This window comes from Pseudomonas sp. 44 R 15 (genome assembly GCF_900004965.1).
GTDB lineage: Bacteria > Pseudomonadota > Gammaproteobacteria > Pseudomonadales > Pseudomonadaceae > Aquipseudomonas > Aquipseudomonas orientalis_A.
Genome location: NZ_CVTU01000064.1, coordinates 57,672 through 101,978, shown reverse-complemented (window position 1 = coordinate 101,978; position 44,307 = coordinate 57,672). Strand labels below are relative to the sequence as shown.

51 protein-coding genes and 1 riboswitch (1 of these 52 cut by a window edge) are annotated in these 44,307 nt (G+C 60.8%); of the genes, 31 read left to right on the top strand and 20 right to left on the bottom strand.

The window, feature by feature from the left end; all coding sequences use genetic code 11:
* Nucleotides 1-7 precede the first annotated feature (7 nt).
* The 6 genes from mreD (at nucleotide 8) to tldD (ending at nucleotide 8,920) form a co-directional block, all read left to right on the top strand.
* Nucleotides 8-496, top strand: a complete 489-nt coding sequence (gene mreD / locus BFP93_RS07755; protein WP_065885772.1) for a rod shape-determining protein MreD — start codon at nucleotides 8-10, stop codon at nucleotides 494-496.
* Nucleotides 497-546: 50 nt separating this feature from the next.
* Entirely contained in the window at nucleotides 547-1,143 is a 597-nt protein-coding gene (locus BFP93_RS07750; RefSeq protein ID WP_065892650.1) for a Maf family protein, read from the top strand.
* 71 nt (nucleotides 1,144-1,214) lie between these two features.
* Nucleotides 1,215-2,672, top strand: a complete 1,458-nt coding sequence (gene rng / locus BFP93_RS07745; RefSeq protein ID WP_065885774.1) for a ribonuclease G — start codon at nucleotides 1,215-1,217, stop codon at nucleotides 2,670-2,672.
* A 76-nt stretch (nucleotides 2,673-2,748) separates the two neighbouring features.
* Nucleotides 2,749-6,564 carry a YhdP family protein gene (locus tag BFP93_RS07740; protein ID WP_065892649.1) on the top strand — a complete coding sequence of 1,272 codons (3,816 nt, stop codon included), beginning with the start codon at nucleotides 2,749-2,751 and terminating at the stop codon, nucleotides 6,562-6,564.
* 48 nt (nucleotides 6,565-6,612) lie between these two features.
* Nucleotides 6,613-7,461, top strand: coding sequence for a carbon-nitrogen hydrolase family protein (locus BFP93_RS07735; RefSeq protein ID WP_065892648.1), 849 nt, complete (start codon nucleotides 6,613-6,615; stop codon nucleotides 7,459-7,461).
* Nucleotides 7,462-7,477: 16 nt separating this feature from the next.
* Nucleotides 7,478-8,920 carry a metalloprotease TldD gene (tldD, locus tag BFP93_RS07730; RefSeq protein ID WP_065892647.1) on the top strand — a complete coding sequence of 481 codons (1,443 nt, stop codon included), beginning with the start codon at nucleotides 7,478-7,480 and terminating at the stop codon, nucleotides 8,918-8,920.
* Between the two features lie 45 nt (nucleotides 8,921-8,965).
* On the opposite strand, the gene yjgA is transcribed toward tldD, so the two are convergent.
* Nucleotides 8,966-9,487 (bottom strand): ribosome biogenesis factor YjgA, encoded by a 522-nt coding sequence (yjgA, locus tag BFP93_RS07725; protein ID WP_065885777.1) that lies wholly within the window; start codon nucleotides 9,485-9,487, stop codon nucleotides 8,966-8,968.
* A 108-nt stretch (nucleotides 9,488-9,595) separates the two neighbouring features.
* Here yjgA and pmbA point away from each other — a divergent pair, with 108 nt between their 5' ends.
* The 6 genes from pmbA (at nucleotide 9,596) to BFP93_RS07695 (ending at nucleotide 14,848) form a co-directional block, all read left to right on the top strand.
* Nucleotides 9,596-10,942 (top strand): metalloprotease PmbA, encoded by a 1,347-nt coding sequence (gene pmbA / locus BFP93_RS07720; protein WP_065885778.1) that lies wholly within the window; start codon nucleotides 9,596-9,598, stop codon nucleotides 10,940-10,942.
* Nucleotides 10,943-11,088: 146 nt separating this feature from the next.
* Complete coding sequence (locus BFP93_RS07715; RefSeq protein ID WP_065892646.1) at nucleotides 11,089-11,484, top strand: FagA protein; 396 nt, start codon at nucleotides 11,089-11,091, stop codon at nucleotides 11,482-11,484.
* On the top strand, nucleotides 11,477-12,853 hold the full coding sequence (locus tag BFP93_RS07710; RefSeq protein ID WP_065892645.1) for a class II fumarate hydratase: 1,377 nt from the start codon (nucleotides 11,477-11,479) through the stop codon (nucleotides 12,851-12,853). Before BFP93_RS07715 ends, BFP93_RS07710 begins: the two co-directional genes overlap by 8 nt.
* A 27-nt stretch (nucleotides 12,854-12,880) precedes the next feature.
* The gene (locus BFP93_RS07705; RefSeq protein ID WP_065892644.1) at nucleotides 12,881-13,309 is read left to right on the top strand and encodes a hypothetical protein; all 429 of its coding nucleotides are present in this window, start codon (nucleotides 12,881-12,883) and stop codon (nucleotides 13,307-13,309) included.
* Between the two features lies 1 nt (nucleotide 13,310).
* The gene (locus tag BFP93_RS07700) at nucleotides 13,311-13,922 is read left to right on the top strand and encodes a superoxide dismutase (protein ID WP_065892643.1); all 612 of its coding nucleotides are present in this window, start codon (nucleotides 13,311-13,313) and stop codon (nucleotides 13,920-13,922) included.
* A gap of 32 nt (nucleotides 13,923-13,954) precedes the next feature.
* Nucleotides 13,955-14,848: a ZIP family metal transporter gene (locus BFP93_RS07695; RefSeq protein ID WP_065892642.1), complete on the top strand. Its 894-nt coding sequence runs from the start codon at nucleotides 13,955-13,957 to the stop codon at nucleotides 14,846-14,848.
* Between the two features lie 37 nt (nucleotides 14,849-14,885).
* Here the strand turns inward: BFP93_RS07695 and BFP93_RS07690 are convergent, their stop codons facing one another.
* From BFP93_RS07690 to BFP93_RS07645, 10 genes are all read right to left on the bottom strand, one after another.
* Nucleotides 14,886-15,158 carry an HPr family phosphocarrier protein gene (locus BFP93_RS07690; RefSeq protein WP_065892641.1) on the bottom strand — a complete coding sequence of 91 codons (273 nt, stop codon included), beginning with the start codon at nucleotides 15,156-15,158 and terminating at the stop codon, nucleotides 14,886-14,888.
* A gap of 16 nt (nucleotides 15,159-15,174) precedes the next feature.
* Complete coding sequence (gene rapZ, locus BFP93_RS07685) at nucleotides 15,175-16,032, bottom strand: RNase adapter RapZ (RefSeq protein ID WP_065885785.1); 858 nt, start codon at nucleotides 16,030-16,032, stop codon at nucleotides 15,175-15,177.
* A 2-nt stretch (nucleotides 16,033-16,034) separates the two neighbouring features.
* Nucleotides 16,035-16,499 carry a PTS IIA-like nitrogen regulatory protein PtsN gene (gene ptsN, locus BFP93_RS07680; RefSeq protein WP_065885786.1) on the bottom strand — a complete coding sequence of 155 codons (465 nt, stop codon included), beginning with the start codon at nucleotides 16,497-16,499 and terminating at the stop codon, nucleotides 16,035-16,037.
* 9 nt (nucleotides 16,500-16,508) lie between these two features.
* Entirely contained in the window at nucleotides 16,509-16,814 is a 306-nt protein-coding gene (gene hpf, locus BFP93_RS07675) for a ribosome hibernation-promoting factor, HPF/YfiA family (protein ID WP_065885787.1), read from the bottom strand.
* Nucleotides 16,815-16,890: 76 nt separating this feature from the next.
* Nucleotides 16,891-18,384: an RNA polymerase factor sigma-54 gene (locus tag BFP93_RS07670; RefSeq protein WP_057724573.1), complete on the bottom strand. Its 1,494-nt coding sequence runs from the start codon at nucleotides 18,382-18,384 to the stop codon at nucleotides 16,891-16,893.
* Between the two features lie 184 nt (nucleotides 18,385-18,568).
* Nucleotides 18,569-19,294: an LPS export ABC transporter ATP-binding protein gene (gene lptB / locus BFP93_RS07665; protein WP_004372092.1), complete on the bottom strand. Its 726-nt coding sequence runs from the start codon at nucleotides 19,292-19,294 to the stop codon at nucleotides 18,569-18,571.
* Nucleotides 19,294-19,827: a lipopolysaccharide transport periplasmic protein LptA gene (gene lptA / locus BFP93_RS07660; RefSeq protein WP_065892640.1), complete on the bottom strand. Its 534-nt coding sequence runs from the start codon at nucleotides 19,825-19,827 to the stop codon at nucleotides 19,294-19,296. Before lptA ends, lptB begins: the two co-directional genes overlap by 1 nt.
* The gene (lptC, locus tag BFP93_RS07655) at nucleotides 19,814-20,386 is read right to left on the bottom strand and encodes an LPS export ABC transporter periplasmic protein LptC (protein WP_065885790.1); all 573 of its coding nucleotides are present in this window, start codon (nucleotides 20,384-20,386) and stop codon (nucleotides 19,814-19,816) included. The genes lptA and lptC overlap by 14 nt, the downstream gene beginning before the upstream one ends.
* An 8-nt stretch (nucleotides 20,387-20,394) precedes the next feature.
* Nucleotides 20,395-20,919, bottom strand: coding sequence for a KdsC family phosphatase (locus tag BFP93_RS07650; protein WP_003171809.1), 525 nt, complete (start codon nucleotides 20,917-20,919; stop codon nucleotides 20,395-20,397).
* Nucleotides 20,920-21,894, bottom strand: coding sequence for a KpsF/GutQ family sugar-phosphate isomerase (locus BFP93_RS07645; protein ID WP_065892639.1), 975 nt, complete (start codon nucleotides 21,892-21,894; stop codon nucleotides 20,920-20,922). It abuts the gene before it with no gap.
* Nucleotides 21,895-22,204: 310 nt separating this feature from the next.
* Between BFP93_RS07645 and BFP93_RS07640 the strand changes: the two genes are divergently transcribed.
* The 10 genes from BFP93_RS07640 to hisC all read left to right on the top strand — a co-directional run bounded on the left by BFP93_RS07640 (nucleotide 22,205) and on the right by hisC (nucleotide 30,236).
* Nucleotides 22,205-23,014 (top strand): ATP-binding cassette domain-containing protein, encoded by an 810-nt coding sequence (locus tag BFP93_RS07640; RefSeq protein ID WP_057724577.1) that lies wholly within the window; start codon nucleotides 22,205-22,207, stop codon nucleotides 23,012-23,014.
* The gene (gene mlaE, locus BFP93_RS07635) at nucleotides 23,014-23,811 is read left to right on the top strand and encodes a lipid asymmetry maintenance ABC transporter permease subunit MlaE (RefSeq protein WP_057724578.1); all 798 of its coding nucleotides are present in this window, start codon (nucleotides 23,014-23,016) and stop codon (nucleotides 23,809-23,811) included. The genes BFP93_RS07640 and mlaE overlap by 1 nt, the downstream gene beginning before the upstream one ends.
* Nucleotides 23,811-24,278: an outer membrane lipid asymmetry maintenance protein MlaD gene (gene mlaD, locus BFP93_RS07630; RefSeq protein WP_065885792.1), complete on the top strand. Its 468-nt coding sequence runs from the start codon at nucleotides 23,811-23,813 to the stop codon at nucleotides 24,276-24,278. Before mlaE ends, mlaD begins: the two co-directional genes overlap by 1 nt.
* An 11-nt stretch (nucleotides 24,279-24,289) precedes the next feature.
* Nucleotides 24,290-24,937 carry an MlaC/ttg2D family ABC transporter substrate-binding protein gene (locus tag BFP93_RS07625; RefSeq protein WP_065892638.1) on the top strand — a complete coding sequence of 216 codons (648 nt, stop codon included), beginning with the start codon at nucleotides 24,290-24,292 and terminating at the stop codon, nucleotides 24,935-24,937.
* A complete protein-coding gene (locus BFP93_RS07620; protein WP_065892637.1) occupies nucleotides 24,934-25,239 on the top strand; it encodes an STAS domain-containing protein in 306 nt (101 codons plus the stop codon). Before BFP93_RS07625 ends, BFP93_RS07620 begins: the two co-directional genes overlap by 4 nt.
* A gap of 114 nt (nucleotides 25,240-25,353) precedes the next feature.
* Nucleotides 25,354-25,593 (top strand): BolA family protein, encoded by a 240-nt coding sequence (locus tag BFP93_RS07615; RefSeq protein WP_003188597.1) that lies wholly within the window; start codon nucleotides 25,354-25,356, stop codon nucleotides 25,591-25,593.
* Nucleotides 25,594-25,616: 23 nt separating this feature from the next.
* Nucleotides 25,617-26,882, top strand: a complete 1,266-nt coding sequence (gene murA / locus BFP93_RS07610) for a UDP-N-acetylglucosamine 1-carboxyvinyltransferase (RefSeq protein ID WP_065892636.1) — start codon at nucleotides 25,617-25,619, stop codon at nucleotides 26,880-26,882.
* A 215-nt stretch (nucleotides 26,883-27,097) separates the two neighbouring features.
* Nucleotides 27,098-27,733 (top strand): ATP phosphoribosyltransferase, encoded by a 636-nt coding sequence (gene hisG / locus BFP93_RS07605; protein ID WP_003188599.1) that lies wholly within the window; start codon nucleotides 27,098-27,100, stop codon nucleotides 27,731-27,733.
* Nucleotides 27,734-27,860: 127 nt separating this feature from the next.
* Nucleotides 27,861-29,180, top strand: a complete 1,320-nt coding sequence (gene hisD / locus BFP93_RS07600) for a histidinol dehydrogenase (protein WP_065892635.1) — start codon at nucleotides 27,861-27,863, stop codon at nucleotides 29,178-29,180.
* Between the two features lie 3 nt (nucleotides 29,181-29,183).
* Nucleotides 29,184-30,236, top strand: coding sequence for a histidinol-phosphate transaminase (gene hisC, locus BFP93_RS07595; RefSeq protein WP_065892634.1), 1,053 nt, complete (start codon nucleotides 29,184-29,186; stop codon nucleotides 30,234-30,236).
* Nucleotides 30,237-30,748: 512 nt separating this feature from the next.
* Here the strand turns inward: hisC and BFP93_RS07590 are convergent.
* Together BFP93_RS07590 and upp are read right to left on the bottom strand one after the other, a co-directional pair.
* Complete coding sequence (locus BFP93_RS07590) at nucleotides 30,749-32,023, bottom strand: uracil-xanthine permease family protein (protein ID WP_065885798.1); 1,275 nt, start codon at nucleotides 32,021-32,023, stop codon at nucleotides 30,749-30,751.
* A 2-nt stretch (nucleotides 32,024-32,025) separates the two neighbouring features.
* Nucleotides 32,026-32,664 (bottom strand): uracil phosphoribosyltransferase, encoded by a 639-nt coding sequence (upp, locus tag BFP93_RS07585; protein WP_003188608.1) that lies wholly within the window; start codon nucleotides 32,662-32,664, stop codon nucleotides 32,026-32,028.
* 163 nt (nucleotides 32,665-32,827) lie between these two features.
* Between upp and BFP93_RS07580 the strand changes: the two genes are divergently transcribed.
* From BFP93_RS07580 to BFP93_RS07570, 3 genes are all read left to right on the top strand, one after another.
* Nucleotides 32,828-33,385 (top strand): hypoxanthine-guanine phosphoribosyltransferase, encoded by a 558-nt coding sequence (locus BFP93_RS07580; RefSeq protein ID WP_065885799.1) that lies wholly within the window; start codon nucleotides 32,828-32,830, stop codon nucleotides 33,383-33,385.
* 3 nt (nucleotides 33,386-33,388) lie between these two features.
* Nucleotides 33,389-33,856, top strand: coding sequence for a WbuC family cupin fold metalloprotein (locus tag BFP93_RS07575; RefSeq protein ID WP_065892633.1), 468 nt, complete (start codon nucleotides 33,389-33,391; stop codon nucleotides 33,854-33,856).
* A 107-nt stretch (nucleotides 33,857-33,963) separates the two neighbouring features.
* A complete protein-coding gene (locus BFP93_RS07570; protein ID WP_065892632.1) occupies nucleotides 33,964-34,251 on the top strand; it encodes a PA4642 family protein in 288 nt (95 codons plus the stop codon).
* 103 nt (nucleotides 34,252-34,354) lie between these two features.
* Here BFP93_RS07570 and mqo read toward each other — a convergent pair whose 3' ends face one another.
* Nucleotides 34,355-35,893 (bottom strand): malate dehydrogenase (quinone), encoded by a 1,539-nt coding sequence (mqo, locus tag BFP93_RS07565; RefSeq protein ID WP_065885802.1) that lies wholly within the window; start codon nucleotides 35,891-35,893, stop codon nucleotides 34,355-34,357.
* 702 nt (nucleotides 35,894-36,595) lie between these two features.
* Nucleotides 36,596-36,829, bottom strand: coding sequence for a hypothetical protein (locus BFP93_RS07560; RefSeq protein WP_065885803.1), 234 nt, complete (start codon nucleotides 36,827-36,829; stop codon nucleotides 36,596-36,598).
* 182 nt (nucleotides 36,830-37,011) lie between these two features.
* On the opposite strand from BFP93_RS07560, the gene BFP93_RS07555 reads away from it, so the two are divergent.
* Complete coding sequence (locus BFP93_RS07555; RefSeq protein ID WP_057724591.1) at nucleotides 37,012-37,596, top strand: YajG family lipoprotein; 585 nt, start codon at nucleotides 37,012-37,014, stop codon at nucleotides 37,594-37,596.
* Nucleotides 37,597-37,653: 57 nt separating this feature from the next.
* Here the strand turns inward: BFP93_RS07555 and BFP93_RS07550 are convergent, their stop codons facing one another.
* Nucleotides 37,654-37,863: a hypothetical protein gene (locus tag BFP93_RS07550; protein WP_065885804.1), complete on the bottom strand. Its 210-nt coding sequence runs from the start codon at nucleotides 37,861-37,863 to the stop codon at nucleotides 37,654-37,656.
* A gap of 184 nt (nucleotides 37,864-38,047) precedes the next feature.
* Between BFP93_RS07550 and BFP93_RS07545 the strand changes: the two genes are divergently transcribed.
* Nucleotides 38,048-38,296, top strand: coding sequence for a hypothetical protein (locus tag BFP93_RS07545; protein WP_065892631.1), 249 nt, complete (start codon nucleotides 38,048-38,050; stop codon nucleotides 38,294-38,296).
* Nucleotides 38,297-38,370: 74 nt separating this feature from the next.
* Here the strand turns inward: BFP93_RS07545 and BFP93_RS07540 are convergent, their stop codons facing one another.
* A complete protein-coding gene (locus BFP93_RS07540; RefSeq protein WP_170876029.1) occupies nucleotides 38,371-39,534 on the bottom strand; it encodes a 1-acyl-sn-glycerol-3-phosphate acyltransferase in 1,164 nt (387 codons plus the stop codon).
* A 132-nt stretch (nucleotides 39,535-39,666) separates the two neighbouring features.
* Here BFP93_RS07540 and BFP93_RS07535 point away from each other — a divergent pair, with 132 nt between their 5' ends.
* The 4 genes from BFP93_RS07535 (at nucleotide 39,667) to BFP93_RS07520 (ending at nucleotide 41,720) form a co-directional block, all read left to right on the top strand.
* A complete protein-coding gene (locus tag BFP93_RS07535; protein WP_065885807.1) occupies nucleotides 39,667-39,849 on the top strand; it encodes a CPXCG motif-containing cysteine-rich protein in 183 nt (60 codons plus the stop codon).
* Nucleotides 39,850-39,860: 11 nt separating this feature from the next.
* Nucleotides 39,861-40,121, top strand: a complete 261-nt coding sequence (locus BFP93_RS07530) for a putative signal transducing protein (protein ID WP_065885808.1) — start codon at nucleotides 39,861-39,863, stop codon at nucleotides 40,119-40,121.
* Nucleotides 40,122-40,158: 37 nt separating this feature from the next.
* Complete coding sequence (locus BFP93_RS07525; protein ID WP_065892629.1) at nucleotides 40,159-40,779, top strand: SOS response-associated peptidase; 621 nt, start codon at nucleotides 40,159-40,161, stop codon at nucleotides 40,777-40,779.
* Nucleotides 40,780-40,901: 122 nt separating this feature from the next.
* Nucleotides 40,902-41,720 (top strand): M48 family metallopeptidase, encoded by an 819-nt coding sequence (locus tag BFP93_RS07520; protein WP_065885810.1) that lies wholly within the window; start codon nucleotides 40,902-40,904, stop codon nucleotides 41,718-41,720.
* 157 nt (nucleotides 41,721-41,877) lie between these two features.
* Here BFP93_RS07520 and BFP93_RS07515 read toward each other — a convergent pair whose 3' ends face one another.
* From BFP93_RS07515 to BFP93_RS07505, 3 genes are all read right to left on the bottom strand, one after another.
* Nucleotides 41,878-42,462, bottom strand: coding sequence for a TMEM165/GDT1 family protein (locus tag BFP93_RS07515; protein ID WP_005784895.1), 585 nt, complete (start codon nucleotides 42,460-42,462; stop codon nucleotides 41,878-41,880).
* A gap of 89 nt (nucleotides 42,463-42,551) precedes the next feature.
* Nucleotides 42,552-42,671: riboswitch (yybP-ykoY riboswitch) on the bottom strand.
* Between the two features lie 51 nt (nucleotides 42,672-42,722).
* Nucleotides 42,723-43,721 carry a class I SAM-dependent methyltransferase gene (locus BFP93_RS07510; RefSeq protein WP_065892628.1) on the bottom strand — a complete coding sequence of 333 codons (999 nt, stop codon included), beginning with the start codon at nucleotides 43,719-43,721 and terminating at the stop codon, nucleotides 42,723-42,725.
* Nucleotides 43,722-43,751: 30 nt separating this feature from the next.
* Nucleotides 43,752-44,307 carry the 3' portion of a 2-hydroxyacid dehydrogenase gene (locus tag BFP93_RS07505; protein ID WP_065892627.1) on the bottom strand. 410 nt of this gene lie beyond the right edge of the window, so 556 of the gene's 966 nt are visible here — the last part of the coding sequence; the start codon falls outside the window, past its right edge; the stop codon is at nucleotides 43,752-43,754.

The following is a 44,307-nucleotide window of genomic DNA, read 5'->3' as shown; positions in this document are numbered from 1 at the left end:
AGGAATAATGGCCAGCACTCAATCGCGCAATGGCTGGATTGTCTGGCTGACCTTTGCCATCGGCTTGCTGCTCAGCGTTTCACCGCTGCCGCAATTCATGGAAATTCTGCGGCCGCTGTGGCTGGCCCTGCTGTTGGCGTTCTGGTCGTTGAACCTGCCGCACAAAGTGGGCATGGTCACGGCGATGTGCCTGGGCTTGGCGGAGGATGTGCTCTATGGCACCTTGCTGGGCCAGAATGCGCTGATCCTGACCCTGATTACGTTCCTGGTGCTGTCGTTGCAGCAGCGCTTGCGCATGTTCCCGATGTGGCAGCAGTGCCTGGTGATCCTGGTGATCTTCGGCCTGGCGCAGCTCGTTCAACTCTGGCTCAGTGCCTTGACCGGCAATCGCCAGCCCACCCTGGCACTGGTGTTGCCGGCGCTGGTCAGCGCATTGCTGTGGCCCTGGGTCAGTTTCGGCCTGCGTGGGTTACGTCGTCGCTATAAAATCAATTGATGGATTGCGAGGCTCTGCCTGGTTATCGAACCCTACAGGGAGAGTCTGCAGTGAATATGCTTTATCTGGCCTCGGGCTCCCCGCGGCGACGTGAGTTGTTGACCCAGATCGGTGTGCCTTTCACCGTGGTCAGCGCCGCCATCGATGAAACGCCTCTCACACACGAAACCCCTGTGGCTTATGTCGAGCGCCTGGCGCGAAGCAAGGGCGCGGCGGGTTTGGCTGCGCTCGAGCAAACCACAGGCATCTGCGTATTGGGCGCCGACACGGCGGTTATCGTCGATGGCAAGATCCTTGGCAAGCCGGTGGATCAGGCCGATGCCTTGGCCATGTTGATGGCCCTGGCAGGGCGTGAGCATGAAGTCCTCACGGCCGTTGCCCTGACCGACGGCCAGCGCTGTGAAACCCGGTGTGTCAGCAGCCGAGTCATTTTTCGCGACATTTCTGTCCAAGAAGCGACGGCCTACTGGCACAGCGGCGAACCCCGGGACAAGGCTGGCGGCTATGCTATCCAGGGGCTTGGCTCGGTGTTCGTGAGCGGGCTCAATGGCAGCTATTCCGCCGTGGTCGGCCTGCCGGTGTGCGAAACCGCGCAACTGCTGGGCCAATTCGGCATACCCTGTTGGCAAAACCTTAACGCGTGCTGAGCGCTTCTACTTTCGCGCCAAGCCATTAGCGGTCGGTCACTATTGTGAAAACGCCTGAACGAGACCCAGCCATGAGTGAAGAGATTCTGATCAATATCACGCCGATGGAATCGCGCGTGGCGGTGGTAGAGAACGGTGTTCTGCAAGAAGTGCATGTGGAACGTACCCAGAAGCGCGGGATCGTCGGCAATATCTATAAAGGCAAGGTGGTACGCGTATTACCGGGCATGCAGGCGGCCTTCGTCGACATCGGCCTGGACCGCGCCGCGTTTATCCATGCCTCGGAAATCTCCCTGCGCGAAGGCCCGGCGGTGGAAAGCATCAGCGCCCTGGTGCACGAAGGGCAGAGCCTGGTGGTGCAGGTCACCAAGGACCCCATCGGCTCCAAGGGCGCCCGGCTCACCACTCAACTGTCGATTCCTTCGCGGTACCTGGTGTATATGCCGCGTACCGCCCATGTGGGGATTTCCCTCAAAATCGAAGATGAAGCCGAGCGCGAGCGCCTGAAGAAGGTGGTCAGCGACTGCGTGGCCGCCGAAGGCATCAAGGAAGCCGGTGGTTTTATCCTGCGCACCGCCGCCGAAGGCGCGGGCGCCGATGAAATCCTGATGGATATCCGCTACCTGCGGCGGCTGTGGGACCAGATCGCGGCGCAGATCCAGACCATTGGCGCGCCCAGCGTGATCTATGAAGACCTCGGCCTGGCGTTGCGTACCTTGCGCGATCTGGTCAGCCCGAAGATCGAGAAAATTCGCATCGACTCGCGGGAAACCTTCCAGCGCACCACGCAATTTGTCGCCGAGCTGATGCCGGAAATTGCCGACCGCCTGGAGCACTATCCGGGCGAGCGGCCGATCTTCGACCTGTATGGCGTCGAAGACGAAATCCAGAAAGCCCTGGAGCGCAAGGTCCCGCTCAAATCCGGCGGTTATCTGGTGGTGGACCCGGCGGAAGCCATGACCACCATTGACGTCAACACCGGCGCGTTCGTGGGCCACCGTAACCTCGAAGAAACCATCTTCAAGACCAACCTCGAAGCGGCCACCGCGATTGCGCGCCAACTGCGCCTGCGCAACCTGGGCGGCATCATCATCATCGACTTCATCGACATGGAAGATGGCGAGCACCAGCGCCAGGTCCTGCGCACCCTCGAAAAGCAGCTGGAGCGCGACCACGCCAAGACCAACATCATTGGCATCACCGAGCTGGGCCTGGTGCAGATGACCCGCAAGCGCACCCGCGAAAGCCTTGAACAAGTGCTGTGCGAGCCCTGCAGCAGTTGCCAGGGCCGCGGCAAATTGAAGACCCCGGAAACGGTTTGCTACGAGATTTTCCGCGAAATTCTACGGGAAGCACGCGCCTACCAGGCCGAAGGTTATAGAGTGCTCGCCAACCAGAAAGTGGTAGACCGCCTGCTGGATGAAGAGTCGGGTAACGTCGCTGAACTGGAGGGCTTTATCGGGCGCACCATTCGTTTTCAGGTCGAAACCATGTACTCCCAGGAACAATACGACGTGGTGCTGCTCTGATCCCCATTCGCTTTCTCTTTTCGAGACCGACAGGCGCAGACCTGCGGTCCGACCACTGCCTTGAGGGTCGCCTGACATGGAGCGTCTGATACGCTTTTTTGCCGCTTTGACCCGTTGGGGACTGGGCCTGTGTGCGTTGCTGCTGGTAGTGGCGGCGGTGTACGTGAGCCTGGGCCGTGAATTGACCCCGCTGGTGGCCGAATACCGCGCTGAAGTCGAAGCCAAGGCCCAGGTTGCCGTACAGATGCCTGTGCATATTGGCAGCCTCGAAGGCCGCTGGAGCGGATTTGCGCCAATACTGCTGGCCCATGACGTGATGGTCGGGGAGGGCAGCAGTGCGTTGCGGCTGGACCAGGTTGAGGTGGTGCCCGACCTCTGGGCCAGCCTGATGGCCCGTGAAGTGCGCATCGCCCACCTGCAAGTCAGCGGCTTGCAGTTGAGCGTCAAGGAAGACAAGGACGGTCGCTGGGCGCTGCAAGGCTTGCCCATACAGGACGACCAGCCACTGGACCCGGAGCAACTGCTCACCCGCATGCAAATGGTCAAGCGCGTATCGGTGCTCGACAGCCAGGTGACGCTGCAACCGTTCGACCGCGCGCCGGTGACCGTGACGTATGTAGGCCTGAACCTGCACACCGGCACGACCCGGCAACGCGTGGACGCGCGCCTGACATTACCCGACGGCCAACCGCTGGCCTTGAGCCTGCGCAGCCGCATGCGCGCCAGCCAATGGAAAGACGCCGAGGTCGAGGCCTACCTGAGCCTGCCTCAAAGCGACTGGGCCAAGTGGATTCCGTCCCGGCTGACCCAGCAATGGAAGCTCACCCAGCTCAAGGCCGGCGGTGAGTTCTGGCTCAATTGGGCCAACGGCACCGTACAGAGCGCCGTGGTGCGCCTCGATTCACCGCAAGTCAAAGGCAGCTACGCCGAGCGTAAGCCGGTACACATCGAGAACCTCGCCCTGACCGCTTATGTGCAACGCAGCGACGGCGGCCTCAAGGTGCTGTTTGATTCGCTGGCGATGAATATCGGCGAAACCCGCTGGGAATCACGCCTGCAACTGCAGCAGAACCTGGCGACCGATAAAGATCAGGAAGTGTGGAAACTTCAGGCCGACCGGCTCGACCTGACCCCCATCACGCCCTTGCTCAATGCCCTGGCACCGCTGCCGGAAGGTTTCGCCAAGGCCGTCGAGCACCTCAAAGCCACCGGCCTGTTGCGCAATGTGCTCGTGGACTTCCGCCCACAGGACAGCACCGATCAGAAAGTCAGTTTTGCCGCCAACCTTGAGCGTGTCGGTTTTGACGCGTATTTCGGCGCACCGGCCGCGCGCAATGTGTCCGGCAGCATCAGCGGCGACCTGGGCCATGGCGAGTTGCGCATGGACAGCAAGGACTTTTCCCTGCATCTGTCGCCGATCTTCGCCAAGCCCTGGCAGTACATCCAGGCCAATGCGCGCCTGACCTGGACGCTGGACAAACAGGGCTTCACGCTCATCGCACCGTATATCAAGGTGCTGGGGGAGGAAGGCAAGGTCGCTGCGGACTTCCTGATTCGCCTGCATTTCGACCATAGCCAGGAGGACTACATGGACCTGCGGGTCGGCATGGTCGATGGCGATGGTCGTTTCACCCCCAAGTATCTGCCCGCCGTGTTGAGCCCGGCGCTGGATGAGTGGTTGCGCACGGCGATCCTCAAAGGCGCGGTAGACGAAGGATTCTTCCAGTACCAGGGCTCGCTGAGCCACAACGCGCTGCCGGCTTCACGCAATATCAGCCTGTTCTTCAAGGTGCACGATGCCGAGTTGGCGTTCCAGCCGGGCTGGCCCCATGTGAGCAAGGTCAAGGGTGAGGTATTTGTCGAGGAGAGCGGCGTGCGCATCCTGGCCAGCAAGGGTCAGTTGCTCGATACCCAGGTCAAGGACGTCTACGTCAATATCCCTCACGCGCCGGCCGGCCAAGACAGCCACCTGCTGCTCACCGGCGGATTCTCCGGTGGGTTGGGCGATGGTCTGAAAATCCTCCAGGAAGCCCCGATCGGCACCGCCTCCACCTTTGCGGGCTGGAAGGGCGAGGGCAACCTGCAAGGCAGCCTGGACCTGGATGTGCCGCTGGCCAAGGGCACCGAACCCAAAATCGTGGTCGACTTCAAGACCGACAAGGCGCGCCTGCAATTGGCGGAGCCCACCCTGGACCTGACCCAGCTCAAGGGCGATTTCCGTTTCGACAGCGCCAAAGGCTTGAGCGGCCAGAATATTTCGGCCCAGGCGTTTGACCGCCCGATCACCGCGCAGATTTTTGCCGAAGGCAAGCCCGGCGCCATCAGCACCCGCGTCACCGCCAAGGGGCAGGTCACGGTCAAGCGGCTCACGGACTGGCTGAAAATCAGCCAGCCGCTGCCGGTGTCCGGCGATATCCCGTACCAGTTGCAAGTCATCCTGGACGGCGCGGACAGTCAGCTGATGGTCGACTCCAATCTCAAGGGCGTTGCGGTTGATTTGCCGGCGCCATTCGGCATGCCGGCGAGCCAGGGCCGTGACAGTACGTTCCGCATGACCTTGCAGGGCGCTGAGCGGCGTTACTGGTTTGATTACGGTGAGCTGGCCAATTTCACCTTTGCGGCGCCGTCGGATAATTTCAATGATGGACGCGGCGAATTGTTCCTCGGCAATGGCGATGCGGTATTACCCGGCGCCAAGGGGCTGCGCGTTCGCGGGGTGCTCTCAGAACTGGATATCGACCCGTGGAAAAAACTCGCGAACCGTTACGCGGGTAACGATCCGGGCGGCAGTGCCAAGCAACTGCTCAGTGGCGCCGATTTCAAGGTGGGCAAGCTGACCGGCTTTGGTACTCAATTCGACCAGGTCAAACTGCAGCTGGATCGCAAGCCCGTGGCCTGGGGCCTGCAGTTCGACAGCCAGCAAGCCAAGGGCACGGTGAATCTGCCGGATGCCAAGGGCGCGCCCATTGCCGTCAACCTGCAATACGTGAAGCTGCCCGCCGTGGACCCTACCGTGCAGGCTGACGAGAACGCGCCGGACCCATTGGCCGATGTCGACCCCAAGGAAATTCCTGCGCTGGATATCGCCATCGACCAACTGTTCCAGGGCCCGGACCTGGTGGGCGCGTGGTCGCTGAAAATCCGCCCGACCGCCAGGGGCATGGCCTTCAACAACCTGAACCTGGGCCTCAAGGGCATGCAACTCAACGGGGCCGGTGGTTGGGAAGGCGCGCCGGGGGCCAGCAGCAGTTGGTACAAGGGACGACTGGACGGCAAGAACATTGCCGACGTGCTCAAGGGGTGGGGGTTTGCGCCCACGGTGACCAGCGAGGACTTTCATCTGGACGTGGATGGTCGCTGGCCGGGCTCGCCCGCCTGGGTCGGGCCCAAGCGGTTCTCCGGTAGCCTGGACGCAGCGTTCCGTAGAGGCCAGTTCGTGGAAGTGGAGGGTGGTGCCCAGGCGCTGCGGGTGTTCGGCCTGCTTAACTTCAATTCCATTGGCCGCCGTTTGCGCCTGGACTTCTCCGACTTGCTCGGCAAGGGCTTGAGCTATGACCGGGTCAAGGGTTTGCTGGCGGCCAGTGACGGTGTGTTCGTGACCCGTGAGCCCATCACCATGACCGGGCCGTCCACCAACCTGGAACTCAATGGCACCCTGGACCTGGTGGCGGATCGCGTCGATGCCAAGTTGCTGGTGACCCTGCCGGTCACCAACAACCTGCCCATTGCGGCGTTGATCGTCGGCGCGCCGGCCATTGGCGGTGCGTTGTTCCTGATCGACAAGTTGATCGGCGACCGGGTATCGCGCTTCGCCAGCGTGCAGTACACCGTGCAAGGCCCATGGAAAGACCCGAAAATCACCTTCGACAAGCCATTTGAAAAGCCAAACTGAGAGGCTGTGGAGTAGCATGGCCGCATGTCCTTTACGGAGTGTCGGCCCATGTCCTTTGCGGTAATTCAAATGGTCAGCCAGCGTGATGTGCCGGCTAACCTGGCCCAGGCACGCCGCCTGCTGGAACGCGCGGCGGCGGATGGCGCCAGGCTCGCGGTACTGCCGGAGAACTTTGCCGCCATGGGCCGCCGTGACATGGCCGATATCGGTCGCGCCGAGGCAATGGGTGAAGGTCCGATCCTGCCCTGGTTGAAACAGACCGCCCGCGACCTCACCTTATGGATAGTGGCGGGCACAATACCGTTGCCACCCAGGGATCAACCGGACGCCAAGCCCAACGCCTGCTCGCTGCTGATCGACGACCGCGGTGAAGTCGTCGCTCGTTACGACAAGCTGCACTTGTTCGACGTGGATGTAGCGGACGCCCGAGGTCGCTATCGCGAATCCGACGACTATGCTTTCGGAAGCAATGTGGTCGTGGCGGATACGCCCGTGGGGCGCCTGGGGCTGACGGTGTGTTACGACCTGCGCTTCCCCGAGTTGTACAGCGAGTTGCGTGCGGCGGGGGCTGAATTGATCAGTGCGCCGTCGGCGTTTACGGCGGTAACCGGCGCAGCGCATTGGGATGTGCTGATTCGCGCGCGGGCCATCGAGACCCAGTGTTATCTGCTGGCGGCCGCCCAGGGCGGTGTACACCCGGGGCCACGGGAAACCCATGGGCACGCGGCGATTATCGACCCTTGGGGGCGCGTGCTGGCCCGGCAGGATCAAGGCGAAGCGGTGCTGGTGGCCGCACGCGACAGCAGTGAACAGGCGTCGATACGGGCGCGCATGCCGGTGGTCAACCATCGGCGCTTTTTCTCGCAGGGCGCACAGCGACCTGCTTCAGAACGATGAATTTAAGGCCAAACCTATGAGCGAGTTGTTGTCCTCAGTCAGTGAACATCTCCTGGCACCCGGTGGCGTGACCATCGAAAATCTGCAAACCGTGCTGGGCGATCTGGCCGGGCCAGGGATCGACGCGGCCGACCTGTATTTCCAGGGGCAGATTTCCGAGTCCTGGGCGCTGGAAGACGGCATCGTCAAGGAAGGCAGTTTCAACCTTGACCAGGGTGTAGGGGTTCGCGCGCAATCGGGCGAAAAAACCGGTTTTGCCTACAGCAACGCGATTACCCTGGAGGCCCTGGGCCTGGCGGCGCGTGCGGCGCGTTCGATTTCCCGCGCAGGCCAGAACGGCACGGTGCAGGCGTTCAGTACCCAGGACGTGGCTCAGTTGTACGCGCCGGATAATCCGCTGGAAGTGATCAGCCGCGCGGAGAAGGTCGAGCTGCTCAAGCGTGTTGACGCGGCTACTCGTGCCCTCGACCCGCGTATCCAGCAGGTCACCGTGAGCATGGCCGGCGTGTGGGAGCGCATCCTTGTCGCGTCCACCGACGGCGGGCTGGCGGCGGATGTACGGCCACTGGTGCGTTTCAACGTCAGTGTGATCGTCGAGCAGAACGGTCGCCGCGAACGCGGTGGCCATGGCGGCGGCGGGCGTACCGACTACCGTTATTTCCTCGCTGAAGACCGCGCCATGGGTTACGCCCGTGAAGCGCTGCGCCAGGCACTGGTCAACCTGGAAGCGATTCCTGCGCCGGCCGGTACCTTGCCGGTGGTGCTGGGCTCGGGCTGGTCCGGTGTGTTGCTGCACGAAGCCGTAGGGCATGGGCTGGAAGGCGACTTCAACCGCAAGGGCAGTTCGGCCTATAGCGGGCGCATGGGCGAGATGGTCGCATCCAAGCTGTGCACCATTGTCGATGACGGCACCCTGGCCGGTCGCCGGGGTTCGTTAAGTGTGGATGACGAGGGCACGCCGACGGAGTGCACCACCCTGATCGAAAACGGCGTGCTCAAGGGCTACATGCAGGACAAGCTCAACGCCCGGCTGATGGGCGTGGCGCGCACCGGCAACGGTCGCCGCGAATCCTATGCCCACCTGCCGATGCCACGCATGACCAACACCTACATGCTCGGGGGTGAAAGCGATCCGGCAGAAATCATTGCCTCGGTGAAGCGCGGCATCTACTGCGCCAACCTCGGTGGCGGGCAGGTGGATATCACCAGCGGCAAGTTCGTGTTCTCCACCAGCGAGGCGTACTTGATCGAAGACGGCAAGATTACCGCACCGGTCAAGGGCGCTACATTGATCGGTAATGGGCCGGAGGCCATGAGCAAGGTGTCGATGGTGGGTAACGACCTGTCGCTGGACAGCGGCGTGGGCACGTGCGGGAAGGATGGGCAGTCGGTGCCGGTGGGCGTGGGCCAGCCAACCTTGAAAATCGATGCGATCACCGTGGGTGGCACGGGGTCGTAAGCCGTGGAGCTTCGGGTGGCGAAGGTCGCCACCCGGGGAAGAGGATCAGCGCAGACCGCGTTGAGTCTCGTCCAGCTCACGGATGTATTTGAAGATTTTACGGCTGGTGGCAGGCGCCTTGTTATGCGCCTGTTCGTGTTGGGCCTGACGGATCAGGGAGCGCAATTGCTGGCGGTCCGCTTCCGGATAGTCCAATACGAATTTTTCCAGCACGGCGTCATCGCCCGAGATCAGGCGGTCACGCCAGCGTTCCAGGTTATGGAAGCGTTCGTTGTACTGGCGAGTGGAGGCATCGGTTTGATCGAGCAAGGCCAGAATGGCGTCAGTGTCCTGATCGCGCATCAGCTTGCCGATAAACATGATGTGCCGTTTGCGCGCGATATTCGCGGTGTGCTTAGGCGCATCGGCCAAGGCCCGACGCATTTCGTCGGTCAGTGGCAGTTTGGCAATCAAGTCTTTCTTGAGCGTTGTAAGGCGCTCGCCAAGGTCAACCAGAGCATGCAGCTCGCGTTTGACCTGGGTTTTGCTTTTCTCCCCATCGAGGGAGTCGTCGTAAGAATCAACCATGGTGGCAGTCCGCAAAGAAACGCCGCCATGATAACCAGTCGGGGGCCGCTTGTCCGGCCCGGTCGCTCGACGGCCTTAACCGAGAGCAGAATTTGAGTGGAGAACACCATGAGTGCAGCCCAAAGCGTCGGTCCGCAAGCGTTACCGGCACTGCAGGAACAAGTCGAGCAGATCCTTGCCGAGGCCAAGCGCCAGGGGGCCAGCGCCTGTGAAGTAGCGGTGTCGCTGGAGCAGGGGCTGTCGACGTCGGTACGTCAGCGGGAAGTGGAAACCGTCGAATTCAACCGCGACCAGGGGTTCGGCATTACCTTGTACGTGGGCCAGCGCAAGGGCTCGGCCAGCACGTCGGCCAGCGGCCCGGAGGCGATTCGCGAGACCGTCGCCGCTGCTTTGGCAATCGCCAAGCACACCTCTGAGGATGAAAGCTCGGGCTTGGCCGACAAAGCGTTGATGGCCAAGGACTTGCAGGATTTCGATCTGTTCCACGCCTGGGACATCACGCCCGAGCAAGCCATCGAGCAGGCGCTGACCTGCGAAGCGGCAGCGTTCGACGCCGATGCTCGCATCAAGAACGCCGACGGCACCACGCTGAGCACCCATCAGGGTTGCCGTGTGTACGGCAACAGCCATGGTTTTATCGGGGGCTATGCGTCCACCCGTCACAGCCTGAGCTGCGTGATGATCGCTGAAGCCAATGGCCAGATGCAGCGGGATTACTGGTACGACGTGAATCGTCAGGGTGAGTTGCTGGCAGATCCGGTAAGCATTGGCCAGCGCGCTGCGCAGCGTGCAGCCAGTCGCCTGGGCGCCCGCCCGGTACCCACGTGCGAGGTGCCGGTGCTGTTTTCCGCCGAATTGGCCGGTGGCCTGTTCGGCAGTTTCCTCGGGGCGATTTCCGGCGGCAACCTCTATCGCAAGTCTTCGTTCCTGGAAGGCGCGATCGGCCAGCAGCTGTTCCCTGAATGGCTGACCATCGATGAGCGTCCGCACCTCATGCGCGCCATGGGCAGCGCCTCGTTCGACGGCGATGGCCTGGCCACTTACGCCAAGCCGTTCGTCGAGAAAGGCGAGTTGGTGTCTTATGTATTGGGCACCTACGCGGGCCGCAAGCTTGGCCTGCCCAGCACCGCCAACTCCGGCGGCGTCCATAACCTGTTCGTGACCCATGGCGATGAAGACCAGGCGGCCCTGTTGCGTCGCATGGGCCGCGGCCTGCTGGTGACCGAATTGATGGGCCACGGCCTGAACATGGTGACGGGTGACTATTCCCGTGGCGCGGCGGGATTCTGGGTGGAAAACGGCGAGATTCAGTTCGCCGTCCAGGAAGTGACCATCGCCGGCAACATGCGCGATATGTTCAAGCAGATCGTTGCCGTGGGTAACGATCTGGAGCTGCGCAGCAATATCCGCACCGGCTCCGTGTTGATTGAACGGATGACTGTCGCCGGCAGCTGACCTGCGACGCTTCACCAAAAAGGCGCGCCATCTCGATGATGGCGCGCCTTTTTTTGTGGCTCTGTGAGGCAGGATCGACCCACTGTTCTTGTTTTGATTCTCAATATCATTTAATAATGAATATCATTACTGGATGAGTGTGGATCATGAGTTCTGTCTTGCGTGAGGACCCGTACCTGGAAAGTTGGCGCTGGATGAGTCGGCAGATCCGCTGCGGGCTCGACCCCAATGAACCTCGCCTGATCGAACATTACCTCAATGAGGGGCGGTACCTGGCGTGTTGCACCGCAACGCACCCGTGGACAATCGCCGAAACCTCATTTCGCCTGCTCATCGACACCGCCAACGATGTCGCGCTGCCGTGGCATTGGCGCGCCCTGTGTCTGGACCAGGCCTGGCGCCCGCTGCGTGACCTGGAAAAACTCTCCCACTGCGCCTGCCGGCTCAAGCGCTGGCAGGCCTTTGCCTGGCAATTGGCGACCTGCCAATTGCTGCCATCCCTCTCTTTCTCCGACCTGGTGCAAGGATCAAATGATGAGTAACACCCGTATCGAACGCGACAGCATGGGCGAACTGCAAGTCCCCGCCGAAGCCCTGTACGGCGCGCAAACCCAGCGCGCGGTGAACAACTTTCCGATCAGCCATCAGCGCATGCCGGCGCAATTCGTTCGCGCGCTCATCCTGGCCAAAGCCGCCGCAGCCAGGGCCAACGTCGACCTCAAGCAAATCAGCGAAGGGCAGGGCAAGGCCATTGTCGATGCCGCCCAGGGTCTGTTGGAAGGCGACTACATGCAGCACTTCCCGGTGGATATTTTCCAGACCGGCTCCGGTACCAGTTCCAACATGAACGCCAACGAAGTGATCGCAACCCTGGCCAGTCGCTTGCTGGGCGAGGTGGTAAACCCCAACGACCACGTCAACTGCGGGCAAAGCAGTAACGACATCATTCCTACCACCATTCATGTCAGCGCCGCGCTGGTGCTGCACGAGCAGACGCTGCCGGCCTTGCTGCACCTGGTGCAGGTGATCGAGCAAAAAGCCGAAGCGGTTCACCCGTTCATCAAGACCGGGCGCACCCACTTGATGGATGCCATGCCTGTGCGCATGAGCCAGGTGCTCAATGGTTGGGCGCAGCAACTCAAGGCCAATATCGGCCACTTGCAGGACCTGCTGCCGGCGCTGCAGGCGCTGGCCCAGGGTGGCACGGCCGTAGGCACCGGCATCAACGCCCACCCTGAGTTTGCCGCACGCTTCAGCGGGCACCTGAGCCACCTGACCCAGGTGAAGTTCACGCCGGGCAAGAACCTGTTTGCGTTGATTGGCTCCCAGGACACCGCCGTCGCCGTCTCCGGCCAGTTGAAAGCCACTGCGGTGTCGCTGATGAAGATCGCCAATGACCTGCGCTGGATGAACTCCGGTCCACTGGCAGGCCTGGGCGAAATCGAACTGGAGGCGCTGCAGCCGGGTTCTTCGATCATGCCGGGCAAGGTCAATCCGGTAATCCCCGAGGCCACGGCCATGGTGGCCGCGCAAGTCATCGGCAACGATACGGTGATTACCGTGGCCGGCCAATCGGGCAACTTCGAACTGAACGTGATGCTGCCGATCATCGCCCAGAACCTGCTCAGCAGCCTGGAGCTGCTGGCCAACGCCAGCCGTTTGCTGGCAGACAAGGCCATCGCAAGCTTCAAGGTCAACGAAGCGAAGCTCAAGGAAGCATTGTCGCGCAACCCGATTCTGGTCACCGCCCTCAACCCGATCATTGGTTACCAAAAGGCCGCCGAAATCGCCAAGCAGGCTTATCAGCAGGGCCGTCCGGTGATCGATGTCGCCCTCGAACACACCGACTTGCCGCGCAGCCAACTGGAAGTCCTGCTGGACCCGGAAAAGCTCACGGCAGGCGGCGTGTGATCATCGACCCCGCTTTGGAGGTTCACCATGGAGCACTGGAAACGCACGATCGAACGGGCCAATCGCTGCTTTATGGCAGGCGAGCTGGTTGACGCCCGTGAGGCCTACCTGCAAGCCCTGGCCCTGGCCCAAGTGTTGTTCGAACGCTGGGCGGATGCCGACGAAGCGGTGGCGGCTTGCGTTATCTCCCACCACAACCTGGCAGACCTGCACCTGCGTCTCAACCAGCCTGAGGAAAGCGCGGAATACCTCTGCGCCATTCACCAACGGCTGCTGCAGACCATGCAGGACCCACGGCTCAGTCCGCAGTTGCGTGAGGCAGCGCTGCGCCAGAGCAGCAAAACCTATGTCGAACTGTTGAATTTCATCAGCGATCACGGCGAATACCCGCGCACCCATCGTTTGCTGGGCGGTGCTGCGACGCAACCGACCCCCTCTCAATATGGAGCACATTGATATGACCTACACCCTGCCGGCCCTGCCTTATGCCTTTGACGCCCTCGAACCCCATATCGATGCGCAAACCATGGAAATTCACTACACCAAGCATCACCAGACGTACATCAATAATCTCAATGCTGCGGTCGAGGGCACTGAGTTTGCGGGCTGGCCGGTGGAGAAGCTGGTGTCCAGCGTTGAAAAACTCCCGGAGAAACTGCGCACTGCCGTGGTCAACCAGGGAGGCGGCCATGCCAACCACTCGCTGTTCTGGGCGGTCATGTCGCCGACGGGTGGCGGAAAATCCGAGGGTGTTCTGGGCCGGGCCATCGACGAGCAGTTGGGGGGCTTCGACAGCTTCAAAGAGGCTTTTACCAAGGCGGCGTTGACCCGCTTCGGCAGCGGCTGGGCCTGGTTGAGTGTGACCCCGCAAAAGACCTTGGTGGTGGAAAGCAGCGGTAACCAGGATAGCCCGTTGATGAGCGGCAATACGCCGATCCTCGGCCTGGACGTCTGGGAACACGCCTACTACCTGCTGTATCAAAACCGACGACCGGAGTACATCAATGCATTCTATAGCGTCATCAACTGGCCCGAGGTTGCCGCACGCTACCAGGCTGCATTGGCCTGATATTCACTCCACAACAAGACCTAAGGCCGACCATGGGCACTGAAACACTGGCGATCAGCAGCGTGCGATTATTTCGCTACGCATTTGGCTCCCTGCTTCTATTAGTCGGTACGGCTTTGCTGGTGGCTCATGGCCTGGCCTGGCTCGACCTGGAGCCGCGCATCTTGCGAGCGCTGCAGGGCGGGGCGATCTGTGCGCTCGGTACTGCGCTGGGCGCGGTGCCGGTGCTGGTGATTCGCCGTATGCCGGCGGCGTTGAGCGATACCCTGCTGGGTTTTGGTGCGGGGGTCATGCTGGCGGCGACCGCCTTTTCGCTGGTGGTGCCGGGTATTGCCGCCGCAGAAAACCTCGGGCTCACGCCCTGGGGGGCGGGAGGCTTGATCAGCTTCGGCATCATGATGGGGGCGTTCGGGCTGTATCTTGTCGACCGCAAGGTCTCGGGCGCCAGCCCGGAAATGCTGGTGGGCACGCCGGATAAGCCGGTGATCCCGCCGCGTATCTGGCTCTTTGTGTTCGCCATCATTGCCCACAACATCCCGGAAGGCATGGCCGTGGGTGTTTCTGCCGGCGGCGGCATGGCGGATGCCGACAGCCTCGCCATGGGCATTGCCCTGCAGGACGTACCGGAAGGCCTGGTGATTGCGCTGGTATTGGCAGGGGCGGGGATGTCGCGGATAAAGGCGTTTCTGATTGGCGCCGCCTCGGGGTTGGTCGAGCCCGTCTTTGCCGTGTTATGCGCGTGGTTGGTGAGCCTTGCCGAAGTGCTGCTGCCCTTGGGCCTGGCACTCGCTGCGGGGGCGATGCTGCTGGTGGTGACCCATGAGGTCATCCCTGAGTCACGCCGCAACGGTCACGACAAGCTCGCCAGCCTGGGATTGTGCATCGGGTTTTGCTTGATGATGGTGATGGATACGGCGTTGGGATAGCAGGAGCGAGCCAGTTCGCTCCCGCAAGAGGAAGGCGTTATTCGCCCTCGTCGAAGTAGTTGTTGATCAGCGCGACTAACGCGTCCATCGCTTCCTGCTCTTGTTCACCCTCGGTTTTCAGATGGATTTTGGTGCCCTTGCCTGCGGCGAGCATCATCATTGCCATGATGCTCTTGCCGTCGACCATCGATTCAGGGTCACGCCCGGCGCGGATCTGGCAGGGGAACCGCCCGGCGACACCGACAAACTTGGCTGATGCGCGGGCGTGCAAGCCCAGCTTGTTGATGATTTCAATTTCCCGAGCCGGCATCGCAGTGGTGTTCCTTTCAGCTAAGGTCGCGGTGGCGAACCTGGACGTTCTTGAGGGTTTGTTGCAGCACCTGGCCCAGTCGCTCCGTCAGATAGACGGAACGGTGGTGGCCTCCGGTGCAGCCGATGGCAATGGTGACATAGGCGCGGTTGCTGGCAGCAAAGCGCGGCAACCATTTGAGCAGGTAGGTGGAGATATCCTGGAACATATCTTCCACATCCGGTTGTGCCGCCAGGTAGTCGATCACGGGTTGGTCAAGCCCGGACTGATCGCGCAACTCCGGTTTCCAATAGGGATTGGGCAGGCACCGCACGTCGAACACCAGGTCGGCGTCCACCGGCATGCCGCGCTTGAAGCCAAACGACTCGACCAGAAACGCCGTGCCAGGCTCCGGCTGGTTCAGCAATCGCAGCTTGATCGCATCGCGCAGTTGGTACAGGTTCAGGTTGGTGGTGTTGATCTTGAGGTCAGCCAGATCGATGATCGGCCCCAGCAGTTTGGTTTCGTCCTCGATGGCTTCGGCCAGGGAACGATTGGCGCTGCTGAGCGGGTGACGTCGACGGGTTTCGGAGAACCGCTTGAGCAGGGTTTCCTCGTCGGCGTCCAGGTACAGCACGTCGCAATGAATATGCTTGGCGCGCACCTCCTCAAGCAGTTCGGGGAACCGTGAGAGGTGGCTGGGCAGGTTACGGGCGTCGATCGACACAGCGACCAGCGGTTGCGCCAGTTCGGTGTGGATCAGGGCGCGTTCCGCCAATTCCGGCAGCAAGCCGGCGGGCAGGTTATCGATGCAATAGAAGCCGCTGTCTTCAAGAACGTTAAGCGCAGTGCTCTTACCCGAGCCGGAACGGCCGCTGACGATGATCAAACGCATGATTACTGCCCGCTTTGCTCATCCAGGACGACCTGATACAGCGCCTCGTTACTGCTGGCGCTGCGCAATTTGTCGCGCACTTCCTTACGGTCGAGCATGCTGGCGATCTGCCGGAGCAGCTCCAGGTGGGCATCGGTGGCGGCTTGTGGGACCAGCAGAACGAACAGCAGGTCGACCGGGGCGCCGTCGATGGCATCGAAATCGATAGGGTGATCCAGGTGCAGCAAAGCGCTGACCGGTGTTTCGCAGCCTTTGAGGCGGCAGTGGGGGATGGCGATGCCGTTGCCAAAACCGGTCGAACCGAGTTTTTCACGGGCAATCAGCGCCTCGAATACATCTTGCATCTCCAGTTCAGGCACTTGGCTGCTGATCAGATTGGCAATTTGCTCGAGGGCTTTCTTCTTGCTGCCGCCCGGCACGTTCACGAGGGAACGGCCGGGGGTCAGGATGGTTTGAAGTTGGATCATGGGGGAGGGTTAACGACCTGTACCTTGCATCAGGTGCAGATTCTTTTCCTTATGCTTTTTGAGTTGGCGGTCAAGCTTGTCGGTGAGCAAGTCGATCGATGCATACATGTCTTCATGCTCGGCATTAGCAACCACTTCGCCACCGGGTATCTGCAGGGTCGCTTCGATTTTCTGCTGAAGCTTGTCGACCTTCATGATGACCTGCACGTTGGTGATCTTGTCGAAATGTCCTTCAAGCTTCTTCAGCTTCAGTTCGACGTATTCGCGCATTGGAGGGGTGACTTCTACATGGTGTCCACTGATGTTGACTTGCATACAGCTTCTCCTTCGTTGCCAGTGCATAAAGCGGCAGGCGAAAAGCGCCTGCCACTGGAACGCTATGCCCCGCCCGTCACATCAAACGCTTACGCTCGCTGGAAGGCGCGATCCCGAGGGACTCGCGGTACTTGGCGACGGTTCGACGGGCGACCTGAATGCCTTGTGCCTCCAGTAAACCAGCGATCTTGCTGTCACTCAACGGCTTTTTCTGATTTTCCGCGGCAACCAGTTTTTTGATGATCGCGCGGATCGCCGTGGACGAGCATTCGCCGCCTTCGGAGGTGCTTACGTGGCTGGAGAAAAAGTATTTCAGCTCATATATGCCCCGCGGGGTATGCATGAATTTCTGCGTGGTCACCCGTGAAATCGTCGATTCATGCATGCCGACCGCCTCGGCGATGTCATGCAGCACCAGCGGTTTCATGGCTTCGTCACCATATTCCAGGAAGCCGCGCTGGTGCTCGACGATCTGGGTGGCGACTTTCATCAGGGTTTCGTTGCGGCTTTGCAGGCTCTTGATGAACCAGCGCGCTTCCTGCAGCTGGTTGCGCATGAAGGTGTTGTCGGCGCTGGTATCGGCGCGGCGCACGAAACCGGCGTATTGCGGGTTGACCCGCAGGCGTGGCACCGACTCCTGGTTCAACTCGACCAGCCAGCGCTCGTTGTCCTTGCGCACGATCACGTCAGGCACGACATATTCGGCTTCGCTGGACTCGATCTGCGAGCCCGGGCGCGGGTTGAGGCTCTGCACCAGCTCGATGACCTGGCGTAGCTCGTCTTCCTTGAGCTTCATGCGACGCATCAGCTGGCTGTAGTCGCGGCTACCCAGCAGGTCGATGTAGTCGCTGACCAGGCGCTTGGCTTCAGCCAGCCAGGGGGTCTTGGCCGGCAGTTGGCGCAGTTGCAGCAACAGGCACTCGCTGAGCGTACGGGCGCCAATCCCGGCGGGCTCGAATTGCTGGATGCGGTGCAGGACGGCTTCGATCTCGTCCAGCTCGATATCCAGCTCCGGGTCGAACGCCTCAAGAATTTCTTCCAGCGTCTCGTCCAGGTAGCCCTGGTTGTTGATGCAATCGATCAGGGTGACGGCGATCAGGCGATCGGTGTCGGACATCGGCGCCAGGTTCAGTTGCCACAACAGGTGACTCTGCAGGCTTTCGCCCACGGACGTACGGGTGGTGAAGTCCCATTCGTCATCATCATTGCTGGGCAGGCTGCTGGCGCTGGTCTGGTACACGTCTTCCCAGGCGGTATCCACGGGAAGCTCGTTGGGAATGCGTTCGTTCCATTCGCCGTCCTCGAGGTTATCCACCGTAGGGGCGGTTTCCTGATAGGACGGTTCCTGCACGTCGGGATTGGGCTTTTGCTCGATGTTGTCGGCCAAAGGGTCTGTGTTGTCGAAGTCGTCGCCTTCTTCCTGGCGTTCGAGCATCGGATTGGACTCCAGGGCCTCCTGGATTTCCTGTTGCAGGTCCAGGGTCGACAATTGGAGCAGGCGGATGGCCTGTTGCAGCTGCGGTGTCATCGTCAGCTGCTGGCCCATTCTCAGGACTAGCGATGGTTTCATGGCAGGGGCTTAACACCTTATTCGCCGGCGCAATGCGCCATCCACGACAGGGCGCGTGAGCGCCAAACATAAGCAAATTATATGCCTGAAATCAGGGCCTTTGCCTAGAGCGCGGTAACAATAAAAAAACCGAGGTTTTCATTGACTCGCTCGCACTCTTGCCAAAGGCCCGATATCACCGTGTCTACAGGCGGAACTCGTGACCCAGGTAAACTTCTTTCACCAGCTCGTTGGCCAGGATCGTCGCGGAATCACCTTCGGCGATCAGTTGCCCATCGTTGACGATGTAAGCGGTTTCGCAGATATCCAGGGTTTCACGCACGTTGTGGTCGGTGATCAACACACCAATGCCCTTGGCCTTGAGGTGATGGATGATCTGCTTGATATCGCCCACCGAGATCGGGTCGACACCGGCAAACGGTTCGTCCAGCAGGATGAATTTCGGCGCGGTTGCCAGGGCGCGGGCGATCTCCACACGACGACGCTCACCCCCGGACAGGCTCATGCCGAGGTTGTCGCGGATGTGGTTGATGTGGAATTCCTGCAGCAGGCTTTCCAGCTCCTGGCGGCGGCCATCGCGGTCGAGTTCCTTGCGGGTCTCGAGGATCGCCATGATGTTGTCGGCCACCGACAGTTTGCGGAAGATCGACGCCTCCTGGGGAAGATAGCCGATACCTGCACGCGCACGGCCGTGCATTGGCTGGTGGCTGACGTCCAGGTCGTCGATCAGTACGCGTCCCTGGTCCGCCTGGACCAGCCCGACGATCATATAGAAGCAGGTGGTCTTGCCGGCGCCGTTGGGGCCGAGCAAGCCGACGATCTGACCGCTGTCGATCGACAGGCTCACATCGCGTACCACCTGACGGCTTTTATAGGCCTTGGCCAGATGCTGGGCTTTCAGGGTTGCCATTACTCGGCCTTCTTCTTCGGCTGGATGACCATGTCGATCCGTGGGCGAGGTGTGCTGAGCTTGTTGCCAGTGGCGCGACCGGCCTGGGCGACCTGGGTCTTGGTGTTGTAGACGATTTTCTCGCCTTCGGTCGAGTTGCCGTCGGCACTGAGTACCTTGGCCTGGTCAATCAATACGATGCGATTTTGCTGGGCATGGTATTGAATGGTCTTGCCGTAGCCCTTCATCGGGCCTGGGTCTTCCGCCTTTTGCTGCTGCTCGAAGTAAGCCAGGTTGCCCACCGAGGTCACGACATCGATATCGCCGGCCTGGGTACGCGTCAGGGTCACCGTGTTGCCGGTGATCTTCATCGAGCCCTGGGTGATGATGACGCCACCTGTGTAGGTTGCGACGCCTTGTTTGTCATCCAGCTGCGCATCGTCAGCCGAGATGTGGATCGGTTGCTGGCTATCGTTCGGCAGAGCCCAGGCGCTCACGCTTCCCAGTGCTGCGCCCAGACCGAGCAAAATAGGGAGGGTTTTAACGAGCCTCATACTGTCCTCTTACGTTCGATAGCAGGTGTATCCTGCTTTCTTTCAAATACGCTTTCATTCCCTTGCCAGTCGATACACCGCCAGCGCCGTCGATTCTAACGTCTTGCTCGGTCTGCGCATATTGCTGTTGTGGGAATACCGTCATGCGACTGCTGGTAATGATGGTGTCACGCTTCTGCGCGTCTGTACGTGCGACGCGTACCGAGTCGATCAGTTCGATCTGGGTGCCGTCCGGATTGACCTCGCCACGCAGGCTGGTGACATGCCACGGCAGTTCGGTGCCACGGTAGAGGTTCAGGTCCGGATTGGTCAGCAGGCTGACTTCCGAGGCCTTCAAGCGCTCGACCTTGTCGGAGGCCAGCACGTACTGCACCTTGCCATCGGGCAGGAACTGCACGGTGTGGGTGTTGGTGGCGAAGTTATCGATGATGCTTTCATCAACCTGCACGACAGGTTTGTCGAGAAAGCGCTCCGGGCTGATATTCCAGTAGCCCACCGCGAGGAACAGCGCGGCGATGACCCCGAATAACAGAAAGTTGCGAATCTTTTTGCTCAGCATATAAGGCTCTATAAGTAGGCGGCGTGGGCCGCTTCAAGACTGCCCTGGGCACGCAGGATCAATTCGCAGAACTCGCGGGCGGCACCCTCGCCGCCACGGGCGGTGGTAATGCCATGGGCGTGTTCACGCACAAACGCTGCGGCATTGGCGACGGCCATGCCCAGGCCTACCCGGCGGATCACCGGCAGGTCAGGCAGGTCGTCACCCAGATAGGCGACCTGTTCATAGCTTAGGTTGAGTTGGCCAAGAAGCTCGTCCAGCACCACCAGTTTATCCTCGCGGCCCTGATACAGGTGAGCAATCCCCAGGTTTTGTGCGCGGCGTTCCACAACGGGGGTCTTTCGACCACTGATAATCGCGGTTTGCACGCCGGCGGCCATCAACATCTTGATGCCCTGGCCGTCGAGTGTATTGAATGTCTTGAATTCGCTGCCGTCTTCAAGGAAGTACAGGCGGCCATCGGTCAGCACGCCATCGACGTCGAATATCGCCAACTTGATGTGTTTACCGCGTTGCAACAGGTCGCTGGTCATTTACATCACTCCTGCACGCAACAAGTCGTGCATGTTCAGGGCGCCGATCGGGCGGTCATTGTCATCGACCACCACCAGCGCGCCGATCTTGTGGTCTTCCATGATCTTCAGGGCTTCGGCCGCCAGCATCTCGGGTCGGGCGGTCTTGCCGTGGGGCGTCATCACTTCATCGATGGTCGCGGTGTGGATGTCGATGGTGCGGTCCAGGGTACGACGCAAATCGCCGTCGGTGAACACGCCGGCCAGTCGCCCGTCGGCTTCCAGGATCACGGTCATGCCCAGGCCCTTGCGGGTCATTTCCATCAGCGCATCCTTGAGCAGGGTGCCGCGTTGTACATGGGGCAATTCATCGCCCGCATGCATGACGTTTTCCACTTTCAGCAGCAAGCGACGGCCCAGTGCGCCGCCGGGGTGGGAAAAAGCAAAATCTTCAGCCGTGAATCCGCGGGCTTCCAGCAAGGCCACCGCCAGGGCGTCGCCCATGACCAGCGCGGCGGTCGTGGAGGAGGTGGGCGCCAGGTTCAGTGGGCAGGCTTCATGGGCGACATGAACGTTCAGGTTCACTTCGGCGGCCTTGGCCAGCGTCGAGTCCGGGTTGCCGGTGACGCTGATCAGCGTGATGCCCAGGCGCTTGATCAGCGGCAGCAGGGTCACGATTTCGTTGGTGGTGCCCGAGTTGGACAGTGCCAGAATCACGTCATCCCGGGTGATCATGCCCATGTCGCCGTGGCTGGCCTCGGCCGGGTGCACGAAGAACGCCGTGGTGCCGGTGCTTGCCAGCGTCGCGGCGATCTTGTTGCCGATGTGGCCGGATTTGCCCATGCCAACCACGACAACGCGGCCTTTGCTGGCCAGAATCATCTCGCAGGCGCGTACGAAATCTGCGTCGATGTGGGCCAGCAAACCTTCTACGGCTTCCAGCTCGAGGCGGATGGTGCGTTGTGCGGATTGAATAAGGTCGCTGGATTGGCTCATGTCTGAAATCGTATAGCCTGACGAAAAGTCGGCGATTATAGCGGTAATGATCAATTCCCTCACGCAAGTTCGTCAGGCTTTATTCCGAAGGTCTCCCGGATTCGTCTCAATATCACAACCCGCTACGTTTTTTTCGCTGTCCTGAATCTGAACAAGCACTGTTCCGGCCTTGGGGGCGCTGTACCAGCAGTGATATAGTTCGCGGCCAGTTCGGTCCGCCCAACCCATGGCGCAAACATTTGCGCATCCGCGGTAAACGAAAGTCGCATACATGGTGTCTGAGTGAAAGGCTGCATCCCAAGGAGATTAGATGAGTGCCGATAACGCCTACGCGGTCGAGCTGAAGGGCCTTTCCTTCAAGCGCGGTACGCGCAGCATCTTCAATAACGTCGATATTCGCATTCCTCGCGGAAAAGTCACGGGCATCATGGGGCCTTCCGGTTGCGGCAAGACCACCTTGCTGCGCCTGATGGGCATGCAATTGCGCCCCAGTGCCGGCGAAGTGTGGGTCAACGGCCAGAACCTGCCGACCCTGTCGCGCAGCGATCTGTTCGATGCGCGCAAGCACATGGGGGTCCTGTTCCAGAGCGGCGCGCTGTTTACCGATCTCGATGTGTTCGAAAACGTTGCGTTCCCGCTGCGGGTGCACACCCAGCTGTCCGATGAGATGATTCGTGACATTGTGCTGCTCAAACTGCAGGCGGTAGGGCTTCGCGGGGCCATCGACCTGATGCCTGACGAATTGTCCGGCGGCATGAAGCGTCGCGTCGCCCTGGCGCGAGCCATCGCGCTGGACCCGCAGATCCTCATGTATGACGAGCCTTTCGTGGGCCAGGACCCGATCGCCATGGGCGTGCTGGTGCGCCTGATCCGCCTGCTCAACGACGCATTGGGGATCACCAGCATCGTGGTGTCCCACGACCTGGCCGAAACCGCGAGCATCGCCGACTACCTCTATGTCGTGGGGGATGGCCAGGTGCTGGGGCAGGGCACGCCGGAAGAGCTGATGAACGCCGATAACCCGCGCATTCGTCAATTCATGACCGGCGATCCCGATGGCCCGGTGCCTTTTCACTTTCCGGCAGCGGACTACCGCGCAGATCTCCTGGGGAAGCGCTGATGCGCAAAACATCTATTATCGAGAAGGTTCGCCTTTTCGGTCGCTCGGGCATCGACATCGTCGAAGTCCTCGGGCGTTCGACTATTTTTCTGTTCCACGCCCTGCTCGGTCGCGGCGGTATCGGTGGCGGCTTTGGCTTGCTGCTCAAGCAACTGCATGCGGTTGGCGTGATGTCCCTGGTGATCATCGTGGTCTCCGGGGTGTTCATCGGCATGGTGCTGGCGCTGCAAGGCTTCAACATTCTGTCCAGCTACGGTTCCGAGCAGGCGGTAGGGCAGATGGTCGCCCTGACGCTGTTGCGTGAACTGGGGCCGGTGGTCACCGCGTTGTTGTTCGCCGGGCGTGCCGGTTCGGCGCTGACCGCCGAAATCGGCAACATGAAGTCCACCGAGCAGCTGTCCAGCCTGGAAATGATCGGCGTGGACCCGCTCAAGTACATTGTTGCCCCGCGCCTGTGGGCCGGCTTCATTTCCCTGCCGTTGCTGGCGATGATCTTCAGCGTGGTCGGAATCTGGGGCGGTTCGTGGGTGGCGGTGGACTGGTTGGGCGTCTATGACGGTTCCTACTGGGCCAACATGCAAAACAGCGTGACCTTCACGGGCGACGTGCTCAACGGCATCATAAAGAGCATCGTCTTCGCCTTTGTAGTGACCTGGATCGCCGTATTCCAAGGCTATGACTGTGAACCCACTTCAGAAGGGATCAGTCGCGCCACCACCAAGACCGTTGTGTACGCCTCGCTGGCGGTACTGGGCCTTGACTTCATTTTGACTGCCTTGATGTTTGGAGATTTCTGATGCAAAACCGCACTGTGGAAATCGGTGTCGGCCTTTTCTTGCTGGCTGGCATCCTGGCTTTACTGTTGCTGGCCCTGCGGGTCAGTGGCCTGTCGGCCAGCCCCACCGCCGACACTTATAAACTTTACGCGTACTTCGACAATATCGCCGGTTTGACGGTCAGAGCTAAAGTGACCATGGCTGGCGTAACCGTCGGCAAGGTCACGGCAATCGATCTGGATCGCGACAGCTTCACCGGGCGAGTGACGATGCAAGTGGACAAGAAGGTGGACAATCTGCCGACGGACTCCACCGCATCCATCCTCACTGCGGGTCTGCTGGGCGAGAAGTACATCGGTCTCAGCGTTGGCGGGGAAACAGCCCTGCTCAAGGATGGTTCGACAATCCACGACACACAGTCGTCGTTGGTACTTGAAGACTTGATCGGTAAATTCCTGCTCAACACGGTCAATAAAGACGCCAAATGAGGAATCTGTTCATGATCTCTACCTTGCGACGCGGCCTTCTGGTGCTGCTTGCAGCGCTGCCGTTGATGGCCAACGCAGCCGGTTCCGCCCACGAACTGGTGCAGGACACCACCAACAAAATGCTGGCTGACCTGTCGGCCAACAAGGAAAAGTACAAACAGGACCCGAGCCTGTTCTACAACGCGCTCAACAGCATTGTCGGTCCTGTGGTCGATGCCGAAGGCATCTCCCGCAGCATCATGACCGTCAAGTATTCGCGCAAGGCCACGCCTGCGCAGATGCAGCGTTTCCAGGAAAACTTCAAGCGCGGGCTGTTCCAGTTCTACGGCAACGCCTTGCTTGAATACAACAACCAGGGCATTACCGTGGCTCCGGCCGGTGATGAGTCGGGTGATCGCACCAGCGTCAACATGAGCGTCAAGGGCAACAATGGCGCCGTGTACCCTGTGCAGTACACGCTGGAGAAGGTCAACGGCGAGTGGAAGCTGCGCAACGTGATCATCAATGGCATCAATATCGGCAAGCTGTTCCGTGATCAGTTCGCCGACGCGATGCAGCGCAATGGCAACGACCTGGACAAGACCATCGATGGTTGGGCTGGTGAAGTGGCCAAGGCCAAGGAAACTTCCGATAAGGAAGCCGGGAAGCCAGCGCAATGACCGAGTCGGCTGTTCGTATCGGCGACGCCGGCGAGCTGTTGCTCAGCGGCGTGCTCGATTACCGCACCGGGCCTGACCTGCGCAAGCAGGGCCAGGCTCTGATCAAGGCCAGCAGCGCGTCTGCGCTGGTGGTCGATTGCTCGGCGGTGACCAAGTCCAGCAGCGTCGGTCTGTCGCTGCTGCTGTGCTTTATGCGTGATGCCGAAGCGGCAAAAAAGCCACTCAGCATCCGTGCATTGCCTGAAGACATGCGCGAGATTGCCGAGGTTTCCGGCCTGACCGAGCTGTTGGCACACCCTTAATACACATTTATCAAAAAGCCCCCCGTCAGAGTCCTGCTATGCGGGGTTCGCAGGCGCGGGGCTTTTTTGTATGATGTGCGACCCGTGCGCACTGGGCGCCGATAGAGGTTGAGCATGCAGGCCCTAGAAGTTAAGAGCTTCCTTGAAGGAAAGCTGCCGGAAACGACTGTAGAAGTTGAAGGCGAAGGCTGCAATTTCCAGCTGAACGTGATTAGCGATGAACTGGCGGCATTGAGCCCGGTCAAGCGTCAGCAGCAGATCTATGCCCATTTGAACCCATGGATCACCGATGGCAGCATCCATGCGGTCACTATGAAATTTTTCAGCCGCGCGGCCTGGGCCGAGCGCACCTGAGCCCCCAAGGCGTCGAGATTCTTATGGATAAATTGATTATTACCGGTGGTGCCCGCCTTGATGGCGAAATCCGCATTTCCGGTGCGAAAAACTCTGCCTTGCCGATCCTGGCGGCGACCCTGCTGTGCGACGGCCCTGTGACTGTGGCCAACCTGCCGCACCTGCACGACATCACCACCATGATCGAGCTGTTCGGTCGCATGGGTATCGAGCCTGTGATCGACGAGAAATTGTCCGTCGAAATCGACCCTCGCACCATCAAGACCCTGATCGCGCCGTACGAACTGGTGAAAACCATGCGTGCGTCGATTCTGGTACTCGGCCCGATGGTCGCGCGTTTCGGTGAAGCCGAAGTGGCCCTGCCTGGCGGCTGCGCCATTGGCTCGCGTCCGGTCGACCTGCACATCCGTGGCCTGGAAGCCATGGGCGCGGTCATCGACGTCGAAGGCGGCTACATCAAGGCCAAGGCGCCGGAAGGCGGCCTGCGTGGCGCGAATTTCTTCTTTGATACCGTCAGCGTGACCGGTACCGAGAACATCATGATGGCCGCTGCCCTGGCCAATGGCCGCAGCGTCCTGCAAAACGCCGCGCGCGAGCCGGAGGTGGTCGACCTGGCCAACTTCCTCAACGCCATGGGCGCGAAGGTTTCCGGCGCCGGCACCGACACCATCACTATTGATGGTGTAAAGCGTCTGCACACCGCCACCTACAAAGTCATGCCTGACCGCATTGAGACCGGCACGTACCTGGTTGCCGCTGCCGTGACCGGTGGCCGCGTGAAGGTCAAGGACACCGATCCGACCATCCTCGAAGCCGTCCTGGAAAAACTCAAGGAAGCCGGCGCGGAAATCACCACCGGTGAAGACTGGATCGAGCTGAACATGCACGGCAAGCGGCCTAAAGCCGTCAATGTGCGCACAGCCCCGTACCCGGCATTCCCGACCGACATGCAGGCGCAGTTCATTTCCTTGAACGCGATCGCTGAAGGCACCGGCGCCGTGATCGAGACCATCTTCGAAAACCGCTTCATGCATGTGTACGAACTGCACCGCATGGGCGCCAAGATCCAGGTCGAGGGCAACACCGCCATCGTTACCGGCATCGACAAGCTCAAGGGTGCGCCAGTGATGGCCACCGACCTGCGTGCCTCGGCCAGCCTGGTGATTTCGGCACTGTGCGCTGACGGCGACACCCTGATCGACCGCATCTACCATATAGACCGTGGCTACGAGTGCATCGAAGAAAAGCTGCAGATGCTCGGCGCTAAAATCCGCCGCGTCCCGGGCTAGTCCCTGCTGCATTGTAGGAGCGAGCTTGCTCGCGAAAAACTCATGTACACCGCGTTGACTCTGAGTGAACGCGTTATCGTTGACGTTCTTCGCGAGCAAGCTCGCTCCTACACACACACTGGTTTGTTTCAAATCGAGGCTGTAACGGCCTCGATCTGTGTCTGGCGCCGTTTGCGACCGGACAGCAATAGCCTGATGAAGGACTGACATTTCCCATGTTGACCATCGCACTGTCCAAGGGCCGCATCCTTGACGACACGTTGCCGCTTCTGGCTGAAGCGGGCATCGTGCCGACCGAGAATCCGGACAAGAGCCGCAAGCTGATCATCCCCACGACCCAGGACGACGTGCGCCTGCTGATCGTGCGGGCTACCGACGTGCCGACCTATGTTGAACATGGCGCCGCCGACCTGGGTGTCGCCGGCAAGGATGTGCTGATGGAATACGGTGGCCAGGGGCTCTACGAGCCATTGGACCTGCGTATCGCCCTGTGCAAACTGATGACCGCCGGCCGTGTCGGCGATGTCGAACCCAAGGGCCGCCTGCGCGTGGCGACCAAGTTCGTCAACGTCGCCAAACGCTACTACGCCGAACAAGGCCGTCAAGTCGATATCATCAAGCTCTACGGCTCGATGGAGCTGGCGCCGCTGATCGGCCTGGCCGACAAGATCATCGACGTGGTCGACACCGGCAACACCCTGCGCGCCAACGGTCTCGAACCCCAGGATTTCATTGCCGACATCAGCTCGCGCCTGATCGTCAACAAAGCATCGATGAAGATGCAGCACGCCCGTATCCAGGCGTTGATCGACACCCTGCGCAAGGCAGTGGAGTCTCGACACCGCGGTTGACTCACCCGCGTAGCCCAAAGGCTGCGCCCGTCTATCCGCCTCATAGCCAGAATTCTCAGGTGCCCAAGCGGAGCGAACGGTAGTTTAGGGCGCCTGAGTTTTTTGCCAATCCTATGAGGCCCTCGCTATGACCACGTCCACTGCAATTGCCCGACTCAACGCTGCCGACCCGGATTTCGCCCATCATCTGGATCATCTGCTGAGCTGGGAAAGCGTGTCCGACGACTCGGTCAACCAGCGGGTGCTCGACATCATCAAGGCCGTGCGCGAGCGCGGCGATGCGGCACTGGTGGACTTCACCCGTCAGTTCGACGGCCTGGACGTCAAGTCCATGGCCGACCTGATCCTGCCCCGTGAACGCCTGGAACTGGCCCTGACGCGTATCACTGCGCCCCAGCGTGAAGCGCTGGAAGTGGCGGCGGCGCGGGTGCGCAGCTATCACGAAAAACAGAAGCAGGATTCCTGGAGCTACACCGAGGCCGATGGCACCGTGCTGGGCCAGAAGGTCACGCCGCTGGACCGCGCCGGCCTGTATGTGCCGGGCGGCAAAGCCTCGTACCCGTCGTCGGTGTTGATGAACGCGATCCCGGCCAAAGTGGCGGGGGTGACCGAGGTGGTCATGGTGGTGCCAACCCCGCGTGGCGAACTCAACGAACTGGTATTGGCCGCCGCCTGCATCGCCGGCGTCGACCGGGTGTTTACCATCGGCGGCGCCCAGGCAGTGGCTGCCCTGGCCTATGGCACTGAAAGCGTGCCGAAGGTCGACAAGGTGGTAGGGCCGGGCAATATCTACGTGGCCACCGCCAAGCGCCATGTATTCGGCCAGGTCGGTATCGACATGATCGCCGGGCCTTCGGAAATCCTCGTGGTGTGTGACGGCCAGACCGACCCGGACTGGATCGCCATGGACCTGTTCTCCCAGGCCGAGCACGACGAAGACGCCCAGGCGATCCTGGTCAGCCCCGACGCCGACTTCCTCGACCAGGTTGCCGCCAGCATCGACAAGCTGTTGCCGACCATGGAGCGCGCCGAGATCATCGAGAAATCGATCAATGGCCGCGGCGCGCTGATTCTGGTGAGCGACATGGAGCAAGCCATCGAAGTGGCCAACCGTATCGCGCCGGAGCACCTTGAGCTGTCCGTCGCGGATCCACAGGCCTGGCTGCCGTTGATTCGTCACGCCGGCGCGATCTTCATGGGGCGCCACACCAGTGAAGCCCTGGGCGACTACTGCGCAGGCCCGAACCACGTACTGCCGACCTCCGGCACCGCACGTTTTTCGTCGCCGCTGGGGGTGTATGACTTCCAGAAGCGCTCGTCGATCATCTTCTGTTCGCCCCAGGGCGCGTCCGAACTGGGCAAGACCGCGTCGGTGCTGGCCCGTGGCGAGTCGCTGAGCGCCCACGCGCGCAGTGCTGAATACCGCATTCTTGAAGAGGGGAAATAAGGCATGAGTAAATTCTGGAGCCCTTTCGTCAAGGATCTGGTGCCATACGTGCCCGGTGAACAGCCGAAGCTGACCAAACTGGTCAAGCTCAACACCAACGAAAACCCCTACGGCCCATCGCCCAAGGCGCTGGCGGCGATGCAGGCCGAGTTGAACGACAACTTGCGTCTGTACCCGGACCCCAACAGCGACCTGCTCAAGCAGGCCGTAGCCAGCCATTACGGGATCGATGCGGGCAAGGTCTTCCTCGGCAACGGTTCCGACGAAGTTCTGGCGCACATCTTTCACGGCTTGTTCCAGCACGACCTGCCGCTGCTGTTCCCGGATATCAGCTACAGCTTCTATCCAGTGTATTGCGGCCTGTATGGCATCACCTTCGACGCGGTGCCATTGGACGAGCAGTTCCAGATTCGCGTGGCCGACTATGCGCGGCCCAACGGCGGGATCATTTTCCCCAACCCGAACGCGCCGACCGGCTGCGTGCTGGCGCTGGACGCCGTGGAGCAGATCCTCAAGGCCAGCCCGGACTCGGTGGTGGTGGTCGATGAAGCCTATATCGACTTCGGCGGCGAGACGGCCATCAGCCTGGTGGATCGCTACCCCAACTTGCTGGTGACCCAGACCCTGTCCAAATCGCGCTCACTGGCCGGTTTGCGGGTGGGCCTGGCCGTGGGCCACCCGGACCTCATCGAGGCGCTTGAGCGGGTCAAGAACAGCTTCAACTCCTATCCGCTGGATCGGCTGGCGATTGCAGGCGCGGCGGCAGCGTTCGAGGACCGTGAGTACTTCGAGAAGACGTGCCAATGGGTGATCGACAGCCGCAACAAGGTGGTCGCACAACTGGAAGATAAAGGCTTCGAAGTGCTGCCGTCAGCGGCCAACTTCATCTTCGCTCGTCACCCGCGACACGACGCTGCCGGCCTGGCGGCCAGGTTGCGTGAGCAGGGTGTGATCGTGCGGCACTTCAAGCAGGAACGGATTGCCCAGTTCCTGCGGATCAGCATCGGAACGCCGGAGCAGAACCAGGCGCTGATTGATGGCCTGGGCGAGCTCTAAGCCACACTGGAGATAAAAATGTGGGAGGGGGCTTGCCCCCGATGGCGGCCTCTGTGCCGACCAGGATGTTGGATCAGATCGAGTACATATCCGTTTCTGCGGTAACGGCCACTTAGGGTTCCGCCCTGACGGCGGCTCACTTTGGAAAAGCCCCAAAGTAAGCAAAGGGCTCTTGCCCCACCACTCGGCACCTCGCTTAGGCTCGGTGTGCCCTCACTCCGGCTTGAATCCGTGGGCCGCCGCAATGGGCCATCCATGGCCCAGTGCGGCTAACCCGGCGTCCTGCCGGGTTACCCACGGATTCAAGCCTGCGTTCGGCCAGCGTGGTTTAACGGGGCGCCTGAGATCAAGATCAAAAGCAGATCAAGATCAAGAGCGACTCGCTGCGCATCGTGGTTACGGTTGAGCGTTACAGAGTTGTGTAGATACCTAGGCCCCGATGGCAGTGTGTCAGTCAATAGATGTATTGACTGACACACTGCCATCGGGGGCAAGCCCCCTCCCGCATTTAGTTAGAGCAGCGGTTCGTCAGGTTTCTTGTTCTTCCAGCCATCGTTGCCCGGCAGCAGCAGGTTCAAACCAATCGCCACCACCGCACACAGGGCGATGCCCTTGAGGCCGAAATCGTCCGGGCCGGTGCCGGTGCCTACCAGCACACCACCAATCCCGAACACCAGGGTCACCGACACAATCACCAGATTGCGCGCTTCACCCAGGTCGATCCTGTGGCGGATCAACGTATTCATCCCCACCGCCGCAATCGAGCCGAACAGCAGGCACAGAATCCCGCCCATCACCGGCACCGGAATGCTTTGCAGCAGCGCGCCGAACTTGCCGATGAACGCCAGGCTGATCGCGAATACGGCGGCCCAGGTCATGATTTTCGGGTTGTAGTTCTTGGTCAGCATCACCGCGCCCGTCACTTCGGCGTAGGTGGTATTGGGCGGGCCGCCAAACAGGCCGGCGGCCGTCGTGGCAATCCCGTCACCCAGCAAGGTGCGATGCAGGCCGGGCTTCTTCAGGTAGTCGCGACCGGTCACGCTGCCTACCGCAATCACGCCACCGATATGTTCGATCGCAGGGGCCAGGGCCACCGGCACGATAAACAGGATCGCCTGCCAGTTGAACTCTGGCGCGGTGAAGTGGGGCAGGGCGAACCACGGTGCGGCGGCGATCTTCGCCGTGTCGACCACGCCGAAGTAGAACGACATGGCAAAACCCACCAGCACGCCGGAGATGATCGGCACCAGGCGGAAAATGCCCTTGCCGAACACGGCCACGATCAAGGTGGTCAGCAGGGCGGGCATCGAGATCAGCATGGCCGTCTGGTAGTGGATCAACTCGGCGCCGTCGCCGGACTTGCCCATGGCCATATTGGCGGCAATCGGCGCCATGGCCAGGCCGATGGAAATGATCACCGGGCCGATGACGACCGGCGGCAGCAGTCGGTCGATGAAACCGGTGCCTTTGACCTTCACGGCAAGGCCCAGGAAGGTATAGACGAAACCCGCCGCCATCACCCCGCCCATGGTCGCCGCCAGGCCGAACTGGCCCTTGGCGAGAATGATCGGGGTGATGAACGCAAAGCTCGATGCCAGGAACACCGGCACCTGCCGTCCCGTCACCACCTGGAACAACAACGTGCCCAGGCCTGCGGTGAACAGTGCGACGTTTGGATCAAGACCTGTGATCAGCGGCATCAACACCAGCGCGCCAAATGCTACGAAGAGCATCTGTGCGCCAGACAGGATCTGGCGCCAAAGCGGGTCGTTGAATTCATCCTGCATGGTCACGCGTCCTTCTGCTTGGTGCCGAAGATCTTGTCACCGGCATCGCCCAGGCCCGGGATGATGTAGCCGTGTTCATTCAGGCGTTCGTCGATGGAGGCGGTGTAGATCTGCACGTCAGGGTGCGCTTTCTCGACGGCGGCGATGCCTTCGGGGGCGGCCACCAGCACCATGGCGCGAATGTCGCGGCAACCGGCTTTTTTCAGCAGGTCGATGGTGGCGACCATGGAACTGCCGGTGGCGAGCATCGGGTCGATGATCATGGCCAGGCGCTCGTTGATTTCCGGGACGAGTTTTTCCAGGTAGGTGTGGGCCTGCAAGGTTTCTTCATTGCGGGCCACGCCTACGGCGCTGACCTTGGCGCCCGGGATCAGGCTGAGTACGCCTTCGAGCATGCCGATACCGGCGCGCAGGATCGGGACCACGGTGATTTTCTTACCGGCGATTTTCTCCACTTGTACGGGACCGGCCCAACCGGGGATCTCGTAGGTCTCCAGGGGCAAATCCTTGGTGGCTTCATAAGTGAGCAGCGCTCCGACTTCCTGAGCAAGCTCACGGAAGTTCTTCGTGCTGATGTCGGCGCGGCGCATAAGGCCGAGTTTGTGTCGGATCAGCGGGTGGCGGATCTCGCGAGTGGGCATGGGAAAGGCTCCGGCGGCGGGCAAAAAAACCGGCCTAGATTAATCTATCCGAGGGTGTTGTCCTATAGACATCAAGTACGTTAGTCCATAAAGGCTTGATTGGAGCGCAGTAGAAGCGTACCTTCGCCCGCTTTTCTTGCCACAGCACCCCCTGGAGAGCGCCATGTCCGCTGATCTCGAGCATATCCGTCAAATCATGCACGAGGCTGACTGCCTGTACACCGAAGCGCAAGTCGAAGCAGCGATTGCCAAGGTCGGCGCGCACATCACCCGCGAAATGGCCGACACCAACCCAGTGGTTTTTTGCGTGATGAACGGTGGCCTGATCTTCGCCGGCAAATTGCTTACCCATCTGCAATTTCCGTTGGAAGCTTCTTACCTGCACGCCACCCGCTATCGCAACGAAACCAGTGGCGGCGATCTGTTCTGGAAAGCCAAGCCGGAAGTGTCGTTTATCGACCGTGACGTGCTGATCATCGACGACATCCTCGACGAAGGGCATACCCTGGGCGCGATCATCGACTTCTGCAAACATGCCGGCGCGCGTAAAGTGCACACCGCCGTGCTGATCGACAAAGACCACGATCGCAAGGCGCGCCCCGAGCTGAAAGCCGATTTCGTCGGGCTGCCGTGCATCGACCGCTATATCTTCGGTTATGGCATGGACTATAAGGGCTACTGGCGTAACGCCAATGGCATCTACGCCGTTAAAGGAATGTAATCGATGGCCCGTTTTCTTGATCAGACCTTATTTGCAGAGTTGGCCGAGAAAGCGGGCGACAGCCCCCGTGGCCGGCACCATCACAACTTCCACCAGATGGAAGAACCGTGTCATCGCCTCGCCGTGGCCCTGCAACCGAGTACCTATGTGCCGCCTCATCGGCACCTGAGCGCGGACAAGGCGGAAACCTTGCTGGTGCTCAAGGGCCGCTTGGGTTTGCTGATATTCAGCGAAACCGGTGAAGTCCTCGCCAAGCGCGTCATGCAGGCGGGCGGCGAGTGCGCGGGCGTCGACCTGCCGCCCGGCGTATTCCATGGCCTGGCGGTGCTGGAACCCGATACGGTGATGTTCGAATGCAAGGCCGGGCCTTATCGGCCGGTGGGTGAGGGTGAGCTGGCCACCTGGGCACCGCGCGAAGGCGATGCCGGTGTGGCCGACTACCAACGCTGGATGCTCGCGCAGTTCGATTGAACTGACCAAAATCCAAATGTGGGAGGGGGCTTTTCAACGCTTTCGAAGCCTGTGCACCACAGGTAGACTTCAAACCCCGTGTCAATGTCTGCAGGCTGGAGTCGGTAATGCGTAAAGATAAAATACAGGTGATCGGTGACGAGATCGGCGACGACCAGATCAAGTTGTTCCTGAACTTCGAGCCGGTCGATGCGACTTCTCCGTCCCTGCACAAACTGATCAAGGCCTATCGCGGCCTGCGTATCGACGACTTCGAGCGCTTCCTGGGGTTCTTCAAGGAAGCTGGCCTGGACCTGGACGGCAAGGACGAGCATGGCCAGACCTTTGTCGACCTGATCAAGGACCAGCGCCACGCCGCCGAGTACATCGCGCTGATCGACAACGCTCGCGGCTGATTAGCCGAAGCAATAAAAAACGCCCCGGCCTCATAAGAGTCCGGGGCGTTTCGCTTTTAACGGTAGGCGCGAGCTTGCTCGCGAAGAACCTGAGAGCGCCGCGTTAATCCACTTGCGCTGCGTTATCGTTGACGTTTTTCGCGAGCGAGCTCGCTCCTACAGGTTCCACCAGCTCAAGGCTGATGTTGTTCTGCGTATTGATCGTGCGATACAGCTCGGCATCCGTCTCCAGCACTTTTTCGCGCGCCGGGAAGATCTCGTGCAGCTTGGTCGCCCATTCACCGTTGGCTTTCTCCGGGAAGCAGCGCTCGATCAAATCCAGCATGATCGACACCGTCACTGAAGCGCCCGGCGAGGCGCCCAGCAGCGCCGCCAGCGAACCATCCGCGGCGGCAACCAGCTCGGTGCCGAATTGCAGCACGCCGCCTTTCTTCGGGTCCTTCTTGATGATCTGCACGCGTTGGCCGGCCACTTCCAGGCGCCAGTCTTCGGCTTTCGCTTCGGGGTAGAAGCGGCGCAGGGATTCCAGGCGCTGCTCCATGGACTGGCGCACTTCGCTGACCAGGTACTTGGTCAGGTCCATGTTGTCGCGAGCCACTGCCAGCATCGGGCCGATGTTGCCGGCGCGGATCGACATCGGCAGGTCCAGGAACGAGCCGTGCTTGAGGAACTTGGTGGTGAACCCCGCGTAGGGGCCGAACAACAGCGACTTCTGGCCATCCACCACGCGGGTGTCCAGGTGCGGCACGGACATCGGTGGCGAACCCACGGCCGCCTGGCTATAGACCTTGGCCTGGTGCTGCTTGACCACTTCCGGGTTATCGCAGCGCAGCCACTGGCCGCTGACCGGGAAACCGCCGAAGCCTTTGCTTTCTTCGATGCCCGAAGCCTGCAGCAGCGGCAGGGCCGCGCCACCGGCGCCGAGGAACACGAAGCGGGCATCCACTTCGCGGCTGTTGCCGCTGTTGACGTCCTTGATGCTGACGGTCCAGCCCGCACCATTGCGCTTGAGGTCGGTGACGCGCTTGCAGTACTTGACCTGAGCGTCCGGCGAACTGGTCAGGTGGTTGAGCAGTTGGTTGGTCAGGGCGCCAAAGTTGACGTCGGTGCCATTGATCACGCGGGTGGCGGCGATTTTTTCGTCGAGCGGGCGGCCCGGCATCATCAGCGGCATCCACTCGGCCATCTCGCTGCGGTCTTCGGTGTAGTGCATGTCCGAAAACGCATGGTGCTGGACGAGGGTTTCAAAACGCTTCTTGAGGAAGGCAACGCCGTTGTCGCCCTGCACGAAACTCAAGTGCGGGACCGGGCTGATAAAGGACTTGCACGAGCCAAAGGTGCCCTTTTTGGCCAGGTACGCCCAGAACTGCTTCGATACCTCGAACTGGGTGTTGATGTGCACGGCTTTCTTGATGTCGATGGAACCATCGGCGGCCTGCGGCGTGTAGTTCAGCTCACAGAGCCCGGCGTGGCCGGTACCGGCGTTGTTCCACGGGTTGGAACTCTCCGCGGCACCCGAGTCCATCAGCTCAACGACTTCCAGCTTGAGGCCGGGGTCGAGCTCCTTGAGCAGTACGGCCAGGGTGGCACTCATGATGCCGGCCCCTACCAGAACTACGTCGACTGCTTCGTTATGCGCCATTTAACGCGTCTCCAAAATCTGCAGCACCAAATTGACGGCATGGCTGCCAGGAGTGACGGGGCGGTTCACGTGTTGCCCCAGGTTACCCATGGCCAGGATCGCCATGTCCGTTTCGCAATTCTTTGCAACTTCAGCGCACGCTTCCTGCCCGGCTAATCTGCCTATGAACGCATTCATGGGCGCCTGTGGCAATTCGACTTATGGTCAAAGCGTGCGATTCGTGCAACCAATCCGTAGCGGACAGGCTCAAGCTCCGGTTATTGAGGAACGCTCGGTCCTGTGTTGGGCTGTTTCAGACGCTGATGGTGCTTGTACAAACGCCAAACTATTCATTTGCTCGCCACACTCTTGTGAAGTTGTGAAAACCCGTTTTTTTCACGCTCTTTTGAAGACGTGAACCTCAAAAAAGGGCTGCCCCAGCCTGGCACCTGGCCCGCAAAACGGGCAAACAACTCAAGTGGCCGAGCGCAATGGCAGCTCTGGCAGATTCGATAAAGACGGGTGGTTTGCACAGGAAACAGCAAGCACGCCAGCTTCACTCGATCTGTGTGGGCGGCTCTCTGTGGGCGATTTGGAGGTTAATGCCGAGGCAATAACGATGCTGCGGGGCCCGATCAGGAGACGTCCTTATAATCGGGGGGAGATTGTAGCGAAGAACGCCAGGGAAATGGGCGTGTTTTATGACTTTTATTAGTGCGCCGGTCAGGAGGCCAACGCTTGGTGCGATTGTGCGCGTACAAACTGAGGGCTGACCCTGGCACTGGCCGGCAGCGGGCGGTGCATCCAGCCCAGATGCGTCTCCGCGACTTCGACCCAGCCTTCACCGACGGGCGGCAGGCTGCATTGCTTGAACGCCAGGCAATGACCGTGGGCATCGAGCAGCGCAAAGTGGCGGTGGCGGCTGTGTGACAGGAACAGTGACTTGAGAAGGCGCATGGCTGTGTACCGGTTGCGTTACATGCTTGAAGGTTGTCAGTCTGGCATGACAGGGGAATGACGTTTTGATGGGAAATTGTAATTTGCCGATGTCTTCAGCTGCGGTTCAGGATCGCTGGTGGGTGATGCGCGTGCACCGTTATACTGGCGGCCTGTGTGCGCCTAGTCCTGGAGAAATGAGTATGTTGCAACGCCTGTTGTTCGGTTTGATCACTGTGACCAGTTTGGCTTTGGTTGGCTGCGCCAACAGCCCGCAACAACTCAGCCCGCAACCTAAAGTCACGGCGCAGTTGGCCCCGGTCGGTCACGGCCAGCCTGTATCGGTGCGTGTAGTGGACGGTCGCCCGTCACCGACCCTCGGTTCGCGTGGCGGCCTGTACCCGGAGACCGCGCTGATTTCGGTGACCGGCCAGGACGTGCTGCCCAAGCTGCAGGCCCAGGCTGAAGCCGCTGTGCGCCTGCTGGGCTTTACCCCGACCAATTCGCCCGGTGCGCCGCAACTGACCGTTACCCTGGCCGAACTGAAATACCAGTCGCCCAAGGAAGGCCTGTATGTGACCGAAGCGTCCATCGGCGCTACCTTCAAGTCCGACGTCAGCGCCGGTACCCGTCGCTACAGCGGCCGCTATGCCGCCTCCCTCAACCAGCGCTTCGGCATGTCGCCGAACCAGGAAACCAACACCAAGCTGGTCAGCGACGTGCTCAGCGATGCCTTGACCCGACTGTTCAAGGACCCAAGCATCGGCCAGTTGCTCAGTTCGCAATAAGCTGTTCACGCAAAACCGGGCTCATCGCTGAGCCCGGTTTTTTTATGCCTGTCGCTTTCAGGCGGCGGTATCGACGTAGAAATCCAGCATGCTCACGCCCGTGAGTAAATCCAGTTCCGGCAAGTCGGCATGCGGGTGCCCGGCGAGGGCGCAATACACCAGCCAATGGCGGTCCTGGACATTGAAGGCAAGGCCGCCGATCAGGGCTTCCTGTTCATCGCTCGGGGCGATCAGATACAGCCGGTCCTGGTTTTGCGCGTGCAGCATGACAAGCTCCTCAAGCGTCGAAGGGCAACAGAGTGGCCTGTTAAGGTGACGTTCAGGTGACGCTGTAAATTACTGGATACATTAAACCGTCAACGGGGAGGGAGCTTTAAAGGCGCAGGGAGCCACTATCGTTCAGGTTCGTATCTGGACCGATACCCGAATACTGTTTCGCCGAGGTTTTGCGATGGCGCTGCTGATCAATGCTGTTGCCCTGATGGTTGCCTGCTGCGGCGCCATACTGCTGTTCATCACTCGCCTGCGGGCGCAACGGGCGATGGCCGAACTCACCGCGCAAAGTGAAGAACGCGCCATTGACCAGCCGATGTTGTTTCTGGACACGCGCACCGAACGGGCGCATCGCCAGGCTTACCGTGTCGGCTTCGCTATGCTGGGGTGGGCGCTGGCCATTTCCTGGCTCAGTACCCACTTCTAGGAACACTTGGGATTCAAATGTGGGAGGGGCGGTGCGACGATTCGACTTGCCCCCTCCCACATTTTGATCGAAGTCTACAGAGGGATCCCGGCTTTGACCCGGTATTGATTGCGCACCGGCGTCGCGTATTGCGTCACCAGGTACGGACGATGCTCGGACGGGCATTCGTTCAGACGCCGTTCCCACTCGGCTTTCGCCTTGGCCAGCTCATCGGCCGGGAATACGTCTTCGGCCTTGGGCACGTCCAGTTGCGGGTCTGCATCGTTCCATTGGGCGTAAGCCAGGTAGTGCACCGGGAACAGCCGATAACCGCCCAGAATCTGCCGGTCCATTTCGACCGCCAGCAACTTGGTGTCCTCGAAGCGCTCGGTAATCGGTGGCGCGAAATTCACATGCACCCGGCCTTTGTAGCCGGTGATGCCCAGCGCAATGCTCACGTCATCCTCGCCCGGCGCCTTGCTGTAGGTGCCGGTGGTGGCGCGGATATACAACTCGCGGGCCTTGGCGGCGTCGCACGGATCATATTCATAGCTGATCGACACCGGCGTCAGGTTCAACGACTGGATGACTTCGGCGAACGGCTCGTCCTTACGGCTGACGTGGAACATCTTGAGGATCGCCGATTCGGTGCGATCATCCCCATCCTTGGCCCGGCCTTCCGCCTGGGCGATCCAGATCGACTGGCAGTCGTTGCGGATCGAATGGTTGATGTAGGCCGACAGCAACTGGTAGGCCGCCATCTTTTCCTTTCGCCCGGTGATCGAGCGGTGCACGATGAAGCTCTTGTTCAAGCGCATCAGGTCGCTGACAAACGGTTTCTGCAGCAGGTTGTCGCCGATGGCGATGCGCGGCGTCGGCAGGCCGGCATGGTAGACGGCGTAGTTGACGAAGGCCGGGTCCATCACGATGTCACGGTGGTTGGCCAGGAACAGGTAGGCGGTGCCGGACTTCAATTGCTCGACGCCGGTGTAGGTCACGCCGTCGGTCGCGCGGTCGATGGTATGGTCGACGTAATACTCGACTTTATCCTGCAGCGTCGCCACGGTGGTGACGCCGGCGAACTCACGGCGCAGTTTGCGCGCGATCATCGGCTTGAGCAGCCAGCCCAGCGCGCCGGCAAAGCGCGGGAAGCGAAAGTGAGTCAGGATGTCCAGAAAGGCCTTGTCACTGAACAGCCGGTCCAGTACTGCGGGGACTTCGCTGTCGTTGTAAGGTCGGATGGTATCGAATTCGCCCATCATGCTCTCTTGTTAGAAACGGCTAGGGTAAGTAAAGGAAATACCAGGGGCGGCGTGAGTAAACGGGCTCAGCCGGCAATAGCCCTGTCAATAGACCGGCGATTATACGCACAAGTCACCTGGGAGACTGCGATGCTGGAAACTGCGCTGTACGATTGTCCTTATTGTGGGGAAACGGTCGAAACGACGGTGGATTTGTCCGGCGGTGATCAGGTTTATATCGAGGACTGCCAGGTGTGTTGCCGACCGATCACCTTCGACCTGCAGGTCCATGGTGAAGAGTGGATGCTCGAAACCCGCAGCGAGAATGACTGACAGGTATATCCATGCAGCGAATCTACGAACCGGAAAACCTCATGGAAGGCGAGCTGCTGCAACAGATGCTTGCCAGCGAAGGCATCGAGGCGCACCTGGTGGGTCGCCATTTGCTCGGTGGCACGGGTGAGCTGCCGATCTTCGGCTTGCTGGGACTGGAGGTCGATAATGATCAAGCCGCTTGCGCACGCGAGCTCATAACCGCCTATAACGACGCGCAGCCCTTACCCTTTGATGACGCCGACAGCTTGCCCGACGTATTGGTCTGTTAGGCTGTCGGTCGGTTTACCCCAAGAGTCGTGTTGCCCCATGTGTGGACGTTATGCCCTGTTTCGCTGGAACCCCGCCTTTGCTGCCTTGCCGGGTTTCCCGGCCGACCAGCAGGCCCAGTGGAATATCTCCCCCAATGATTCGGTGCTGATCCAGCGTGCCATCGATGGCCAGCTCAGCCTGGCGCGTGCGCGCTGGGGGCTCACACCGCCGTGGCTCACCGACCTCTCCCGCACACCCGCCCACGCCCGCGCCGAAACCGTGGCCGAACAGCCGATGTTTCGCGAAGCGTTCCGCCAGCGCCGCTGCCTGCTGCCCGCCAACGGGTTTTACGAATGGCGCGGCACCCAGCGCAAGCGCCCATACTGGCTGACACCGGGGGAAGGCTCCACGCTGTTTTTTGCGGCGATCTGGGAAGCGTACCCGGTGCAGGAGCAGGTGTGGTTGAGCACGGCGGTCATCACTCAAGCGGCGCAGGCCCAGCGCCGACCGTTGATCCTGGACGAGGCGGGGCAGGCCGCCTGGCTGGACCCCGAGACGCCGCTGCATGTGCTGCAAAGTCTGCTGGCCGCTGAGCCTGCCGCGTTGCGCGAGCGGGTGCTGGCCAATATGGTCAACGATCCCAAGCTCAACGGGCCGGAGTGCCTGACCCCGGCTTGAGCCTGAGCTTATCGGCCGGCACGTGGGATCGATCCGAAATACACCCGTTAAACGTCTGATGTATCTGGCGCGGATACAAATGTCCGCCTACGATACGCGCCATGTTTCCAGGGAGCGTGTTCATGAAGAAGTCATTGGCGGTAAGTGGGTTGGTTGCAGCGATGCTGCTGGCCGGGTGTCAGTCGGTCAACACTACCAGCGGCGGCGCGGTGGGGGTTGAGCGCAAGCAGTACATGTTCAGCATGCTGTCGAGCCAGGAAGTCGACCAGATGTACGCCCAGTCCTACCAGCAGACCCTGGGCGAGGCCAGTGGCAAAGGGATTCTGGACAAGACCAGCGCCAACGCCAAGCGCGTGCAGGCCATTGCCAATCGCCTGATCGCCCAGGCACCGACCTTCCGCCCGGATGCGGCGCAATGGAAGTGGGAAGTGAACCTGATCAAGAGCGACGAGATGAACGCCAACTGCGGGCCGGGTGGCAAGATCCTGGTGTACAGCGCATTGATCGATAATCTCAAGCTCACCGATGATGAACTCGCCGCCGTGATGGGCCATGAAATCGCCCACGCCTTGCGCGAACACGGCCGCGAAGCCATGTCCAAGGCCTACGGTATCGAAATGGCCAAACAGGGCGCCGGTGCAATATTCGGGCTCGGCCAGGACAGCCTGGCGCTGGCCGATACCGTGGCCAACTACGGCATGACCTTGCCCAACAGCCGCAGCAATGAGAACGAAGCCGACCTGATCGGCCTCGAACTGGCCGCCCGCGCCGGTTACAACCCGAACGCGGCCATCACGCTGTGGAACAAGATGGCCAAGGCCTCGGAAGGCGCGCCGCCGGAGTTCATGAGCACTCACCCGGCATCGGACAGCCGCATTGCGTCATTGCAGGCGGCGATTCCGAAGGTCATGCCGCTGTACCAACAGGCCAAGAAATCCTGATATTCCAAGCCTGGTAAAGATCCAAATGTGGGAGGGGGCTTGCCCCCGATAGCGGTGGGTCAGCTGAGGAATGCTTAGCTGAAGCACCGCTATCGGGAGCAAGTCGAATCGTCGCACCGCCCCTCCCACATTGGGTTGGGTTTACAGCCCTGGTTCCTTAGATCCAGCCACTGCTCTGCATGGCCTTGTACACCGCCACAATCGCCAGTACAAAAAACGCCGTAGCCGCCAAACGCCGAATCAACGTCAACGGCAGCTTCTCCGCCGCAAAATTCCCCGCCAGCACCACCGGCACGTTAGCAATCAACATGCCCAGGGTGGTCCCGATAATCACCAGCCACAATTCCGGATACTGGGCCGCCAGCATCACCGTGGCGATCTGGGTCTTATCACCGATTTCCGCGAGGAAGAACGCAATCAGCGTGGTCAGGAACGGTCCGAACTTACGCGTGGTGCTGGCTTCGTCATCGTCGAGTTTGTCCGGCACCAGGGTCCACAGCGCCGTGGCGCAGAAGCTTGCCGCGAGAATCCAGTGCAGCACCGCGTCGGAGAAGAAACTTCCGAACCAGGCTCCCACTGCGCCGGCAGCCGCATGGTTGGCCAGGGTCGCGGCGACGATGCCGGCGATGATGGGCCAGGGCTTGCGAAAGCGGGCAGCGAGAATGAGTGCGAGCAGTTGCGTCTTGTCGCCGATTTCGGCCAGGGCAACGATTGCGGTAGGTACGAGCAATGAATCCAGCATCAGGTAGGTTTCCAGGGGCGGGTCGACACGGCTATGACACGTACAGCCTTCCCGCCCCGGGTAAGGTGTGCGTGTCATAGGTCTTGTCAGACCCCGGTCCGTCTGTGCGGACTCCTGGGTCGCATACGCCATGGTCTGCTGACCAAGTATGTTGACGTATGCCGGACGAGCATGGCGCTCGTGGGAGACTACTCCCCTAGGACGCTGCGGATTCTGCCTAGGCAAAACCCATTCGGCAAGCGTTCTTTTTCAAACGCCCGTCAGGGACGCTTGGCCCGGTAGATGCGAAAACCATTGCCCTCGGCCTTGATCGCGCAGATGCCCAGATGCTCTTCGATCAGCGGCTGGTATTTCAGGAAGCTATTGGCGACCAGGCGCAGTTCGCCGCCTTTTGCCAGATGTTTGCCTGCTTTTCGCAGCAGATTTTCCGTGGCGAAGTAATCCGTGTGCACCCCGACATGGAACGGCGGGTTGCTTAAAATCGCGTTCAAACCCATCGGTGCGGCGTCGATGCCATCACCGGTCAGTACTTCGGCTTCCAGGTCATTGGCAGCCAGGGTAAGGCGGCTGCTGGCGGCGGCGAAGGCGTCCACATCAAGCAGGGTCACGGTGTTGTGCGGGTAGCGACGTTTCACCGCTGCTCCCAATACGCCGGCGCCGCAGCCGAAGTCGAGCAAATGTCCGCTGGGCAGCTTGTCGAGGTGTTCCAGCAACAGCTCGGTGCCCCGGTCCAGGCGACCATGGCTGAACACGCCCGGCAGGCTCACCACCTTGAGCGGCCCGTCGACCAGCGGTACCTCGAAGGTCTGCGCCAGGCTATCCAGATCGGGCGCTTGCGGCGCGTTGCCCACCGTGACCTGCCAGAGCTGGCAGTGCCGCGCGTTATCCAGCTTGCGCGGCTTGCTGAAACGGGTCATCTGCTTGGCGGCGCTTTCGATGCCGGCCTTTTTTTCGCCCACCAGAAACAGCTCGGCGCCGGGCAGGCGCGCGGCCACGGCGTTGAGCAGGTAGTCGGTGAGGTCCTTGGACTTGGGCAGGAAAATCACCGCGGCCTCAAATGCGCGTTCGGGCACCTTCACGCCGAATTGGCTGCGCTCGGGAAAACGCGCCTCCAACGCCGCCTGATCGCCGGCGTGCCAGCTCCAGCCGTGGGCGTTGGGCAGGCGTCCGAGCAAATCGTCGGCAGGCAAACCGACCAGCAGCAGGTTGCCTTGAAAAAGTTCGGCCTGGCGAAGCAGTACTTCACTGCGCGGATCCATGGTCTGCTCCTTGAAAAGGGGCGCAGTTTATCAAGCGACGACGCGCAGCGGGGCACCGTTGAAAAAGCCCAAGGCGTTTTCGCGCAATTGCGCGACGATCCGCTGCCGCGCTTCACGGCTGCCCCAGGCATTATGGGGCGTGACGATCAGCCGAGGAATATCACCGGCCAGCAGCGGGTTGCCGTTTACCGGAGGCTCGACACTCAACACATCGGTGGCCGCACCACCCAGGTGGCCGTTGCGCAATGCATCCGCCAGGGCCTGTTCGTTGATCAAGCCGCCGCGTGCGGTGTTGACGATAAACGCGCCGGGCTTGAGCAAGGCCAGTTCGCGCGCCCCGATAAAGTCGCGGGTGTGCTCGTTGAGCGGGCAGTGCAAGGTCAGCGCGTCCACCTGACCCAGCAGTTCATCCAGCGGCATGCGGTCGGCGCGGGCAGGGCGCCCGGGAATCGCGCCCAGCACCACGCGCATGCCAAAGGCTTCGGCCAGACGTGCCACGGCACTGCCCAGTTCGCCATGGCCGAGCAGGCCCAGCGTCTTGCCTTCCAGCTCGACAATCGGGTAGTCCAGCAGGCAGAACTGCCTG

Excerpts from the sequence above, each read along its gene's own strand:
- hisG (WP_003188599.1), top strand. The coding sequence starts at position 27,098 with ATGTTGACCATCGCACTGTCCAAGGGCCGCATCCTTGACGACACGTTG.
- ptsN (WP_065885786.1), bottom strand. The coding sequence starts at position 16,499 with ATGATCCAACTTCAAACCATCCTGACCCCCGGCCGTTCCCTCGTGAAC.
- BFP93_RS07550 (WP_065885804.1), bottom strand. The coding sequence starts at position 37,863 with ATGCTGCACGCGCAAAACCAGGACCGGCTGTATCTGATCGCCCCGAGC.
- murA (WP_065892636.1), top strand. The coding sequence starts at position 25,617 with ATGGATAAATTGATTATTACCGGTGGTGCCCGCCTTGATGGCGAAATC.
- BFP93_RS07560 (WP_065885803.1), bottom strand. The coding sequence starts at position 36,829 with ATGCGCCTTCTCAAGTCACTGTTCCTGTCACACAGCCGCCACCGCCAC.
- BFP93_RS07580 (WP_065885799.1), top strand. The coding sequence starts at position 32,828 with ATGTCCGCTGATCTCGAGCATATCCGTCAAATCATGCACGAGGCTGAC.
- BFP93_RS07670 (WP_057724573.1), bottom strand. The coding sequence starts at position 18,384 with ATGAAACCATCGCTAGTCCTGAGAATGGGCCAGCAGCTGACGATGACA.
- lptB (WP_004372092.1), bottom strand. The coding sequence starts at position 19,294 with ATGGCAACCCTGAAAGCCCAGCATCTGGCCAAGGCCTATAAAAGCCGT.
- BFP93_RS07700 (WP_065892643.1), top strand. The coding sequence starts at position 13,311 with ATGACCTACACCCTGCCGGCCCTGCCTTATGCCTTTGACGCCCTCGAA.
- lptA (WP_065892640.1), bottom strand. The coding sequence starts at position 19,827 with ATGAGGCTCGTTAAAACCCTCCCTATTTTGCTCGGTCTGGGCGCAGCA.
- BFP93_RS07535 (WP_065885807.1), top strand. The coding sequence starts at position 39,667 with ATGCTGGAAACTGCGCTGTACGATTGTCCTTATTGTGGGGAAACGGTC.
- BFP93_RS07735 (WP_065892648.1), top strand. The coding sequence starts at position 6,613 with ATGTCCTTTGCGGTAATTCAAATGGTCAGCCAGCGTGATGTGCCGGCT.
- upp (WP_003188608.1), bottom strand. The coding sequence starts at position 32,664 with ATGCCCACTCGCGAGATCCGCCACCCGCTGATCCGACACAAACTCGGC.
- BFP93_RS07575 (WP_065892633.1), top strand. The coding sequence starts at position 33,389 with ATGGCCCGTTTTCTTGATCAGACCTTATTTGCAGAGTTGGCCGAGAAA.
- yjgA (WP_065885777.1), bottom strand. The coding sequence starts at position 9,487 with ATGGTTGATTCTTACGACGACTCCCTCGATGGGGAGAAAAGCAAAACC.
- BFP93_RS07695 (WP_065892642.1), top strand. The coding sequence starts at position 13,955 with ATGGGCACTGAAACACTGGCGATCAGCAGCGTGCGATTATTTCGCTAC.
- BFP93_RS07690 (WP_065892641.1), bottom strand. The coding sequence starts at position 15,158 with ATGCCGGCTCGGGAAATTGAAATCATCAACAAGCTGGGCTTGCACGCC.
- BFP93_RS07590 (WP_065885798.1), bottom strand. The coding sequence starts at position 32,023 with ATGCAGGATGAATTCAACGACCCGCTTTGGCGCCAGATCCTGTCTGGC.
- BFP93_RS07515 (WP_005784895.1), bottom strand. The coding sequence starts at position 42,462 with ATGCTGGATTCATTGCTCGTACCTACCGCAATCGTTGCCCTGGCCGAA.
- BFP93_RS07540 (WP_170876029.1), bottom strand. The coding sequence starts at position 39,534 with ATGGGCGAATTCGATACCATCCGACCTTACAACGACAGCGAAGTCCCC.
- BFP93_RS07620 (WP_065892637.1), top strand. The coding sequence starts at position 24,934 with ATGACCGAGTCGGCTGTTCGTATCGGCGACGCCGGCGAGCTGTTGCTC.
- BFP93_RS07705 (WP_065892644.1), top strand. The coding sequence starts at position 12,881 with ATGGAGCACTGGAAACGCACGATCGAACGGGCCAATCGCTGCTTTATG.
- mreD (WP_065885772.1), top strand. The coding sequence starts at position 8 with ATGGCCAGCACTCAATCGCGCAATGGCTGGATTGTCTGGCTGACCTTT.
- BFP93_RS07570 (WP_065892632.1), top strand. The coding sequence starts at position 33,964 with ATGCGTAAAGATAAAATACAGGTGATCGGTGACGAGATCGGCGACGAC.
- BFP93_RS07525 (WP_065892629.1), top strand. The coding sequence starts at position 40,159 with ATGTGTGGACGTTATGCCCTGTTTCGCTGGAACCCCGCCTTTGCTGCC.
- BFP93_RS07530 (WP_065885808.1), top strand. The coding sequence starts at position 39,861 with ATGCAGCGAATCTACGAACCGGAAAACCTCATGGAAGGCGAGCTGCTG.
- BFP93_RS07645 (WP_065892639.1), bottom strand. The coding sequence starts at position 21,894 with ATGAGCCAATCCAGCGACCTTATTCAATCCGCACAACGCACCATCCGC.
- BFP93_RS07710 (WP_065892645.1), top strand. The coding sequence starts at position 11,477 with ATGAGTAACACCCGTATCGAACGCGACAGCATGGGCGAACTGCAAGTC.
- BFP93_RS07715 (WP_065892646.1), top strand. The coding sequence starts at position 11,089 with ATGAGTTCTGTCTTGCGTGAGGACCCGTACCTGGAAAGTTGGCGCTGG.
- rng (WP_065885774.1), top strand. The coding sequence starts at position 1,215 with ATGAGTGAAGAGATTCTGATCAATATCACGCCGATGGAATCGCGCGTG.
- hpf (WP_065885787.1), bottom strand. The coding sequence starts at position 16,814 with ATGCAAGTCAACATCAGTGGACACCATGTAGAAGTCACCCCTCCAATG.
- BFP93_RS07740 (WP_065892649.1), top strand. The coding sequence starts at position 2,749 with ATGGAGCGTCTGATACGCTTTTTTGCCGCTTTGACCCGTTGGGGACTG.
- BFP93_RS07650 (WP_003171809.1), bottom strand. The coding sequence starts at position 20,919 with ATGACCAGCGACCTGTTGCAACGCGGTAAACACATCAAGTTGGCGATA.
- tldD (WP_065892647.1), top strand. The coding sequence starts at position 7,478 with ATGAGCGAGTTGTTGTCCTCAGTCAGTGAACATCTCCTGGCACCCGGT.
- hisD (WP_065892635.1), top strand. The coding sequence starts at position 27,861 with ATGACCACGTCCACTGCAATTGCCCGACTCAACGCTGCCGACCCGGAT.
- BFP93_RS07640 (WP_057724577.1), top strand. The coding sequence starts at position 22,205 with ATGAGTGCCGATAACGCCTACGCGGTCGAGCTGAAGGGCCTTTCCTTC.
- mqo (WP_065885802.1), bottom strand. The coding sequence starts at position 35,893 with ATGGCGCATAACGAAGCAGTCGACGTAGTTCTGGTAGGGGCCGGCATC.
- hisC (WP_065892634.1), top strand. The coding sequence starts at position 29,184 with ATGAGTAAATTCTGGAGCCCTTTCGTCAAGGATCTGGTGCCATACGTG.
- lptC (WP_065885790.1), bottom strand. The coding sequence starts at position 20,386 with ATGCTGAGCAAAAAGATTCGCAACTTTCTGTTATTCGGGGTCATCGCC.
- BFP93_RS07545 (WP_065892631.1), top strand. The coding sequence starts at position 38,048 with ATGGCGCTGCTGATCAATGCTGTTGCCCTGATGGTTGCCTGCTGCGGC.
- BFP93_RS07520 (WP_065885810.1), top strand. The coding sequence starts at position 40,902 with ATGAAGAAGTCATTGGCGGTAAGTGGGTTGGTTGCAGCGATGCTGCTG.
- BFP93_RS07555 (WP_057724591.1), top strand. The coding sequence starts at position 37,012 with ATGTTGCAACGCCTGTTGTTCGGTTTGATCACTGTGACCAGTTTGGCT.
- rapZ (WP_065885785.1), bottom strand. The coding sequence starts at position 16,032 with ATGCGTTTGATCATCGTCAGCGGCCGTTCCGGCTCGGGTAAGAGCACT.
- BFP93_RS07625 (WP_065892638.1), top strand. The coding sequence starts at position 24,290 with ATGATCTCTACCTTGCGACGCGGCCTTCTGGTGCTGCTTGCAGCGCTG.
- pmbA (WP_065885778.1), top strand. The coding sequence starts at position 9,596 with ATGAGTGCAGCCCAAAGCGTCGGTCCGCAAGCGTTACCGGCACTGCAG.
- BFP93_RS07510 (WP_065892628.1), bottom strand. The coding sequence starts at position 43,721 with ATGGATCCGCGCAGTGAAGTACTGCTTCGCCAGGCCGAACTTTTTCAA.
- mlaE (WP_057724578.1), top strand. The coding sequence starts at position 23,014 with ATGCGCAAAACATCTATTATCGAGAAGGTTCGCCTTTTCGGTCGCTCG.
- BFP93_RS07615 (WP_003188597.1), top strand. The coding sequence starts at position 25,354 with ATGCAGGCCCTAGAAGTTAAGAGCTTCCTTGAAGGAAAGCTGCCGGAA.
- mlaD (WP_065885792.1), top strand. The coding sequence starts at position 23,811 with ATGCAAAACCGCACTGTGGAAATCGGTGTCGGCCTTTTCTTGCTGGCT.